49 protein-coding genes, 2 tRNA genes and 5 pseudogenes (1 of these 56 running past the window's edge) are annotated in these 57671 nt (G+C 50.1%); 23 read left to right on the forward strand and 33 right to left on the reverse strand.

Annotation, left to right across the window (positions count from 1 at the left end; genetic code table 11):
• Positions 1-247 precede the first annotated feature (247 nt).
• From TW89_RS08365 to mltG, 3 genes are all read right to left on the reverse strand, one after another.
• Positions 248-1528: a malic enzyme-like NAD(P)-binding protein gene (locus tag TW89_RS08365; protein ID WP_004520118.1), complete on the reverse strand. Its 1281-nt coding sequence runs from the start codon at positions 1526-1528 to the stop codon at positions 248-250.
• 263 nt (positions 1529-1791) lie between these two features.
• Positions 1792-2418, reverse strand: coding sequence for a dTMP kinase (gene tmk, locus TW89_RS08370; protein ID WP_128581134.1), 627 nt, complete (start codon positions 2416-2418; stop codon positions 1792-1794).
• 67 nt (positions 2419-2485) lie between these two features.
• The gene (gene mltG, locus TW89_RS08375; RefSeq protein ID WP_128581135.1) at positions 2486-3481 is read right to left on the reverse strand and encodes an endolytic transglycosylase MltG; all 996 of its coding nucleotides are present in this window, start codon (positions 3479-3481) and stop codon (positions 2486-2488) included.
• A gap of 156 nt (positions 3482-3637) precedes the next feature.
• Here mltG and ampD point away from each other — a divergent pair, with 156 nt between their 5' ends.
• The 4 genes and pseudogenes from ampD to galU all read left to right on the forward strand — a co-directional run bounded on the left by ampD (position 3638) and on the right by galU (position 9206).
• Complete coding sequence (ampD, locus tag TW89_RS08380) at positions 3638-4162, forward strand: 1,6-anhydro-N-acetylmuramyl-L-alanine amidase AmpD (protein WP_128581136.1); 525 nt, start codon at positions 3638-3640, stop codon at positions 4160-4162.
• 177 nt (positions 4163-4339) lie between these two features.
• Positions 4340-5607 (forward strand): annotated as a pseudogene (locus TW89_RS08385) (cell division protein ZipA C-terminal FtsZ-binding domain-containing protein).
• Between the two features lie 140 nt (positions 5608-5747).
• Positions 5748-8216, forward strand: coding sequence for an NAD-dependent DNA ligase LigA (gene ligA, locus TW89_RS08390; protein WP_128581137.1), 2469 nt, complete (start codon positions 5748-5750; stop codon positions 8214-8216).
• A 126-nt stretch (positions 8217-8342) separates the two neighbouring features.
• Positions 8343-9206: a UTP--glucose-1-phosphate uridylyltransferase GalU gene (galU, locus tag TW89_RS08395; protein WP_128581138.1), complete on the forward strand. Its 864-nt coding sequence runs from the start codon at positions 8343-8345 to the stop codon at positions 9204-9206.
• Between the two features lie 53 nt (positions 9207-9259).
• Here the strand turns inward: galU and TW89_RS08400 are convergent, their stop codons facing one another.
• Complete coding sequence (locus TW89_RS08400) at positions 9260-10756, reverse strand: TrkH family potassium uptake protein (protein ID WP_128581139.1); 1497 nt, start codon at positions 10754-10756, stop codon at positions 9260-9262.
• Positions 10757-10927: 171 nt separating this feature from the next.
• On the opposite strand from TW89_RS08400, the gene TW89_RS08405 reads away from it, so the two are divergent.
• The 3 genes from TW89_RS08405 (at position 10928) to TW89_RS08415 (ending at position 11977) form a co-directional block, all read left to right on the forward strand.
• The gene (locus TW89_RS08405) at positions 10928-11203 is read left to right on the forward strand and encodes a type B 50S ribosomal protein L31 (RefSeq protein ID WP_128581140.1); all 276 of its coding nucleotides are present in this window, start codon (positions 10928-10930) and stop codon (positions 11201-11203) included.
• Positions 11203-11328 carry a type B 50S ribosomal protein L36 gene (gene ykgO, locus TW89_RS08410; RefSeq protein ID WP_003685279.1) on the forward strand — a complete coding sequence of 42 codons (126 nt, stop codon included), beginning with the start codon at positions 11203-11205 and terminating at the stop codon, positions 11326-11328. Before TW89_RS08405 ends, ykgO begins: the two co-directional genes overlap by 1 nt.
• Before the next feature lie 241 nt (positions 11329-11569).
• Positions 11570-11977 carry an MliC family protein gene (locus TW89_RS08415; RefSeq protein WP_128581141.1) on the forward strand — a complete coding sequence of 136 codons (408 nt, stop codon included), beginning with the start codon at positions 11570-11572 and terminating at the stop codon, positions 11975-11977.
• Positions 11978-12062: 85 nt separating this feature from the next.
• Here TW89_RS08415 and ileS read toward each other — a convergent pair whose 3' ends face one another.
• The 3 genes from ileS to TW89_RS08430 form a co-directional block, all read right to left on the reverse strand.
• Positions 12063-14855, reverse strand: coding sequence for an isoleucine--tRNA ligase (ileS, locus tag TW89_RS08420; RefSeq protein WP_128581142.1), 2793 nt, complete (start codon positions 14853-14855; stop codon positions 12063-12065).
• Positions 14856-14993: 138 nt separating this feature from the next.
• Positions 14994-15920, reverse strand: coding sequence for a bifunctional riboflavin kinase/FAD synthetase (ribF, locus tag TW89_RS08425; protein ID WP_128581143.1), 927 nt, complete (start codon positions 15918-15920; stop codon positions 14994-14996).
• Between the two features lie 123 nt (positions 15921-16043).
• The gene (locus TW89_RS08430) at positions 16044-16433 is read right to left on the reverse strand and encodes a hypothetical protein (RefSeq protein ID WP_004520101.1); all 390 of its coding nucleotides are present in this window, start codon (positions 16431-16433) and stop codon (positions 16044-16046) included.
• A 160-nt stretch (positions 16434-16593) separates the two neighbouring features.
• On the opposite strand from TW89_RS08430, the gene TW89_RS08435 reads away from it, so the two are divergent.
• From TW89_RS08435 to dapC, 4 genes and pseudogenes are all read left to right on the forward strand, one after another.
• Complete coding sequence (locus tag TW89_RS08435) at positions 16594-17469, forward strand: YoaK family protein (protein WP_128581144.1); 876 nt, start codon at positions 16594-16596, stop codon at positions 17467-17469.
• Between the two features lie 218 nt (positions 17470-17687).
• A complete protein-coding gene (locus TW89_RS08440) occupies positions 17688-18368 on the forward strand; it encodes an OmpA family protein (RefSeq protein WP_004520099.1) in 681 nt (226 codons plus the stop codon).
• A 339-nt stretch (positions 18369-18707) separates the two neighbouring features.
• Positions 18708-19879 (forward strand): annotated as a pseudogene (locus tag TW89_RS08445) (NAD(P)H-dependent flavin oxidoreductase).
• Between the two features lie 120 nt (positions 19880-19999).
• Complete coding sequence (gene dapC, locus TW89_RS08450) at positions 20000-21190, forward strand: succinyldiaminopimelate transaminase (protein WP_128581145.1); 1191 nt, start codon at positions 20000-20002, stop codon at positions 21188-21190.
• 53 nt (positions 21191-21243) lie between these two features.
• On the opposite strand, the gene TW89_RS08455 is transcribed toward dapC, so the two are convergent.
• The 7 genes from TW89_RS08455 to TW89_RS08485 form a co-directional block, all read right to left on the reverse strand.
• Complete coding sequence (locus TW89_RS08455) at positions 21244-21414, reverse strand: rubredoxin (protein WP_003747315.1); 171 nt, start codon at positions 21412-21414, stop codon at positions 21244-21246.
• A gap of 84 nt (positions 21415-21498) precedes the next feature.
• Positions 21499-22590 carry an acyl-CoA dehydrogenase family protein gene (locus tag TW89_RS08460; protein ID WP_128581146.1) on the reverse strand — a complete coding sequence of 364 codons (1092 nt, stop codon included), beginning with the start codon at positions 22588-22590 and terminating at the stop codon, positions 21499-21501.
• A gap of 124 nt (positions 22591-22714) precedes the next feature.
• A complete protein-coding gene (locus TW89_RS08465; protein WP_039862234.1) occupies positions 22715-23263 on the reverse strand; it encodes a carboxymuconolactone decarboxylase family protein in 549 nt (182 codons plus the stop codon).
• 149 nt (positions 23264-23412) lie between these two features.
• The gene (locus tag TW89_RS08470; RefSeq protein ID WP_003684921.1) at positions 23413-23835 is read right to left on the reverse strand and encodes a YidB family protein; all 423 of its coding nucleotides are present in this window, start codon (positions 23833-23835) and stop codon (positions 23413-23415) included.
• Between the two features lie 163 nt (positions 23836-23998).
• The gene (gene ruvX, locus TW89_RS08475) at positions 23999-24454 is read right to left on the reverse strand and encodes a Holliday junction resolvase RuvX (RefSeq protein WP_070850680.1); all 456 of its coding nucleotides are present in this window, start codon (positions 24452-24454) and stop codon (positions 23999-24001) included.
• A complete protein-coding gene (locus tag TW89_RS08480) occupies positions 24447-24995 on the reverse strand; it encodes a YqgE/AlgH family protein (protein ID WP_036490388.1) in 549 nt (182 codons plus the stop codon). The genes ruvX and TW89_RS08480 overlap by 8 nt, the downstream gene beginning before the upstream one ends.
• Positions 24996-25024: 29 nt before the next feature.
• The gene (locus TW89_RS08485) at positions 25025-25570 is read right to left on the reverse strand and encodes a CreA family protein (protein ID WP_128581147.1); all 546 of its coding nucleotides are present in this window, start codon (positions 25568-25570) and stop codon (positions 25025-25027) included.
• A gap of 173 nt (positions 25571-25743) precedes the next feature.
• Here TW89_RS08485 and TW89_RS12240 point away from each other — a divergent pair.
• The 4 genes and pseudogenes from TW89_RS12240 (at position 25744) to TW89_RS08505 (ending at position 31778) form a co-directional block, all read left to right on the forward strand.
• A pseudogene (locus tag TW89_RS12240) lies at positions 25744-27662 on the forward strand (peptidoglycan DD-metalloendopeptidase family protein).
• 214 nt (positions 27663-27876) lie between these two features.
• Positions 27877-29348 (forward strand): annotated as a pseudogene (locus TW89_RS08495) (S41 family peptidase).
• A gap of 95 nt (positions 29349-29443) precedes the next feature.
• A complete protein-coding gene (radA, locus tag TW89_RS08500) occupies positions 29444-30820 on the forward strand; it encodes a DNA repair protein RadA (RefSeq protein ID WP_128581148.1) in 1377 nt (458 codons plus the stop codon).
• A 151-nt stretch (positions 30821-30971) separates the two neighbouring features.
• Positions 30972-31778, forward strand: a complete 807-nt coding sequence (locus TW89_RS08505; protein ID WP_128581149.1) for a DUF4198 domain-containing protein — start codon at positions 30972-30974, stop codon at positions 31776-31778.
• Between the two features lie 99 nt (positions 31779-31877).
• On the opposite strand, the gene TW89_RS08510 is transcribed toward TW89_RS08505, so the two are convergent.
• From TW89_RS08510 to TW89_RS08520, 3 genes are all read right to left on the reverse strand, one after another.
• A complete protein-coding gene (locus TW89_RS08510; RefSeq protein ID WP_128581150.1) occupies positions 31878-32372 on the reverse strand; it encodes a hypothetical protein in 495 nt (164 codons plus the stop codon).
• Between the two features lie 117 nt (positions 32373-32489).
• The gene (locus tag TW89_RS08515; RefSeq protein WP_128581151.1) at positions 32490-33050 is read right to left on the reverse strand and encodes a pseudouridine synthase; all 561 of its coding nucleotides are present in this window, start codon (positions 33048-33050) and stop codon (positions 32490-32492) included.
• Positions 33051-33132: 82 nt separating this feature from the next.
• Positions 33133-33225: transfer RNA gene (locus TW89_RS08520), tRNA-Ser, on the reverse strand.
• Between the two features lie 199 nt (positions 33226-33424).
• Between TW89_RS08520 and TW89_RS08525 the strand changes: the two genes are divergently transcribed.
• From TW89_RS08525 to TW89_RS08560, 8 genes and pseudogenes are all read left to right on the forward strand, one after another.
• Positions 33425-33937, forward strand: coding sequence for a hypothetical protein (locus tag TW89_RS08525; protein ID WP_283114700.1), 513 nt, complete (start codon positions 33425-33427; stop codon positions 33935-33937).
• 52 nt (positions 33938-33989) lie between these two features.
• Complete coding sequence (locus tag TW89_RS08530; RefSeq protein WP_128581152.1) at positions 33990-34607, forward strand: 4'-phosphopantetheinyl transferase family protein; 618 nt, start codon at positions 33990-33992, stop codon at positions 34605-34607.
• A 93-nt stretch (positions 34608-34700) separates the two neighbouring features.
• Positions 34701-37018: pseudogene (locus TW89_RS08535) on the forward strand (MMPL family transporter).
• A gap of 133 nt (positions 37019-37151) precedes the next feature.
• Complete coding sequence (locus TW89_RS08540) at positions 37152-38390, forward strand: NAD(P)/FAD-dependent oxidoreductase (protein ID WP_070461618.1); 1239 nt, start codon at positions 37152-37154, stop codon at positions 38388-38390.
• Between the two features lie 97 nt (positions 38391-38487).
• Positions 38488-39006, forward strand: a complete 519-nt coding sequence (locus TW89_RS08545) for a hypothetical protein (protein WP_128581153.1) — start codon at positions 38488-38490, stop codon at positions 39004-39006.
• Positions 39007-39009: 3 nt separating this feature from the next.
• Positions 39010-40212, forward strand: coding sequence for a beta-ketoacyl-ACP synthase (locus tag TW89_RS08550; RefSeq protein ID WP_128581154.1), 1203 nt, complete (start codon positions 39010-39012; stop codon positions 40210-40212).
• A 172-nt stretch (positions 40213-40384) separates the two neighbouring features.
• Positions 40385-42607, forward strand: coding sequence for an NADP-dependent isocitrate dehydrogenase (locus TW89_RS08555; RefSeq protein WP_128581155.1), 2223 nt, complete (start codon positions 40385-40387; stop codon positions 42605-42607).
• A gap of 58 nt (positions 42608-42665) precedes the next feature.
• Positions 42666-43259 carry a LolA family protein gene (locus TW89_RS08560; RefSeq protein ID WP_004520070.1) on the forward strand — a complete coding sequence of 198 codons (594 nt, stop codon included), beginning with the start codon at positions 42666-42668 and terminating at the stop codon, positions 43257-43259.
• Positions 43260-43314: 55 nt separating this feature from the next.
• On the opposite strand, the gene ylqF is transcribed toward TW89_RS08560, so the two are convergent.
• The 16 genes from ylqF to TW89_RS08640 form a co-directional block, all read right to left on the reverse strand.
• A complete protein-coding gene (gene ylqF / locus TW89_RS08565) occupies positions 43315-44256 on the reverse strand; it encodes a ribosome biogenesis GTPase YlqF (RefSeq protein WP_063068855.1) in 942 nt (313 codons plus the stop codon).
• Positions 44257-44349: 93 nt separating this feature from the next.
• Positions 44350-44586, reverse strand: a complete 237-nt coding sequence (locus TW89_RS08570; RefSeq protein WP_003684875.1) for a lipoprotein — start codon at positions 44584-44586, stop codon at positions 44350-44352.
• 34 nt (positions 44587-44620) lie between these two features.
• Complete coding sequence (gene rapZ / locus TW89_RS08575) at positions 44621-45475, reverse strand: RNase adapter RapZ (RefSeq protein ID WP_070646757.1); 855 nt, start codon at positions 45473-45475, stop codon at positions 44621-44623.
• Positions 45456-46418, reverse strand: a complete 963-nt coding sequence (gene hprK, locus TW89_RS08580) for an HPr(Ser) kinase/phosphatase (protein WP_063075370.1) — start codon at positions 46416-46418, stop codon at positions 45456-45458. Before hprK ends, rapZ begins: the two co-directional genes overlap by 20 nt.
• 3 nt (positions 46419-46421) lie before the next feature.
• Positions 46422-46871 carry a PTS IIA-like nitrogen regulatory protein PtsN gene (gene ptsN, locus TW89_RS08585; protein ID WP_128581156.1) on the reverse strand — a complete coding sequence of 150 codons (450 nt, stop codon included), beginning with the start codon at positions 46869-46871 and terminating at the stop codon, positions 46422-46424.
• A gap of 269 nt (positions 46872-47140) precedes the next feature.
• The gene (gene ubiA / locus TW89_RS08590; protein WP_128581157.1) at positions 47141-48061 is read right to left on the reverse strand and encodes a 4-hydroxybenzoate octaprenyltransferase; all 921 of its coding nucleotides are present in this window, start codon (positions 48059-48061) and stop codon (positions 47141-47143) included.
• A 173-nt stretch (positions 48062-48234) separates the two neighbouring features.
• Positions 48235-48729 carry a chorismate--pyruvate lyase family protein gene (locus TW89_RS08595; protein WP_128581158.1) on the reverse strand — a complete coding sequence of 165 codons (495 nt, stop codon included), beginning with the start codon at positions 48727-48729 and terminating at the stop codon, positions 48235-48237.
• A complete protein-coding gene (gene bioD, locus TW89_RS08600; RefSeq protein ID WP_128581159.1) occupies positions 48719-49375 on the reverse strand; it encodes a dethiobiotin synthase in 657 nt (218 codons plus the stop codon). The genes TW89_RS08595 and bioD overlap by 11 nt, the downstream gene beginning before the upstream one ends.
• Entirely contained in the window at positions 49372-50661 is a 1290-nt protein-coding gene (gene bioA, locus TW89_RS08605) for an adenosylmethionine--8-amino-7-oxononanoate transaminase (protein WP_128581160.1), read from the reverse strand. The genes bioD and bioA overlap by 4 nt, the downstream gene beginning before the upstream one ends.
• A 52-nt stretch (positions 50662-50713) precedes the next feature.
• Positions 50714-51619: a DMT family transporter gene (locus tag TW89_RS08610; protein WP_128581161.1), complete on the reverse strand. Its 906-nt coding sequence runs from the start codon at positions 51617-51619 to the stop codon at positions 50714-50716.
• Positions 51620-51812: 193 nt separating this feature from the next.
• Positions 51813-53015, reverse strand: coding sequence for a tryptophan synthase subunit beta (trpB, locus tag TW89_RS08615; protein ID WP_128581162.1), 1203 nt, complete (start codon positions 53013-53015; stop codon positions 51813-51815).
• A 112-nt stretch (positions 53016-53127) separates the two neighbouring features.
• On the reverse strand, positions 53128-53538 hold the full coding sequence (locus tag TW89_RS08620) for a hypothetical protein (protein ID WP_128581163.1): 411 nt from the start codon (positions 53536-53538) through the stop codon (positions 53128-53130).
• A gap of 4 nt (positions 53539-53542) precedes the next feature.
• Positions 53543-54145, reverse strand: coding sequence for a uracil-DNA glycosylase family protein (locus TW89_RS08625; RefSeq protein ID WP_128581164.1), 603 nt, complete (start codon positions 54143-54145; stop codon positions 53543-53545).
• A 36-nt stretch (positions 54146-54181) separates the two neighbouring features.
• On the reverse strand, positions 54182-54802 hold the full coding sequence (locus TW89_RS08630) for a phosphoribosylanthranilate isomerase (protein ID WP_128581165.1): 621 nt from the start codon (positions 54800-54802) through the stop codon (positions 54182-54184).
• A 403-nt stretch (positions 54803-55205) separates the two neighbouring features.
• Positions 55206-57431: a DNA internalization-related competence protein ComEC/Rec2 gene (locus tag TW89_RS08635; RefSeq protein ID WP_128581166.1), complete on the reverse strand. Its 2226-nt coding sequence runs from the start codon at positions 57429-57431 to the stop codon at positions 55206-55208.
• A gap of 169 nt (positions 57432-57600) precedes the next feature.
• Positions 57601-57671: transfer RNA gene (locus TW89_RS08640), tRNA-Glu, on the reverse strand (it continues 4 nt past the right edge of the window).

Consider the following 57671-nt stretch of genomic DNA (forward strand, 5'->3'; position numbering starts at 1 on the left):
AATCAGGTATCCAAGGGAGATTAAGGGGATATTTGAGTAGAATCGGTGGATATTTGAAACGAAAACAGCCGAAATCCTGTTTTGGGCTTCGGCTGTTGAGGAAAGGGCTATTTTGCAAAGGTCTCAGCTTACCATGTTCATCATTCCAGCCGTTTCATTAAACTCTCTATAAAATACGCGACAAACAAAAATGCCGTCTGAAATACAACTTTCAGACGGCATTTTCAATCAAATACTACTTACCGGATTACAATTTCAAACCGGCCAGTTTAGCAGCATACGCATCCAAATCAGCGATTGGACGGGTAGCCACGCCGCTTTCCATTGCTGCTTTAGCAGTAGCTGTAGCAACGCGAGGCAACAGGCGGGAGTCGAATGGGGTAGGAATCAGGTATTCCGCACCGAATTCAAATTTCTTACCGTAAGCGGCAACCACTTCTTCAGTTACCTCTTCCATCGCCAAATCAGCCAAAGCATACACGCAGGCGCGTTTCATTTCTTCATTGATGGTGGTCGCGCCGACATCCAATGCACCACGGAAGATGAATGGGAAGCACAATACGTTGTTTACTTGGTTCGGGAAGTCTGAACGGCCAGTACCGATGACCACATCCGGACGGGTTTCTTTTGCCAATGGAGGCAGAATTTCCGGATTTGGGTTTGCCATAGCGAACACGATTGGTTTTTCGTTCATGGTATTCAGCATTTCAGGAGTTAGCAGGTTTGCACCGGACAGACCCAAGAAGATGTCTTTACCTTTAACGGCATCAGCCAATACGCGTTGGCCGTTATCTTCAATAGCGTAGAACTGTTTGGACTCGTCCATACGGTCTTTGTCTTCACGGGTTTTGTAAATCACGCCTTTGGAGTCGCAGACAGTTACGTTTTCACGTTTCAGACCCAAATCCAGCAATTGGTTCAAGCAAGCAATCGCTGCGGCACCTGCGCCGGAGCACACCAAAGTCGCTTCTTCAATTTTGCGGCCGGTATAACGCAAGGCATTCAGTACAGCGGCAGCGGTAATGATGGCGGTACCGTGTTGGTCGTCGTGGAATACAGGGATTTTGCAACGTTTGCGCAATTCGCGTTCGATGTAGAAGCACTCAGGCGCTTTGATGTCTTCGAGGTTGATACCGCCGAAAGTCGGTTCCAAAGAAGCGATGATGTCTACCAGTTTTTGCGGGTCTTTTTCATCAATTTCAATATCGAACACGTCAACGCCGGCGAATTTTTTGAACAATACGCCTTTGCCTTCCATTACAGGTTTACCGGCCAATGCGCCGATGTTGCCCAAACCCAACACTGCGGTACCGTTGGAAATCACGGCAACCAAGTTGCCTTTGGCTGTGTATTTGTAGGCAGTTTGAGGATCAGCATGGATTTCCATACAAGGAGCGGCTACGCCCGGAGAGTACGCCAACGCCAAGTCTTTAGAAGTGGCCAAAGATTTGGTTGGGGTAACGGAGATTTTGCCCGGCACGGGGAATTCGTGGAACTGCAGGGCGGCTTCTTTTAATGAATTTTCCATTTATCGATCCTGTTTGCGAGAGAGATTTTACAGCGAACAAGTCTGAAACAGGCTGCTTCAGACGTTTAAAATTTCTAAAGTCGGGTTATTAACAGACCGGCTTTGTAAGGGACCGTAATTTTATCATGTTCTTTCAGTGGCGCATACCGATATTTATTACATTTGTTTTGATATTTCGTTTTATTTGGTTTTATGTCTAAAAACTTCTGTAATAATATTTCTTCGCCACATTACCCTTCTTTCAGACGGCATTTTATTTAAACTTAAACATTCAATCCAAAATGATTGTCTAGCGCGGTTTCAATCTGATTTTTTACTGCGTCCAGACTTTGGCTGCTATCGATGACGGCATAGCGTTCCGGCTGTTCGTTAGCACGTTGCAGATATACTTCGCGCACCCGATTGAAAAACTCGGCTTCTTCTTGTTCAAAGCGGTCTTTCTCACGCGTTTGATTGATTCGCGCCATTGACACTTCCAAAGGCACATCCAAGAGCAAGGTTAAATCTGGGCGGAAATCGCCCTGCACCCAATGCTCAAGCGTGGCAATATCTTGCAAGGGAACGCCTCGTCCGCCGCCTTGATAGGCAAACGTTGCATCGGTAAAGCGGTCGGAAACGACATGTGTGCCGTTTTTCAGGGCAGGCAGAATGACGGTTTCCAAGTGTTGCTGTCTGGCGGCAAACATCAGCAGGGTTTCAGTACGCAGGCTGACTTGGGTAGCAGGGTTGAGCAGGATTTCACGCAATGCTTCTCCGGCCTGAGTACCTCCCGGTTCTCGCGTAAACAATACGGGCAATTGGTGTTTCTCAAACCATGCTTTCATTACGGCGAGGTTGGTGGACTTGCCTGCGCCGTCTATACCATCAAGGGTAATAAATCTGGGTTTCATATGGATATCGTCAATTTAAAGGCCGTCTGAAACAGGGATTATAAATGTTTCAGACGGCCTATTCGGTTTATTTCTTCAAAATATATTTGCGTACGGCAGCGTTGTGTTCAGAAAGATTGTGGCTGAACTCGCTCAAACCCGTACCATCCATTTTTGAGACGAAATACAGATATTTTTCATTAGACGGATGACCCGCCGCCTCAAGCGCGGCCTTGCCGGGAAGCGCAATCGGCGTCGGCGTCAAACCGCTGCGCGTGTAGGTATTGTAAGGCGTATCGCGTTGCAGGTCGGCTTTGCGGATTCTGCCTTTATACGCATCGCCCATGCCATAGATAACAGTCGGGTCGGTTTGCAGGCGCATGCCGATATTCAGGCGGTTGACGAATACGGCGGCCACATGGGCGCGGTCGTCTTCGTGTGCGGTTTCTTTTTCAATCAGACTCGCCATAATCAGCATTTCGTACGGATTTTTATAAGGCAGGCCGCTTTGACGGTTGTCCCATGCTTCTTGCAGGTTTTCCCGCATTTTACGGTAGGCGATTTTGTAAATTTGAAGATCGCTGCCGCCGGCATCAATTTCGTAACTATCCGGGAAAAACTGTCCTTCAGGATTGCTGCTCAAGGCATCGGGTGCCACTTCGGCCATCAGTTTTTCATCACTCCAACCGCGCGTATCGTGGGCAATGTCGGCAGTGTTGTCGATAATACGGCGCATCTGGGCAAAACGCGCGCCTTCCAAAATTTGTACGCTGACCGAATCAGGGCGGCCTTTTTTAATGCGTTTTAAAATGTCCCAAGCCGATACTTTGGAAGACAGGCGGTAAGAACCGGCATTAAGTTGGTTGTGTACGCCCATCACATATGCGGCGGCTACTAAAACATAACGGTTATAAACAATGCCGTCTTGAGCCAGTTTGCGGCTGACGGAAGAGATACCTTGGTTTTTGGTAATGGTGATACGGTATGGTTTGCCGTTGTTTTTCGGAACAAACAACAATGCGGCAACCACGGCGGCAAATGCCGTCAAAAATACGGCCAGCCATTTCAACAATTTTTTCAGCATGGTAGGATTCTTGGTTTGTGAACGTGTCGGGCGACAGTATAACCGAAAACAAGCGCACCACGCCTGCCACCTTACCCAACGTATGTTTTCCTATCCCGAAAGGCCGTCTGAAACCATGAATTCTCCTTCAAAAACACTTGGCAAAACGGCCGTTGGCTGAATGCACGCCAAACTCATTCGCCTAATTTCAGCCCGCGCGAGCCGGATGAAAACGTCTCATTGGTTGTCCTCCACAATATTTCCCTCCCTCCTTTTGAGTACAACACAGGGGCAGTGGAAAAATTGTTTACCAACCAAATCAACCCTGACGAGCATCCTTTTTTCAGCATCATCCATACCTTGCGCGTTTCCAGCCATTTTTTCATCAGCCGTAAAGGTGAAACCGTCCAATTCGTTTCCTGCGACGACATGGCCTATCATGCCGGCGTATCGTCATTTCAAGGCAGAGAAAAATGCAATGCTTTCTCCATCGGTATCGAATTGGAAGGCTGCGATTTCGAGCCTTTTACCGAAGCACAATACACCAGCCTGCAAGCCTTGCTGACCGCTATTTCCGAACATTACCCGATTCAGGCCGTTACCGGTCATCAGGACATCGCGCCGGACAGGAAAACCGATCCCGGAAATTTCTTCGATTGGCCACGCCTTCAAAAAGCAGGTTTCCCCATCCGGCGCGGATAACTTTCAGACGGCCTGAACCACGATTGGCAGACATAATGCTGTCACAACCGTTTATTTTCGTTATAATTCAGCTATTCATTCGGACGCATAAAGTCCGGCTCCAACGAACTTCCCATGCAGCAAGATTCCGCACCCTAAAAAAGACGGAATGCTGCCTTTTTAAAAAGTGATTACTCCATGATTTTCATCGTCTTAGCCCTCGCCGCTCTTTTGGCGGTCATCGGTTACAACATGTACCAGGAAAACCAATACCGCAAACAAGTGCGCGAACAATTCGGCCATTCCGATAAAGATGCACTTTTGACCAGCAAAACCAAGCACGTCCGCGACAGCAAAGAAACCGGCGGCCAAGGTTTGTTTATCAAGAAAAACAAAAAAACGAAGAGGCATTGCGCAACCTGCAAGAGCAAGATGAAATCTACGCGGCAAAAGCCAAACTGGCTCACCCTGCCCAACTTAAAACCGATGTCGAACTGACTGTGGAAGACGACTTCTCCGCAGAAGAAAAAGTCCAACACACCGTTATCGGCTTGAACAACGAAATTACCGTAAGCCCAGCCGAAGCCGCTTCTGCTCCGGTTGAAACTGCAGCCGAGCCTGTGGCACAAGTACCGTTGATCAGCTTGGACGAATTGTCTCAAGTCGAGTTGCCTTGGTTTGACCCGCGCTTCGACTACATGGCCTACATCTCCCTGAAACAAGCCCAAGAATTGCACGCCCTGCCACGCCTTTCCGGCACTCACTGCTTCCAAATCATCGGTTGCACCATGGACGACCATTTCCGCGTTGCCGAGCCGATTCCGGGCGTTTACTACCAAGGCTTCGTTATGGGCCTTCAGGCTGTCAGCCGCAACGGTTTGGCCGCGCGTGAAGAGCTGCAACACTTCGACCAACAGGTTGATGCTTTTGCCCAGCTGATGGACGGCAAAGTTTTGCATACCGACTTGGACGCGTTCACCGAAGTCGCGCAAGCCCTCGACCAATTCTGTGCGCGTGTTGACCAAACCATCGCTATTCACTTGGTTTCCCATTCCAACATCAGCGGCGTAGAATTGCGTGCCGCCGTGGAGGATACAGGCTTCAAACTCGGTGAAGACGGCGCGTTCCACTTCGGCGATAACAACAATCCCCAATTGTTCTCCATCCATACTTTGGACAACAAACCGTTTACCAATACTTTGCTGGACAACCAAGCCTACCGCGGTTTCAGCATGCTGCTGGATATTCCGCATGTTCCTGCCGGCGAAAAAACTTTCGACAAATTTATGGACTTGGCAGTCAAACTCTCCGGCCAACTCAGCTTGGATTTGGTTAACGACCAAATGGAAGAAGTTTCCACCCAATGGCTCAAAGACGTACGCAACTACGTTTTGGCCCGTCAGGAAGAAATGCTTAAAGTCGGCCTCAAACCCGGCAGCAAACAAGCCCTGCGCCTGTTCTCTTAAACTTCCTCAAACAAAAAGCGGATATGCAATGACGGCATATCCGCTTTTTTCAGGTAAAATCCCTTCATCTTCAATATTCATCGATTTTCAGACGGCCTCTCTATCATCAGGCCGTCTGAAAACTCTATTCCGATTACACAATGAATCCGACCGCACAACGTATCAAATACCTGACCGACCTCCTCAACCGCTACGCCTACGAATACTACACCCTAGACGCGCCCAGCGTACCCGATGCCGAATACGACAAATTGTTCCGCGAGCTTGAAGCATTGGAGCGAAACTACCCCGAGCTTAAACTGCCCGACAGCCCGACCCAGCGCGTCGGTGGTGAGCCTTTGGCAGGCTTTGCCGAAGTGAGCCACGAAGTACCGATGCTGTCGCTGACCAACGCCTTCTCGCCACAAGATGAAAACGGCGTGTTCGACCATGCCGAAATGTATGCTTTCGATGAGCGCGTGCGTGGCGGTTTGAACGGAGAAAAACCAGAATACGTTATCGAACCTAAATTTGACGGTCTGGCCATCAGCCTGCTCTACCGCGACGGCGTATTGATTCAAGCGGCAACGCGCGGCGACGGCACCACAGGCGAAGACGTTACCCAAAACGTCAAAACCGTATCCAACATTCCCCTGCGCCTGCATGGAGAAAATATTCCCGAGCTTATCGAAATACGCGGCGAAGTACTGATGCTCAAAGCCGATTTTGCCGCTTTAAACGCACGACAGGCTGAAAACGGACAAAAACCTTTCGCCAATCCGCGTAATGCCGCCGCCGGCAGTCTGCGCCAACTCGATTCGCGCATTACCGCACAGCGCAAACTGCATTTCTTCCCCTATTCCATTGCCCGACAACAAGGCGGTTTTATCGCAGAAGAACACCTGCAAGAGTTGAGCTACTGTAAAGAGCTTGGCTTCAGCCTGCCTGATGGTAATTTCGGCTGTTTCCAAAATATCGAAGAAGTATTGGCGTTTTACGAGCAAATGCAGCAAAAACGCCCTACTCTGCCCTACGAAATCGATGGTATGGTGGTCAAAGTTAACAGTCTGGCGCAACAAGAAAAACTGGGTTTCATCTCACGCGCACCGCGCTGGGCCATTGCCCACAAATTCCCTGCCGAAGAAGCATTGACCATTGTCGAAGCCATTGATGTACAAATCGGACGCACCGGCGCAGTAACCCCGGTTGCCCGCCTGCAACCCGTATTCGTCGGCGGCGTTACCGTTACCAACGCCACCCTGCACAATCAGGACGAAGTATCTCGAAAAGACGTGCGCGTTGGCGACACAGTTGTCGTACGCCGCGCCGGAGACGTGATTCCCGAGGTGGTGCGCGTAATTTTTGAACGCCGCCCAATGCAGGAGATCAACATTGCTGTTTCAGACGGCCTGCAAGACGATTTGTTTGCCAAAACACCTTCTGAAACCCAATCAGAACCGCTTCACAAACCTTACCGCCTGCCTACCCATTGCCCTATCTGTCACAGCGAAATCGAACGTGAAGAAGGCGAAGCGGTTGCCCGATGCAGCGGCGGTATGCTTTGCCAAGCACAACGCGCGCAAGGTTTAATCCACTTTGCCTCACGCAAAGCCATGGACATCGACGGACTCGGTCAAAAACAAATCGAGCAGCTTGTAGCACAAGACCTCGTTCGCCATTTTGCCGACCTCTACCGCCTCGATATTCCAACCCTGCAAAAAATGAAGGAAACAGCGGATAAAGCGTCAGCTAATGAGGAAGAACCATCAAACAATGAGATTGAAGACTTTGAAGGCGAGAGCGGCAATACCCTGCTTAGCAAAACCAGTAAAAAACAGCCGACCAAATGGGCAGAAAACATCCTTGCAGGCATAGAAGCCAGCAAAACGCCTGAACTTGCCCGCTTCCTTTTTGCCCTCGGCATCCGTCACGTCGGTGAACGCACCGCCAAAACGCTGGCACAGGCATTCGGCACACTAGAAAACGTCCGCCATGCACCTGAACCCATCCTCGCCTGCCTGCCCGATATCGGCACGGTGGTTGCCCACTCCATCGCCCACTTTTTTGCCCAAGAAGCGCAACAGGCGATGATCGACGAGCTACTGGCTGTAGGTGTTGCCCCGCAAAGCCAGGCTGTCACTATCCCGCCGTTGCGCCATGCCGAGCCGCAACGCTGGATTGCCCGCCTGCCCGATTTTAAAATCAGCGAAACCAAAGCACTGGCCTTGTGGGAGCTTGCCGGACAAAGCATAGAAGGTTTGCAAACCGACAAGGCGTTGCCTGCCGATTGGCAGACATGGCGCAGTAAACCGCAAAACGCAGCCCTGCTTGAAAATATGAAAACTTTTTTTGCACAAACGCTGTCTAATCTTCAAGATGAAACTATTTCAGACGGCATTAACGAGGCCGTAGCAGGTAAAACCTTTGTATTGACAGGGACTTTACCCACGCTCAAACGCGACCAAGCCCAAGCTATAATCGAAGCCGCAGGCGGTAAAGTTTCCGGCAGCGTATCCAAAAAAACCGACTACGTTGTCGCCGGAGAAGCAGCAGGCAGTAAATTGGAAAAAGCCCAAACGCTGGGCGTGGCCATATTAACCGAAGAAGAATTACTGACGTTGCTGAGATAAGACAGTATCTACAAGCAATCCGCCTTTTCAAGCCAACTGCTCCCTTATCATGTGGTATCATCGCTACATGAGACTACATCTTTACACTTTTTGGGTATAAACCCACAGTTAAAATAGGATAATAATATGAAACCCATTAAAAAATGCGTCTTTCCCGTTGCCGGTATGGGCACCCGTTTCTTGCCTGCGACCAAAGCCAGCCCCAAAGAAATGCTGCCTATCGTGGACAAACCTCTGATTCAATATGCAGTTGAAGAAGCGGTTGAAGCCGGCTGTACTGAAATGGTGTTCATCACCGGCCGTAACAAACGCAGTATCGAAGACCACTTCGACAAAGCATACGAGTTGGAAACTGAATTGGAATTGCGTCAAAAAGACAAACTGTTGGCGCACGTTCGCGATATCCTGCCTTCCAACATTACCTGCATGTACATCCGTCAAACTGAAGCATTGGGTTTGGGTCATGCCGTATTGTGCGCGCAGGCTGCCGTTGGTAATGAGCCTTTTGCCGTTATTTTGGCAGATGATTTGATTGATGCGCCTAAAGGCGTGCTAAAACAAATGGTTGACGTGTATAACCAAAGCGGCAACAGCGTTTTAGGCGTTGAAACCATCGATCCTTCCCAAACAGGCTCTTACGGTATCGTTGAAGTTGAAAAACTGAAAAGCTATCAACGTGTAGTCAATATTGTTGAAAAACCAAAACCGGAAGAAGCACCTTCAAACCTCGCAGTTGTCGGCCGCTACATCCTGACTCCGCGTATTTTTGACTTGTTGACCAACCTGCCCCGCGGCGCCGGTAACGAAATCCAACTGACAGACGGTATTGCGCGCCTGCTCGACCATGAGTTTGTGTTGGCTCATGCGTTTGATGGCAAACGCTACGACTGCGGCAGCAAATTGGGTTACCTTGAAGCAACCGTGGCTTATGGTTTGAAACACCCTGAAACTGGCGAACAATTCAAAGAATTGATCAAACAATACGCTTAAGCCCAGCCATTATAAAAAGGCCGTCTGAAATTTCAGACGGCCTTTTTCTACACTTATTTCTTCCAATATGCCGGAGTAAACAAAATTAAAACGGTAAAAATCTCCAAACGTCCCAACAACATCACAGCCGTACACAGCCACTTCTGTACATCGCTCAGCGCGGCATAATTATGCGACGGACCAACTGCACCTAAACCCGGCCCTGCATTGGTAATACAGGCAATGACTGCCGTAAATGCGGATAAAAAGTCCAAGCCTGCCGCCATCAGCAAAAAGCTGAATACGATAACCGTCATAAAGTAAATAAAGATAAACGACATAACGGTCAGCGCCATGCGATCCGGAATAGAACGGTTGTTGACCTTTACCGTACGAACCGCACGCGGGTGCAGTAAAATCAACATTTCGCGCAAGCTGAATTTGAACAACACCAACGCACGTACATTTTTAATACCGCCACCCATAGAGCCTGAGCTTGCCAACACGTTAGAAAGGAAAAACATCCACAACGACACAATCAGCGGCCATTGGGCAAAGTCTGCATTGGAGAAACCGCTTGCCAATCCGATGGACACAAAGTTGAAGCTGACAAAGCGCAAAGCTTCGCCAAGGCTTTGGTACACGTCCTGCTGCCACAGATACAATGCCGAAATCAAAATACTGCCCGACAAAACCAGCAGCATGGTGCGGCATTCTTCATCCTTCCAATACACCCGCCAAGAGCGGTTGCCCAGCGCAGTAAAATGGCTGGCAAAATTGATACCGCCCCAGACAGTAAAAAACATCAACGTCCATTCGACTGCCACAGAATCAAAATAGGCAACGCTGTCATCATGTGTCGAAAAACCGCCCAAGGCCACTGCCGACATCGCATGGCACAAGGCATCAAACCAACCCATACCGGCAATATGCAAGGATACAAAAGCCGCAGCAGTTGTCAGCGCATAGGCAAACCATAGCCGTTTGGCCACTTGCGAAATGCGGGGCGCCATCTTACTTTCTTTATCCATACCCGGAATTTCCGCTTTGAAGAGCTGCGTCCCCCCCACGCCCAACATTGGCAAAATTGCCACAGCCAGCACGATAATACCCATACCGCCAAGCCAGTTGAGCATGTGTCGCCAAAAATTCACCGATGGTGCCAACGTATCCAAACCGGAAATCACTGTTGCCCCCGTTGTCGTCAACCCCGACATCGCCTCAAAAAACGCATCGGTAAAACTCATGGACGGCATATAGAAATAAATCGGCATCGCCGCCACGACAGCAAAGGCCAGCCACAGCATCAATACCAAGGTAAATCCGTCACGCGGCCGCAACTCACGGTTGAAACGCAGCGTCAGCACCCAAGTTACACACGACACCAGCAATACGGTCAAAGCCGTATAGGCAAACACGAGAAACGCGCTGTCGTGATAAAAATACGACATCAGTGTCGGCACGGCCAACAGCAATGAAAACAACAGCCCCAGCTTGGACAATACATGGACAATCGGCATCACCTTGCTTACCGCACCGCCCAATCTGAAACCCTTATGCAGATACATCATATTCCTATCATCAGAAAACAAAATGTTTCAGACGGCCTCATAAAAAAGGCCGCCTGAAACCGCATATTTTATCAAAATGCCACAATCCCGTGATAAAGAAAAACAAAAAACACTTGCCTGCTCTTTTTCTAGGAGTATAATGTTATACCATAACATTTACTGGAGAAAGAAATGAAACCTAATATCCACCCGGACAACTATCGTACCGTCCTGTTTTACGACAGCGGCGCAGACCAAGGATGGCTCATCCGTTCATGCGCCAATACCCATGGCAAAACCATGGTTTGGAAAGACGGCATAGAGTATCCCCTCTTCTCACTTGATACCTCTTCCGCGTCCCACCCGGTGTACACAGGCAAACAACGCAATGTCAATATCGAAGGCCGAGCCAGCAAGTTCAACCAACGTTACCAATCCATGATGTCTTCCTTCAGAAAGGATAAATGATGCAAGTCCTCTCATCCCTAAAAACTGCAAAAAAACGACACCGCGACTGCCAAATTGTCCGCCGAAAAGGCAAAGTGTACGTTATTTGCAAGAGCAACCCCCGCTTTAAAGCACGCCAGCGTTAAGCGGCCCAACCCATATTTCAATGTAACTCTCTGAATTTTCCGCACTTTCGTTTACCTCTAGCGCAAGTGCGGCTTTTTTTCAAACGGCATTAATCATTCATATCAAAACTACAAAAAATCCTGCCATACTCCCAAAAACAGGAAGAAAAAGTAAATAATGGTTATCCCTATTGTGAAGCCATAAAGATATTTATAACATGCCGCTACATTCTTCCTTCAACACTGACCATAGGAGTCAAAAATGAAAGTAAAAGCCCTGCTTGCAATTGCCGCAGCCATGAGCCTCGCTGCCTGTGCCGCACCTGAAGCCCATCGCCATGACCATGGTCAACGTCATGAGCACAATCATGCACACGAACATGGCCACCAACATCATGACATGCACAACCACGGCCGTGTTCAATCATTCAGCTGCGAAAACGGCCTGTCTGTACAAATCCGCAACCTGAGCACCGATCAAGTTGAATTACGCCTTGACGACAAAGTTGCCACCCTGTCTTCTGCCGTTGCAGGTTCAGGTGAACGCTATGTTGCCAACCAAGGCCTGTTCGGCAAAGGCGCTGAATGGCATCAAAAAGGCAGCGAAGCATTCTTCGGCTTCACTGACCCATACGGCAACAAAGTAGAAACTTCTTGCTCTGCCCGCTAATTTTTACTTAGCAATAGAATAGCTGAAGGCCGTCTGAAAACCTATTACCAAAGTTTTCAGACGGCCTTTATCTTAGACCAAACAATTAAGCGTAATGTCTTTCTTCGCCTTTGCCATCAACGTTGTCGGCACAACGTTTACAGATGGTTTCATGGCCTGCAACTGCGCCTACATCGTGGGTGTAGTGCCAGCAGCGTTCGCATTTTTCACCATCGCTGGCTTTAGCGGTTACAGCAAGTTCATTACCTACTTTCACTTCAGCTTTAGACACCAGCAAAGCAAAACGCAACTCTTCGCCCAAAGTGTTCAGATAGTCGGCAATTTCTTCCGGAGCCGTAATTTCAGCTTCTGCTTGCAATGAAGAACCAACGGTTTTGTCTGTACGCAAAGGCTCGATGGCGGCGGTTACGGCTTCGCGGGCTTCGCGGATTGCCGTCCATTTTTTCACCAGTTCGGCTTCGGCTTTTTCGTTGATGGGCGGGAACTCATGCCATGTGTGGAAGAGGACGCTGTCTTCTTCGCCGCCGCCAATGATGTCCCATGCTTCCTCGCCGGTGAAGCACAAAATCGGAGCAATCAGCAGAACCAAACTGCGTGTGATGTGATACAGGGCAGTTTGCGCGCTGCGGCGTGCATGGCTGTCTGCTTTGGTGGTGTAGAGGCGGTCTTTCAGGATATCGAGGTAGAACGCGCCCAAGTCTTCCGAGCAGAAAGAAACAATGTCTTTTACGGCAAAGTGGAAGGCGTAGCGAGGATAGAAGTCGCCTGCCAGACGCTCTTGCAACTGACGTGCCAATACCACGGCGTAGCGGTCGATTTCCACCATGTCTGCCTGCTGCACGGCATCTTCAATAGGATTGAAGTCGCTGAGGTTGGCAAACAAGAAGCTCAAGGTATTGCGGATACGGCGGTAGCTTTCAGTTACGCGTTTGAGGATTTCTTTGGAAATCGCCAATTCGCCGCTGTAATCGGTGGATGCCGCCCACAGGCGCAGGATATCCGCGCCGAATTCGTTATAGACTTCTTGCGGTGCAACGACGTTGCCGATGGATTTCGACATTTTGCGGCCGTTTTGGTCAACCACGAAACCGTGGGTCAGAAGCTGTTTGTACGGGGCGCGGCCCATGGATGAAGCGCAACCGGTCAGCATAGAAGATTGGAACCAGCCGCGGTGTTGGTCGCTGCCTTCGAGGTAGAGGTCGGCAGGCCAGTCTAATTCTTCGCGCTGTTTCAAGACAGAATAATGGGTCGAGCCTGAGTCGAACCATACGTCCATGGTATCGGAAAGTTTGTCGTAATTTTCGCAATCTTCCGCGCTCAAGAGTTCGCTCTTATCAAGAGAGAACCATGCTTCGATGCCTTTTTCTTCGATGCGTTGTGCTACTTTCTCCAAAAGCTCAGCAGAGTTCGGATGCAGTTCGCCCGTTTCTTTGTGAACAAAGAAGGTCATCGGCGTGCCCCAGTAGCGTTGGCGCGAAACCACCCAGTCAGGACGGCCTTCAATCATGGCTTCCAAACGCGCACGACCCCATGACGGGAAGAATTCGGTGTCATCAACGGCTTTGATGGCTTTGTCGCGCAGGGTTTTACCGTCAGCACCTGCTTTGTCCATACCGACAAACCATTGGCCGGTCGCACGGTAAATCAACGGCGTTTTGTGGCGCCAGCAGTGGGCGTAGCTGTGTTCGATTTTGCTGCTTGCCAAGAGGTTACCGGTTTCTTCCAACCATTGCAGGATAACGGGATTGGCTTCCCAAACGCGCATACCAGCGACACGAGGTGTTTCGCTGATGTATTTGCCTTCGGCGTTGACAGGGTTGTAAAGCTCGATGCCGTATTTATTGCAGACAGTGTAGTCTTCCAGACCATGCGCAGGCGCAGTATGCACCAAACCGGTACCGGCATCGGTGGTCACATGTTCGCCGTTGAGCATGGGAATATCGCGTTCGAGGAACGGATGATTCATGTGCAGGTTTTCCAGCTTGTCGCCTGTGGTTTCTGCCAATACTTTCAGGTCGTCTGAAGCGAAGCCGTAACGTTTGAGCGCGTCTTCTGCCAAATCTTTGGCCAATACCAATTTACCTTTAGGCGTATCAATCAGTTGATACACCACGTCTGCGCCAGCTGAAACAGCTTGGCTCGCAGGCAAAGTCCAAGGCGTGGTTGTCCAGATAACGGCAAACGCTTTGCCTTTGATGCCGGACAAACCGAATGCGGCGGCAAGCACGGCAGTGTCTTTAAACGGATAGGCAACATCAATCGCAGGCGATACTTTGTCTTTGTATTCCACTTCGGCTTCAGCCAAGGAAGAGCCGCAGTCCAAGCAGAATTGAACCGGTTTCGCGCCGCGGTAGAGATAGCCGGATTTGTAGATTTCGCCGAGCATACGCACGGTATCGGCTTCGGTTTTGAAATCCATGGTCAGGTAAGGATTGTCCCAGTCGCCCAGCACGCCCAAGCGAATAAAGTCTTTTTTCTGACGGGCAATCTGTTCGGCGGCGTATTCGCGGCACAATTCGCGGAAACGGGCTTTAGGCATGTCTTTGCCGTGCAGTTTTTCTACCATCACTTCGATAGGCAAACCGTGGCAGTCCCAACCCGGTACATAAGGCGCATCAAAACCGGCTTGGGTTTTGCTGCGGATAATGATGTCTTTGAGAATTTTATTGACGGCATGACCGATGTGGATGTCGCCGTTGGCATACGGAGGGCCGTCATGCAGAATGAATTTCGGACGGCCTTTGGCGATTTTGCGCAGTTTTTGGTAGCGTTTTTGCTCGTACCAGCTTTTCAGCCATGCAGGCTCGCGCTTGGCAAGATTGCCGCGCATTGGAAACGGGCTCTCGAGCAGGTTTACGGTTTTACTGTAATCGGTCATTTTTTGATCTCTATTGTTGCGGTATTTCGGTTTCAGACGGCCTGATTGCTCATTTTGAAAAGAACAGGCCGTCTGAAAAAATTCAAAGGACTTATTGTAGCCCAATTGTCTTGATTTTATAAGCTTCTAGACGCGTTTCTATGCTTCCCAAACCCTCGCATCTTCCATATCTTGCAAAATTTGGGTTTTCAATGCTTCGATGCTCTCAAATTTTTTCTCGTCACGCAGTTTGTGCAGGAAGTGGACGAAGATACGTTGTCCGTACAAATCGCCGTTGAAATCGAACAGATGGACTTCCAGCTTCTGCGAGCGGTTGTTGCTGACAGTGGGGTTAAAACCAAAGCTGGCAACGCCTCGGCGCGAGCCGAATGTGCCGTCTGCTTCAACGACAAATACGCCGCTTAAAGCATAATGATACGGAGGAAGCTGGACATTGGCGGTAGGCGCGTTGATGGTGCGGCCGAGTTTTTGCCCGTGTTTGACCTTTCCGCTTAACACGTAATCATGGCCCAACAGTCTTTTGGCGTATTCCAACTTGCCGTCTGAAAGGGCTTGGCGGACGGCGGTGCTGCTGGTACGGATGTCTTCAACGATAACGGACGGCGTGCGCTCGGTTTGCATATCGGGCTGTTGTGCCAAGAGTTCAAAACAGCCTTCACGGCCGGCACCGAAACGGAAATCGTCACCAATCAACAAATAACGCGTGTTGAGCGTTTGGCGCAAAAGTTGGTCGATAAACGCTTGTGCGCTCATATCGGAGAAAGCTTGGTTAAAACGCAAGACCCAAACGGCATCCACGCAGCCGGTTTCACGCAAAAGGCGCAATTTGGTACGCAGCGGGCTGATGCGGTAAGGCAGCTTTTTCCCGGCTTTGCGCGCAAAAAATTCTTTGGGCTGGGGCTCAAAAACAACAACGACAACAGGCAGACCGCGCTGGTCTGCCTCTCGTTTGAGCTTCTGTAGAATGTGTTTGTGCCCGAGGTGTACGCCGTCAAAGTTGCCGATGGTTACGGCGGCTCCTTGCGGAAATTTGGGCGCGTGTCGCTGTCCAAGCCAGATGTTCATGGGTGGTGGGTATTGTGTTTGAATAGGCGACTATTGTAAACGTTATTGCCGTTTCAATAAACCTTAGGCCGTCTGAAACCAATAAATATATGCTTTCAGACGGCCCTAAAGTTTGTTAATACCTTACCACCACCAAGGATAACGGCCAAACGGATAGCCCCAATCGTCGTAATAGCGATAGTAGCGGGCTTCGCGCAGCTGTTCTTGGGAAATATAGTTTTGCCATGCCATTTTGTAGCAGGCTTGGAACATCGGGTCGGAAACTTTGTCGATATATTTGAGGCGGAAGGCTTTTTGTTCCGCGGTTGCTACACCGGGTTTGCCTTCTTCGTCAAATTTGCGGCGGATCAGTGCGGCAGTTTCCTGATCGCATTGGGCGGCAAGATTGACTTGAAGATCCTGTTCATAGCGTTTCTGCGCTTGGGCGCGTGCAGCTTTTTGCTCAGGCGTGGTGGCACAGGCGGCAAGCAATGCAACGGCGCCAAACAATAAGGTCAGACGGATAGGATTCATCGGATGTTTCCTTATGTTTATATCTTTCTATTAATGTACGCCCTCATCTTGCAATGAGCAAGTGTAGCAACTTAGGAACACTTTATATTATTTGTTCTTGGTAGCAGACAGTTGCATATAAAATACACCCTGTATGAATGTTTAACTCCAAACCCACTCAATGAACACTGACAAACCGCCCCACTCCTACCGATTGCGCCACCACAGGCAACACACGCCGCCGTTTTGGCAGGCGGATCGCCCGTATCTGCACGAACACAATATTTCCGATGCCCGTTTCAGACGGCTGGGCTACATCATGGCCTTTCTTGCCGGAGCGATTAATGCCGGCGGTTACTTCGCATTCTCACGTTATACCTCCCATGTTACCGGCTCAATGTCGCTGTTGGCAGATGTTTTGTATCTTCAAGAGTGGAGTGTGGCCATTATTGCCACAATCAGCGTGTTGTGTTTTGTTGCCGGTGCCGCGCATTCGGGCTGGGTGATTTTATGGACGCAGCAGATGCGTTTCCGTGGCAGCTTTGGGTTTTCCATGTGGCTGGAAGCAGTTTATCTGTTGATATTCGGTTGGTTCGGTATTGCCGCGATGGAATGGGATTTTGGCGGCTCTGATTTTATTATGCCGTCTTTGGCATTGTTTTTATTGTGTTTTATCATGGGTATGCACAATACGGTTATCACGCTTCTTTCCGGCGGCGCCATCCGTTCCACCCACATGACCGGCACGGCGACCGACTTGGGCATTGAAATTTCACGCGCGCTTTATTACTCCAAACAGCATCATCCGCGCCTGCCGCACGTCCGCGTCAACAAACCGAAAATGTGGCTTTTAAGCGGCTTGATGCTGTCGTTTTTGCTGGGCGGCGTGGTTGGCGTATGGGGTTATCATTTGGTCGGCCATCATTTCGCCCTGCCCGTTTCCGCCGTTTTGCTCATACTGGGTGCGGGCTCGGTGGGATACGATGTCAAGGTCAGATTGAAATGGGCATTCGTCAACTGGTATCGCCGCAAACATAAAAAACGGAAGAAACTGTAAAAAACTTTGCTTGTTATTTCGCGGCAAAATGACCAAACTGTCGGAGAAATGCAGAAATGCTTCAGGATTATGTTAACTGGCAAATATTTTCGTAATATCGGGTTAAACCCATTCTTTTGCGTTTCGGATATTGGGTATCATAAATCCGTAATGACCCACGCGGTTTTTATTCATTTTTTTCAGACGGCCCGGGCCGTCATCTAAAAAGAGGATACGACATGAAATTCTTGAAACCCCTGACCGTTATTGCCACTGCAATTCCTTTGGCGCTCACCGGCTGTGTAACTGATCCTGTTACCGGCCAACAATCCGCCAGCAAAACCGCTATGTACGGTTTGGGCGGTGCGGCTGTTTGCGGCATCGTTGGTGCGCTGACCCACGGCGGCAAAGGCGCGCGTAACTCCGCATTGGCTTGCGGTGCAGTAGGTGCCGGTATCGGCGGTTACATGGACTACCAAGAGAAAAAACTGCGTCAAAGCCTGGCCAACACCAACATTGAAGTTGAACGTCAAGGCAACCAAATCAAACTGGTTATGCCTGAAAACGTAACCTTCGCTACCGGCAGCGCTGCCCTGAGCGGCCATGCTCAAAGCGCCCTGTCTGCCGCTGCGCAAACTTTGGTTCAATATCCTGACACCACTTTGACCATCAACGGCCACACCGACAACACCGGTAACGACGCCATCAACGAGCCATTATCTCGCAACCGTGCCGAATCTGTTGCCACCTTCCTGCAATCCCGTGGCGTAAGCAGCACCCGTTTGAGCACTTTCGGTTACGGCTCCCGTCAACCAATCGCTTCCAACGCTACTGTTGAAGGCCGCGCACAAAACCGCCGCGTTGAAATCTTGATCAACCCTGACCAACGCGCCATTGATGCCGCTAAAAAACAAATGTAATCCGACACCTGTCTGATTCCCATACTTAAGGCCGTCTGAAATTTCAGACGGCCTTTTTCTTTGTAGATTTTGTTTGCAATTTCTTCTCCGCAACCAAATCTGTCATAAAATTTATTCCTTTATTAACAAGACTTTTCAATTTTTCCTTCAAAAAAACTGTATTAATACTCTAATTTTTACACTAACTTAGAGTATAATTCCTAAAATTTTAAAAACACGCCCCATGCCGTCTGAAAAACGGCGGCGAAAACACACTTATTTATATACACATCAGCCCGTTATCCAATCCATTTCATAGGATTTCAGACGGCACCATCCAGAATCTATGAAGGAGCATCCATGCAAAACAACTTTGACCCATTGATTATCCGTGGCAAATCACTGATTCCCGTCGTACAAGGCGGTATGGGTGTAGGCGTTTCCGCATCAAAACTCTCCAGCGCGGTTGCGCGCGAAAACGGCGTAGGTACCATCGCCAGCGTCGATTTGCGCCACTTGCACGAAGATTTGCTGGCCGAATCAAAAATCGATTCCAGCGAAGAAAATACACCCGCCTCAACTGCATCGCGCTTGACCGTGAAATCAAAAAAGCCAAAGCCGATTCAGAAGGCAAAGGCATGATTGCCGTCAACGTCATGAAAGCCGTAAAAGACCATGCCGCCTACGTCCGTCAGGCCTGTGAATCCGGCGCAGACGCGATTGTGATGGGTGCAGGTTTGCCTTTGGATCTGCCTGAAATGGCCGAGGGCTACCACAAAGATGTCGCCCTTTTCCCTATTTTGTCAGAGTCACGCGGTATCAATATCGTTTTGAAACGTTGGATGAAAAAAGGCATCTTGCCCGATGCCATCGTTATCGAACACCCAGCCCACGCAGCCGGCCACTTGGGTGCGGCAACCGTTGACGGCGTGAACGATGCCAAATTCGAGTTCAAACGCGTTATTGAAGAAACGTTTGAAGTATTCAAAAACTTGGGCTTGGAAAGCGAAAAAATCCCGTTGGTACTCGCCGGCGGCATGGCAAACTTTGAAAAAGTCAAAACAGCCTTGAAAAACTGGGGAGCGTCCGCCGTTCAAATCGGTACCGCGTTTGCCGTGACCGAAGAAGGCGATGCCCACATCAACTTCAAGAAAACGCTGGCCGGTGCGGAAACCGAAAAAGTGGTTGAATTCATGTCTGTTGCCGGTTTGCCTGCACGCGGCGTGCGCACCAAATTCCTCGACAACTACATCAAACGCGAGGCCAAATTGCAAGCCAATGCCAAAAACGATCCGCGCCGTTGCACACAAGGCCTGAACTGCCTGACCAGCTGCGGTTTGCGCGACGGTTTGGCCAAAGCCGGTCAATTCTGTATCGACATCCAACTTTCCGCGGCATTCCGCGGCGAAGTCGATAAAGGCCTGTTTTTCCGCGGTAAAGACCCATTGCCGTTTGGCAACGCCATCCGTACGGTTCAAGAAACCATTCATTATCTCTTGAACGGTTCCCTGCCCGTCGTCCCTGCCAAATAAACGCATCAATATTCAAAAGGCCGTCTGAAAACATTTAAACCCTGTTTTCAGACGGCCTTTTTGTCCCAATCCATCTAAAAAATGCTAAGATTATTGCCTTAATTTATCGGCAGAAACATCATGAACCCATTATTAAACCATCTCAAACCCTATCCTTTCGCCCGCCTGCGTGAAGCCATGCAAGGCATTGATGCACCCGAAGGCGTGACGCCCATTCATCTGCAAATTGGCGAGCCGAAACACCCTACGCCCAAAGTCATCACCGACGCGCTGACCGCCTCCCTGCACGAACTGGAAAAATATCCGCTGACCGCAGGCCTGCCCGAACTGCGCCAAGCCTGCGCCGAATGGGTTGCCCACCGTTATGATGGTTTGAGCCTCAATCCCGACAATGAAATTCTGCCCGTATTGGGCAGCCGGGAAGCTTTGTTCTCTTTTATCCAAACCGTTTTAAATCCGGCTTCAGACGGCCCCAAACCAGTCGTTATCAGCCCTAATCCTTTCTATCAAATTTACGAAGGCGCGACTATTTTGGGCGGCGGCGAAATCCATTTTGCCAACTGTCCAGCACCCAGCTTCAACCCCGATTGGAGCAGCCTGCACGAAGACGTATGGCAACGCACCAAAGTCCTGATTGTCTGCTCGCCCAACAACCCGAGCGGCAGCGTCCTGCAATTAGAAGACTGGAAAGAAATTTTTGATTTGCAAGACAAATACGGCTTCGTTATTGCCTCTGACGAATGCTATTCAGAAATCTATTTTGACGGCAACAAGCCGATCGGCGGCCTGCAGGCTGCTGCGCAATTAGGACGCGGCATGCGCAACATTATTATGTTTACCAGCCTGTCCAAACGCTCCAACGTCCCCGGTTTGCGTTCCGGCTTTGTCGCAGGCGATGCCGAGTTGCTCAAAAACTTCCTGCTCTACCGCACCTACCACGGCAGCGCGATGAGCATTCCCGTCCAACGCGCCAGCATTGCCGCTTGGAACGATGAAGAACACGTCATCGACAACCGCCGCCTCTACCAAGAAAAATTCGACCGCGTCATCCCTATTTTGCAACAGGCATTCGATGTCAAACTGCCTGACGCGTCGTTCTACATTTGGCTGAAAGTTCCTGATGGCGACGACTTGGCATTTACGCGCAACCTGTGGCAGAAAGCCGCTATCCAAGTGTTGCCCGGCCGCTTCCTCGCCCGCGATACCGAACAAGGCAATCCGGGCGAAGGCTACGTCCGCATCGCTCTGGTTGCCGATGTGGAAAGCTGCGTCAAAGCGGCTGAAACCATGGTTGCTTTATACCGCCGATAAAACAAAGGCCGTCTGAAATTTCAGACGGCCTTTTTATTAAATAATCGGGTAATTTATATGGTGAAGTCCAGAAGGTAGAAATCTTCTTTGCCTACGCCGCACTCAGGGCATTTCCAGTCGTCGGGAATATCTTCGAACTTGGTACCTGCCGGCAGGCCATGTTCGGGGTCGCCGACATCTTCATCGTAAATCCAGCCGCAAGGGCCGCACATATATTGAGCCATTTTGTGTTCCTTCTATTTTAAAAGGCCGTCTGAAACCGTATTTTCAGACGGCCTTTCGTGTGTTTTATTGTTGATATTTTGAATTTATTGAGCTGCTTCCAAAGCGGCGATTTCTTTACGCAGATGTTTGATGGCCGGTGTTACGATAGCAACAAACATGGCCTCACGGACGCGGCGTTGCGCCGGACTGCGCATCAGATAACCTTTCGCGCCTGCATGCAATGCAGCAGATTGAGTGGCGTTCAATGCCAATACGGCAGCCGCTTCACGTAGTTTTAAGGTTGCCAGCGTGTCAGGTTTGTTGTTCCACGCATCATCGGCAAGGCGTTCGGTTTCCGCCCATGCGCCATCCAATGCGGCTTTCAAATCATCGTAGCTGTGGTCGAGGTAAGCGTTCACTTCCGCGTTCACTACATTGGCCATGCGGATAATGCCGAGCGCACCGTCAATCACACCGGCGCCGATACCCATTTGCAGCAATATGAAACCGGCTTTAATGGTCGGGATATAAGACTGGAACTGCTCAGGCGAAGCAATCACATCTTCATCGGGAATAAACACATCTTTAAAATTCAGGCTGTAAGTGCGCGTGCCTTCCAAACCGCAGAACTCAGGGCAATCTTGCAAGGTAACGCCTTCCCATTGACCACCGGTGATAAACATCACATAGCTGTCGCCAATTTGGGCGGTATTCGCCCAAATATGGTCTTCGCCGATATTGGATACCCAAGGCAAAGCGCCGTTGATTTTGTAGCCGCCTTCGACACGTTCAGCTTGCAGATTGTGTTTTTCGATACCGGCAAGGTGTTTGACAGTATTGGACATACCCGTACCGGCCAAAACTTTGCCCTGCAGAATATCGGCCAAATATTTGTCTTTAACCGCTTGGTTGGGGGATTGATGCAGATACCACGCGCAAGCTGCCTGACACCATGCGCTGAACGAAGTCGCGCCGCATTCTTTACCGATTTCGCGCAATACGGCGATTTGCGTTGCCAAACCCAAACCGTTACCGCCCTCTTCAACCGTACCGGTCGCGGCAAAGCCGCCGATTTTGCCCAATTCCAGCATAAATTCTTTCGGGTACAGGCCTTTGCGGTCGATGTCGTCCACCAATGGTTTTAATTTGCTTTTAACGAGTTCGGCAACATTGTTCAGTAAAGCTTCGCGTGTCATGATTTTTTCCTCTGAATAAGGTTTGAAGCGTAGATGGTTCTATTCATGAATTATTCTTGGCAACAAGGATATCCTTGCTTTTTACTAAAAGGCCGTCTGAATTTTCAGACGGCCTTTGATGAGATTAGGCAAATGCCTGCAATTCAGGGTTGATTTCAGTTTTGGCAAGGTTGTTGACGTAGTTGCACAAGGTTGCCAAAGCAACGCCCATAACTACTTCAACGGCTTGCTGTTGGTTGTAACCGGCATCGAAGAATGCTTTCAGCTCGTCGTCGGATACCGCGCCTTTTTTCGCCATAACGGCTTGGGTGAATGTCGCCAAAGCACTCAGTTTGGCATCGTCAAACTCACCCGCAGCCAACGCGCGTGCGGCTTTGATGGATTGTTCGGACAACAGTTTTTTCAGGGTAGCCAGTTTGGTGTGGCCGGCAACGCAGAAACCGCATTCGTTGGTACGGGCGGCGATAATTTGGACAACTTCGACTTCGCCGTCAGTCAGGCTGTTGGCCGCATTCAGCTTGCCAACTTCTTGATAAAACGCCAAAGCTTCAGGCGCATTGGCCAAAACGCCGATCAGGTTAGGAATAAAGCCGTTGTTTTTCAATACGGCTTCAATGCGTGGTTTGGCGGCTTCAGGAGCGGTTTCGACTGTGTGTATGGTCAAGCGGGACATGTGTATAACCTTCTTATCTGGTGAAATGAAGTGCACATCATAAGCCATCCGTCTCCATCAGAAAAAGACTTATTGGTTATTTACCGCGAACCAAAAGTTATAAGGCCGTCTGAACGGATTCAGACGGCCTTATCAAATGATTCAACTCATTATTTCATAAAGTTTTTCAGTAGCATAGAAGCGATGTCGTCCAAGCCGAAGCCATCCGCATCTTGAGCCGTGCCGTTAGGCGTCGCTTTATCGACCAAGTCTGGCAACACTTTTGCCAACAAATCGCCTGCTTGGCCGGCATCCACGCCGAATTTTTGCGCGATTTGGTTCACGGTATCGCTGCCCAAAGCATTTTGCAGATCGCTGCCGGACACAGGCAGGTTGCTGGATTGGTTGGAAACCCAGCTGCTCAGGGCATCGCCCAAACCGCCTTGTTGCAGTTGGTTGATCAGGTTGCCCACGCCGCCTTGCTGTTTCACTAAATCCATCGCCATATCGGTCAGAGAACCTTGTGCGCCGTTTTCGCTGTTGCCACCCAACATTTGGGTAGCCGCATTCAAAAGATTGTCCATGAGTGCCATGACTTTTTCCTTGTATTTGTGTCTAAAAAAGAGAACGGAGTGTAGCAAAATTTGCACTGAAAAAAATCAGGCTTAACCAAACTAAACTTCTTTTATCCCAAAGCCGTAACAAAACAAAGGCCGTCTGAAACCTGGTTTCAGACGGCCTTTATAATGAATAATGCTATTCTTCGCGGCCATTGAAATACTCGGCCGCTCCACCTTCAAAAAAGCCTTGCAAAATCGCCTGCGCCGCTACTTGGTCAAGTACGGATTTTTGTTTTCGGCCAAATACTTGGGCTTCAGCAAGCAGGCTTTCCGCGTATAGGGAAGACATCCTTTCGTCCACCCAATAAACCGGCAAGTTAAAACGTCCGTGCAAACGGCGGCCAAACTTACGGCTCAAACGGGTCAGCTCATGCTCCGTGCCATCGGTATGCGTCGGCAGGCCGACCACAAAATACTTGGGTTGCCATTCTTTGACCAGCTTGGCAATGGCCTCGAATTTTTCATCGTTGCTGTTGCCGGTTACCGTCGCCAGCGGATGGCTCATACCCAGCTCTGCCTCGCCCTGCGCCACGCCGATGCGTGCTTCGCCGAAATCAAAGGCCAAAACCGTGCCTTTTGGTGCTTCAGGCATGGCCGACTCCTGAAAACAAAGCGTTCGGATTGACGCCCAATTTTTCAAAAGCGGCGGCATAACGGAGTTCGTAAGGCACATCAAACAGAATATGCTCGTCCGCAGGAACGGTCAGCCAAACATTTTCTGCCAGCTCGCGCTCCAACTGCCCTTTGCCCCATTTCGAATAACCAATGCTGATCAAAGCCTTATCCACCGCGCCTTCTTTAGACAGGTTTTCAATCACATCACGCGAAGAAGTCAGTGCCACGTTATCGGTTACCACCATGCTGTTTTGCCAGCGGCCGATCGGCGTATGCACGACATAGCCGCGCTCAATCTGAACCGGCCCGCCCATCATCACGTTTTCATGTTGCAGGCGCAACGGGATATTGCGGTCGGCGGCGGCGAAAATCATGTCCATGGTAATCGGCGAAGGCTTGTTGATGATGATGCCCAGCGCACCTTCTTCATCGTGTTCGCACACATAAATGACCGTATCCGTAAAAAACGGATCGTCCATATGAGGCATGGCAATCAGGAAATGGTTGGCTAAATTCATATTCTTCTTAATCTATTAAGCTGATTTTATTATTTTTGGCCGTCGGAAATCGGCGCGTCCACCACGCAGGCGCCATAAACTGCGCCGCCTGCCGGTACCGGCGTATCGGTTTTCGCATGGGCAAAACACGATACCGCACTCAAAGAGTTTTTCGGCGAGCCTTGAACGATTTTATCGCTGTACACCAAATAAGCAAAAGACTTACGTTTCGGGTCGTAATAGCGGATAATCTGCTGGCTCTTAAATGCTATGCTGGCGCTGCGTTTGAACACTTGTCGCGGTTTCAAAACCGCAGCCTCGTTATAACGGATGACTTCCGCACTTTGTACACAGGAAACGGATGCGTCGCTGGCATCTTCTTCCAGATTGACCGTTTCTTTCAAACCGCCTTTTTTTGCGTACGAAATATAACAGGCAACCCCCTGCACATCAGGATCGTCAAAACCTTCCACTTCAATACGGTCGTTTTTACCCAACATATGAAACACCGTACTGGCGCGTCCGATTTTATCGGTATCGTTACCGCAAGCCGCCAAAACCATGGCGCCCAACACTACTAATAAATATTTTTTCATAATATCCTGTCAATGCAGACTGTCAGTTTCCAGACAGGCGGAATCATATCCGCCTACTCCATCATTACTATATAAGACCGTTCGTCCATATTGCAACCCAATATTATTTTCAGACGGCCTGACAGACAGTATAATCCGTCCTATTGTTCCTACTTTAATAGCAAGATCGAACCATGCGTTACAAACCCCTCATCCTCGCCCTGCTGCTCAGCTTCTCCCTGCCAACCCATGCTGCCAAAGACGCGCCGAAAGAAAAAGCGGCCGCCGTCAAAAAAGCTGCGCCCGTGAAAAAAGAGAAAGAAGCCGCCAAGGCGGATGTCAAAAAAGAAACCTCAAAAAAACAAGCCGTAAAAGAAAAAGAGGAAGACAAAAAAGCGGTTAAAGCCAAAGCCTCCAAAGAGAAGGAAACCGCCGACAAGAACGAACGCGCTTCAGCCAAAAACAAACCGGCTAAAGCCGCCGAAGCCGCGGCCGACAATAAAAAGGCCAACCGCAAAACCGAAGAGCCTAAAGAAACAGCCAAAGACAAAAAAGCCGCAGCCGCAAAACCCGGCAAAGCCAAAGAACAAGACAAAAAACCTGTTGAAGATAAAAAAGACAGCAAAACCAAAGAACCCGTAAAAAAAGCAGAACCTAAAGAAACCAAAACCAAAGAGCCTGCTAAAAAAGCGGCTGAGGATAAAAAAGACCGTCAATCCAAAGAACCAGTAAAAAAAGCAGTCGAAGACAAAAAGGCTGACGCCAAAGAAACCAAAGCTAAAGAGCCTGCGAAAAAAGCTGTTGAAGACAAAAAAGACGCTAAAAAAGACATAAAAGCCAAAGAGCAAAACAAAAAGACGAGCCTAAAGCTGAGCCTAAAGCCGTCTCTTCAGCCGACAACGATTTCAAAGCAGCCGTGACTGCCGCCGCCAACGATATTGAAACCAAGAAATCCTTTGCCAAACGCAACGAGGGTTTCATTATCCATGTTAATGCCACGCTCAAACAGCTGCAACAAACGCGCAACAACCTCTCCGGCATCAACCGCAAACAACGCGACGCTTGGGAAAAATTCCAAAAACTTAATGCCGATGCCAACCAGTTGAAAGCCGAAGTTTCCAACACGCGCGCCCAAATTTCACGTTTTGTGTCCGGCAACTATAAAAACAGCCAGCCCAACGCGGTTGCCCTCTTCCTGAAAAACGCCGATGCCGGTCAAAAAACCCGCTTCCTGCGTTACACGCGTTATATCAACAACGCCAACGACCAAGTCATGAGAGACTTGGAAAAACAACAAAAAGAGCTGGCGGCGCAAGAGCAAAAAATCAACAATGAATTAGCTTACCTGAAAAAACTGCAAGCCAATATCCAAGCCTCGTTGCGTCAACAAGGCGTGACCAATACCGCCGAACAAGCCGAAAGCCGCCGTCAAAACGCGGCAATGGCCAAAGAAGCGCAAAAGAAAATCAACCACAGAGAAAACGAGCAGCGCCTCAACAATCTCTTGAAAGATTTGGAAAAACGCAAAGCCGAGCAACGCAAAGCCGAAGCCGAAGCGCGTAAAAAAGCCGCCGAAGCCCGTTTGGCCGCCGCCGAAAAAGCACGCAAAGAGCAGGCTGCCGCCCAACAAAAAGCCGAAGCCGAACGCGCCGCCATGTCCACGCTGACTGACGAAGACATGAAACTGCAAGCCCCAAATACCCAAGGCTTGACCGTCAGCAACGCCAACAGCTTCAGCCGTATGCAAGGCCGTCTGAAAAAACCGGTCAACGGCACATTGGCAGGCCTGTTCGGTCAAGACCGCGGCGATGGCGAAGTTTGGAAAGGCGTGTTCTACAATACCGTTCCGGCTCCGGTCAGCAGCATTGCCTCAGGCACAGTTACTTTTGCCGGCGAGCTTGAAGGCTACGGCAAAGTAGTCGTCCTTGATCACGGCGACGGCTATGTCAGCATTTACTCTGGTTTGAGTGAAATCGACATCGCCCAAAACTACGCCGTCAATGCCGGCAGTAAAATTGGCACCAGCGGCACTTTGCCGTCGGGCGAAACCGGCCTTTATCTTGAAGTCCGCTACAACGGACAAGTCATGAATCCGCTTTCATGGATTAACTGATGCTTCAGACGGCCTGAGTGAATTTTCCCTCCAGGCCGTCTGAATTTTCATCATAAACTACAATAAAACACGATTTTCACGCCTGTTCAGCACATTAAACAACAAACTTTTACCTTAAACTTATTGTTCCGAGCGTTTAAATCACATAAAGTCAACAGGTTCAGAGAAAACAAAAACCACTTTGCTTACCGTACACAAAAAGAAAGTCAAACGAATGTCAACAAAATCCACTTTGAAAAAAGTTGCAATCTACACTCTCGGCGCATTTAGCGGCATCGCCCTCAGTCTGAGTGTACAAAGTTTTGCCGCCGAAAAAGACAAAAAAGACAACGAGGCCCTGCCCGTGCAGACCATCCGCACCATGGCAGAAGTGTACGGCCAAATCAAAGCCAACTATTACCAAGACAAACCCGACGCCGAGCTTTTTGAAGGCGCAATGAAAGGCATGGTGTCCGATCTCGATCCGCATTCCGAGTACATGGACAAAAAAGGCTATGCCGAAATGAAAGAATCCACCAGCGGCGAATTCGGCGGCCTGGGCATGGAAATCGGACAAGAAGACGGCTTCGTCAAAGTCGTTGCCCCGATTGAAGATACGCCTGCAGAACGCGCCGGCGTGAAAAGCGGCGACTTCATCGTCAAAATCGACAATACCTCTACACGCGGCCTGACCGTCAGCGAAGCCGTCAAAAAAATGCGCGGCAAACCGGGTACCAAAATCACCCTGACCCTTTCACGCAAAAATGCCGACAAACCCATCGTCGTCAACCTGACCCGCGCCATCATCAAAGTCAAAAGCGTGCGCCATCATCTACTTGAAAAAGACTACGGCTACATCCGCGTCTCCCAATTCCAAGAGCGCACCGTTGCCGCCCTTAATGAAGCCGCACAAGCCCTTGTCAAAGAAACAAAGGCCCGCTCAAAGGCATCATCCTCGACTTGCGCGACGACCCAGGTGGCCTGCTCAACGGCGCAGTCGGCGTATCCGCAGCCTTCCTGCAACCTGACGTAACCGTTGTCAGCACCAAAGGCCGCAACAAAAAAGAAGGCATGGTTCTCAAAGCAACAGCCGAAGACTACATCACCACCAGCGGCAAAGACCCGTTGGCCGGATTGCCTGCCGAGCTGAAAACCATTCCTATGACCGTCCTGATTAACGCAGGCTCGGCCTCCGCTTCCGAAATCGTTGCCGGCGCATTGCAAGACCACAAACGCGCCGTCGTCGTCGGCACACAAAGTTTCGGCAAAGGCTCAGTGCAAACCCTGATTCCGCTTTCCGGCGGTAGCGCAGTCAAACTGACCACCGCGCTGTACTACACGCCGAACGACCGCTCGATTCAGGCGCAAGGCATTGTCCCTGACGTTGAAGTTAAAGACAAAGACCGCGCCTTTGAAAGCCGCGAAGCCGATTTGGTCGGCCATATCGGTAATCCGCTGGGCGGCCAAGACGTCAACAGCAGCAACGAAACGCCTGCCAACACAGAAACCAAAGCCGATAAAGATAAGTCTAAAAAAGACAAAGACGAAGATATCTCCAGCCGCCGCATTCCCAATCCGGCCAAAGACGATCAGCTCCGCAAAGCCTTGGACTTGGTGAAAAATCCAGCCGAATGGCAAAAATCTTTGGGCTTGGCAGCGAAAAAACCTGCACCGAAAAAAGATGCGGATAAAGACAGCAAAAAATAAACCTGTTATTTCTCAATAAAAAAGGTCGTCTGAAAACGATATGATTGTTTTCAGACGACCTTTTCACACATCAAATATTCCACAGGGAAAACACCATGGCAAAAGCCCCCAAAACCATCTACCAATGTTCCGAATGCGGCGGCACTTCCCCAAAATGGCAGGGTAAATGCCCGCATTGCGGCGAGTGGAACACGCTTCAGGAAAGCCTGGCCGCGCCCAAACCGAAAAACGCCCGCTTCCAATCTTGGGCGGCGGACACTTCTACCGTCCAATCCCTCTCCGCCGTCACCGCTACCGAAGTGCCGCGCAATCCGACCGGCATGGGCGAACTCGACCGTGTATTGGGCGGCGGTTTGGTCGATGGCGCGGTCATCCTGCTCGGCGGCGACCCCGGTATCGGTAAATCCACACTGCTGTTGCAAACCATCGCCAAAATGGCGCAAAACCGCAAAGTGCTGTACGTTTCCGGCGAGGAATCCGCCCAACAAGTTGCCCTGCGCGCGCAACGTTTGGATCTGCCCACCGAAGGCGTGAACCTGCTTGCCGAAATCCGCATGGAAGCAATTCAGACGGCCTTGAAACAGCATCAGCCCGAAGTCGTCGTCATTGACTCCATCCAAACCATGTATTCCGACCAAATCACTTCCGCCCCCGGTTCCGTGTCGCAGGTGCGCGAGTGTGCCGCCCAACTGACGCGTATGGCGAAACAGATGGGCATCGCCATAATACTGGTCGGACACGTTACCAAAGACGGCGCGATTGCCGGCCCGCGCGTGCTGGAGCATATGGTCGATACCGTACTGTATTTCGAGGGCGACCAACATTCCAACTACCGCATGATACGCGCCATCAAAAACCGTTTTGGTGCGGCAAACGAATTGGGCGTATTCGCCATGACCGAAAACGGTTTGAAAGGCGTATCCAACCCGTCCGCCATCTTCCTCGCCAGCTACCGTGACGACACGCCCGGCTCGTGTGTTTTGGTCACTCAAGAAGGCAGCCGCCCGCTTTTGGTCGAAATTCAGGCATTGGTCGATGACGCTCACGGCTTCACCCCCAAACGCCTCACAGTCGGCCTCGAACAAAACCGTCTCGCCATGCTGCTCGCCGTCCTCAACCGCCACGGCGGCATTGCCTGCTTCGACCAAGACGTGTTCCTCAATGCCGTCGGCGGCGTCAAAATCGGTGAACCTGCCGCCGACCTTGCTGTCATCCTCGCCATGCTCTCCAGCTTCCGCAACCGCCCCATGCCCGAAAAAACCGTGGTATTCGGCGAAATCGGCTTAAGCGGCGAAGTCCGCCCTGTCGCACGCGGACAAGAGCGGCTCAAAGAAGCGGAAAAACTCGGCTTCAAACGCGCCATCGTCCCCAAAGCCAATATGCCGCGCAATGCCAAAGAGTTTCCGAACCTGAAAATCTACGGCGTCAGCAGTTTGCAGGAAGCGATTGATGTTTGTCGTGACGGGGACTAAACCGTTTCGATAATCCGATTCAAAAAACAATCAGCTAAAAGGCCGTCTGAAAGTTTTCAGACGGCCTCTCTTTAAATTTAAATAATTTTGTTATATTATAACGAACGACTTTATTCTATCTTTTCTACACATCGAAAATCGGAGAGGAATCATGAAAAAAACCGCTTTGCTTATCGCATCCGCCTTCCTGTTCAGCACTGCCGCACACGCCCACCGCGTTTGGGTTGAAACCGCCCACACACATGGCGGCGAATACCTTGAAGCCGAATTGGGCTATGGCGAATTCCCGGAACTTGAGCCCATCGCCAAAGACCGCCTGCACATTTTCAGCAAACCCATGCAACTGGTGACTGAAAAAGGCAAAGAAAACATGATTCAAAAAGGCACATACAATTACCAATACCGCAGCAAACTGCCGGTCAAAGACGGCAGCTATTTGGTAACCGCCGAATATCAACCGACTTTCTGGTCAAAAAACAGCGCGGGTTGGAAACAGGCAAGCATCAAAGAAATGCCTGATGCCAGCTATTGCGAACAAACCCGAATGTTCGGTAAAAACATCGTCAATGTCGGCCACGAAAGCGCAGATAGCTCCATCATCACCAAACAAGTCGGCCAACATTTGGAAATCGTACCTTTGGACAACCCTGCCAACGTCCACGTCGGCGAACGCTTCAAAGTCCGCGTCCTCTTCAATGGCGAGCCGCTGCCGAACGCCACCGTTACCGCCACATTTGACGGCTTCGACACCAGCGACCGCAGCAAAACCCATAAAACCGAAGCCCAAGCCTTCTCCGATACCACCGATGACAAAGGCGAAGTCAGCATCATTCCATTGCGCCAAGGTTTCTGGAAAGCCAGCGTAGAACACAAAGCCGATTTCCCCGATCAAAGCGTGTGCCAAAAACAGGCGAACTACACTACTTTGACCTTCCAAATCGGTCATTCACATCATTAATACCCAATAACAAAGGTCGTCTGAAAACCGTATTGCAGGGGTTTCAGACGACCTTTTTATCTATATTTTAAAATTAAGATATTTTTGAGAAATAAAATTTTAGTAATCTGTGTAAACAGTTAGGTTACCTGTTCTCCAATGTTCTGTATCCCATGATAGAACATCTGGTAAATCTCTATAAATAGCTCGCTGGTTGAATCTAGGCTGTCCGTCTTTTGTGAACCAATAATTTATTACTGTTGTTGATTTAGGCGGAGAAATTTTTTTCTTTTCGTTTAAAGAGGGTTGCCAGAAATAAATAATCAGTGCTTCAGCCATTTCAAGATAATAACGGCTCGCATTTGCTGGCACAACCACTGTTCCCAACCAAAATTCCTGTTCTCTTGTAATAAGTGGGAGTTTGTGATGATTCCTAAATCTTGAGGAGAAATTTCCTTCTGTAATGCCACAATATTGGATGGAATTATCACCTCTTTCATATTTTTGTTTGCCTGCCGCAAGATACAATCCATTTCTCAACTCTAGATTGTTAGTAATATCATCGTATGAATATGGACCTTTCCAATTAATAATCAGCGTAGTATGTTCTGACATTTCATAACCTCAGGCAGTGATTTTAAATTTCACAAAAATAAATAAATATTAAATATAAATAACAATATTTAATATTTTATCAGACAATTTAATGGATTAGTATTTTATTAATTTTAATCAAGGTTTATACGGCGCAAACTCCCATTGTCCAAGCCCCAAGCCCAAATCGAACACGTTCAGACGGCCTATTGCCACACGGACCAAGCGCAAACATGGAAAGCCTGCTTTCGCCGTCATCCTTCGCACTTGACGGTTTTTCCCTTCCGAAATTTTGATTTCCACCCAAAAATCAGGCACGGACTTGCGCACGCGAATCGGCGGCACGCGCAGCCATAAAACATCCGCTTCGCCCTCTTCCAATACCCTGACCTCGGCCGGACGGGTGACAAAATCGCCCAAATCTACGCCACGGCGCAACAAATCCAATTTGGCTTCATCAGGAGAACCCTCCACCTGCGCCCAATAAGTTTTGACTTGCTTGAATTTCGGGTCGGCAATCTGCGCCTGCAAACGGCCATTATTGGTCAGCAGCAGCAAACCCTCGCTGTCCGTATCCAAACGTCCGGCCGGATAAAATCCTGGTTTCTCGACAAAATCCTTAAGGCACTGATGTTTTTCATGTTCAGAAAACTGGCAAATCACGCCATAAGGCTTGTTTAGGATAATCAAATCGTTCATTTCACACTTTCAGACGGCCTTAGATTCCAAGCAATCTCGGATAATAAAAAAAGACACCGTATAAAACGGTGTCTTTCATATTTGGCGGAGTAAGAGGGATTCGAACCCTCGATGCAGGTTGACCCCACATGCTTCCTTAGCAGGGAAGTGCCTTCAGCCTCTCAGCCATTACTCCTAAGGAAGACCGCAATATACGCTTTCTGCCCTCCTTCGTCAAGCATTACCGCCTCAAACTTTCTTAACACCATGAAATCATTTAAATAAAAATATAATATTTTTTACATCATCCTATTTTTATACTTCTTTCATATATGTTAAAATGATTCTGTTTTCTGTAAACCTTTTTTCACACCCCTTATTACAAAGGAGTTCGTATGTTACGTTTTTCTGCTTTGGTTGCTGTATCCGCCCTAATGCTTGCCGCTTGCTCACAATCCGGCAATTCCCAACCATCTGCTTCCTCCTCTCAAACTTCTACTCAAAAAACAACTGCCGCCGGTTCTGCCTGCCGCAGCATGGGTGAAGGCCATAAAGTCAATGGCAAAGGTCAAAACGATATTTATATGTGTAAAGTCGATGTCGCTTTGAACTCTACCGAAGCCAAATCCGCTTTGGACCCCAGCATCCGCGTTCACTACGGCAGCACATCCGGCGCGACTTTGACTTCCCGTCAAATCTCCAACTCAGTCGGCAAAACCCCTGACGAAACCTGCCAACGCGCATTCTTGAGCGCAGTTAAACGCTTCCAAAGCACTGCGCATCGCAAAAAAGCCAAATCCGTTCATCTGGTTAGCTACTTTGATAAAGTAACCAAAGGCGGTAACGAGTACGAATGCCACATCGCTACATTCAACAGCCGTGTGGTTTTGAAAGGCAGCTTCCACTAAGCAATGTCAAAAATGCCGGACTTCAAGATGAAGTTTGGCATTTTTCTATTTTATGGATACGACAACCCTTCACTGCCTGCTAGCCGATCCGTCTTTTGCCGCCTGCTACGACCATGCCTCTCTAAATGCAGCCGATTGCCAACGTTTGGCTGCCACGCCGCAACTGGCGCAGCGTCAAGACTGGCAAGTCAGCCGCGCATTAAAACAGCAAACCGATTTACCGACCGTATCGCTGAGCCACAGCAAAGGCTTTGCCGCTTTATTGTGTGCGCCTCAACCCTTAACAGCCGGTGTCGATATCGAATTTATCCGCCCGCGTGATTTTAAAGCGCTGTCGGCTTTGGTCTGCACGCAGGAAGAACAAGACTTTTTGGAAACGGCAAACTGGCCGTCTGAAACGTTTTACCGATTGTGGTGTTTCAAAGAAGCCCTGATTAAAGCAGCGAATTTGGATTTCCCGTCAGACATGAAATCGGTCGGCTATATTTTCGATTTGGGACAACCTGTCGGTTTACGCGCCGGAAAGCAAACCGATTGGCGCGGTACAAGCGCGACTTTGGCGGATACGATGGCAATTGCCTGCGTTTGGCAGGGAAAAGCCGTCGCCCTGCAATGGCAGTTTTTCGGTTCGCTTCAACCCAATGATTTAACAGACCGGCAAACTATCTAACAACTGACAAACTAATAATAATCTGATTTAATTTACTGGACTTTTACTTATTCCACACACCAACAGCAGCATTTGCAAAAGGCCGTCTGAACGATGAATCTTCGCCTCCTAAACCGCCTCTATACTGCCCTTATCCTGTTTCTTACCCTGTTTTTGGTTTATGCCTTTGCTTCACAAACGCGTATCCAAACCGATTTGACCGCGTTGTTGCCAAGCGAGCAGCAACCCGATGCCTTACTGACGGCCGCGGATAAAGCCGCAGAAGCGCAGCTCAATTCGCAAGTTATTTTGCTTGCCGGTAGTAATGATGCTGAAACCGCTTTTCAGACGGCCTCACAAATTGCCGACGCATGGCGCAAAAGCGGCGTATTTGAACAAGTCGACAGCAGCATGACGCCGAATTTGGACAAAGTACGGGCTGATATGCAGAAACTGAGTTTGGCGGTTTTGCCGCAAGACGAAATACGCCTGCTGTTTGAGCAGCCGCAAGCCTATTTTCAAGCACGTGCAGAAGCCGCGGCCAATCCGTTTGCCGCCCCTCCCCTTTGTCTTTAGAACAAGACTGGCTGGGCTTCGGACGCTTTGTTGCAGACAAAGCCAATCCGCAAAGCCGTTTGCAGTGGGATATGGACAACGGTATGCTGTTTGCCGAAGACAAAGGCAAAACTTGGGTATTTTTGCGCGGACGGCTCGCCGGCGGCGATCAATTTTCCGGCAACGATGCCCTCTTGCCACTGATGGCGCAAAGCCGTCAAATCGCTTCGGAAAACGGCGCAGAAACCTTAAGTGCAGGTGGCGCATTGTTCGCCGCCGTATCCAAAGCAGCCGCAGAAAAAGAAAGTCGGCTGATGAGCATGGTCGGACTTGGGCTGACCTTTGCGCTGCTTTTGTGGGTCTTCCGCAGCGGCCGCGTGTTTTTGCTATCCTTGCCGCTAGCAGCCGGTATGTTGACCGGATTGGCAGTTGCTTTATTAACCTTCGGCGAAGTGCATATCCTGACCATCGTCATCGGCACCAGCTTGGTGGGTATGTTGGTGGATTTCCCGTTGCACTGGCTTGCGCCGTCGGTATTTGGGCCGTCTGAAAAGACCGTTTGGCAGGCTGAATCGGCAATGAAACATGTCTTGCCAAGTTTTGCCGTCAGCCTGACAATTACCGTCTTGGGCTATGCGCTGCTGTGGTTTACCCCTTTGCCTGTATTGCGCCAAACCGCCGTATTTTCAGGCTTCGCTTTATTTGGCGCGTTTGGTGCCACCGTTTTATGGCTGCCGCCACTGTTTCGCCGCTACCGGGCCAAAACTGTGCCTTTTGCCGCATTAACTGAAAAGCTCTATTCCTTGTCAGGCCGTCTGAAAAACCGCCTGCACAAACGCGGCTGGTTAATCGTGGGCGGAATTTTGCTGGCAGTCGGACTGTGGCGCAGCGACTGGCGTGACGACATCCGTCAATGGGTCAATATGCCGACCGCGATGTTGACCGAAGTACAACAAATCGGCCAGTTGAGCGGCACGGATTTTGGCGGCAAATATTTGGTGGCCGAAGCACAAAGCGAAGATGCCTTGTTGAAAAAAACCGCCGAACTCGGCCGCGCCCTGCAGCCCTTAATCGCGCAAGGCAAACTGTCCGGCATCCAATCGCCCGACCAATTCATCCTGCCGACAACGGAGCAGCAAAAACTGCAAAACCGCCTACGCGAATTGACCAAATTACCTGATAGCTGGAAACCGCTCACAGAAATCGGTATTCCGCGCAAAACCGTGCGCGATGCCCTGCTTCAAGCTGCCGATACGCAACCATTGTCACTTTCAAACGGCCTGAATACCGATTTAGCAGAGGCTTGGCGTTCCTTGTATTTGGGCGAAGTGGAACCAGGCCGTTTTGCTGCCGTCGTGCGTTTGAACGGCATGACCGATGAAGCCGCCGTACGCGCCGTGGCGCAACACGTCTCCGGCGTACATTGGGCAGACAAACGCGCCCACTTAAACGAGCTTTTCCACCACACGCGCAATCAGGCCGCATGGTTAAAACTGGCTTCCTATGCGTTGGCATGGCTGCTTTTATGGAAAATGTTTGGTTTCAAACGCGGCAGCAAAGTCCTTGCCGTACCGCTGGCCGCCGCCATCTGCACCGTTGCCGTACTTGGTTTGGCAGGCATTCCCGTCAGCCTGTTTGCCATGTTCGGCCTGCTTTTAGTATCCGCCATCGGCGTGGACTATGCCGTCTATGCCGCTACTGCACATCACAGCGCGCCGGCAAAATTAGGCGGTATGCTGCTTGCCGCCGCGACAACAGCCATTTCCTTTGCCCTGCTCGCCATCAGCAGCACGCCCGCCGTTGCCGCGTTCGGTATGACGGTTACCATCGGTGTGGCATTCAATATTTGGCTGGCAGGCACATTATTGAAAAATTAGACAAAAGATGAAGGCGATTGAAGTTGAAGCGATATTTTTTTCAACTTCTATCGCCAAGTTGCAAAAGGCCGTCTGAAAAATTTCAGGCGATGGATTAAACATTATTTATCATTAAAATCAAAGGTATTTTCAAATGTCCGTAGAATTTGACGTTGCCGTTATCGGCGCAGGCCCTTCAGGTTCGGTTGCTTCCGCTTTGCTGAACAAACAAGGCTTTAAAGTTTGCGTATTGGAAAAACAACATTTCCCGCGCTTTGTCATCGGCGAAAGCCTGTTGCCGCATTGCATGGAAATGTTGGAAGAAGCCGGTTTTGCCGACGCAGTGCATGCCGAGCCCAGCTTTCAATTTAAAGACGGTGCTGCGTTTTCATGGGGCAGCCGTTACACAGATTTCAACTTTACTGAAAAATTTTCAGACGGCCCCGGCACTATTTATCAAGTGCGCCGCGGCATCTTCGACAAAATCCTGATTGATGAAGCGGCAAAACAAGGTGTCGATGTCCGCTTCGGACATGGCGTAACCGCGTTTGACAACAGTGGCGATATGGCACGTTTGAGCGTTGCAACCGATACAGGCGAAAACTATGAACTGACTGCCAAATTCGTTTTGGATGCCAGCGGTTACGGCCGTGTCCTGCCCCGCCTTTTAGATTTGGAAAGCCCGTCCGAGCTGCCTCCGCGCCAAGCCCACTTCACGCATATTGACGACAACATCACCAGCCCGAAATTCGACCGCAACAAAATCCTGATCAACACGCATCCTGAACATCGCGATGTCTGGATTTGGCTGATTCCTTTCGGCGACAACCGCTGCTCCATCGGCGTTGTCGGCACGCCCGACAAACTGGTCGGCGAATCAGAAGCCGTGTTGAAAAAATTTGTGTACGAATGCCCGATGCTGGCGGAAATTTTGGATAAAGCCGTTTGGGAAAACGACTTTCCGTTCCGCTCTATCCAAGGCTACTCTGCCAACGTAAAAACCTTATACGGCAAACATTTCGCACTTTTGGGCAACGCCGCCGAATTCCTCGACCCAGTCTTCTCCTCCGGCGTGACCATTGCCCTGCACTCTGCCAAACTGGCTGCCGATTTGTTGGGCAAACAGCTCAAAGGCGAAGCCGTCGATTGGCAAACCGAATTTGCCGACCAACTGATGATCGGCGTGAACGCGTTCCGTACTTATGTAAACGGTTGGTACGATTTCCGCTTCCAAAATGCCATCTACGCGCCTAACCGCAGTCCTGAAATCAGCCGTATGATTTCGTCTATTCTGGCAGGCTACGCTTGGGACACGAACAATCCATTCGTGGAAAAATCCGAGCAACGCTTGTCCACACTTGCCGCATTGGTGGGCGATTTGAAGGTAGAATAAGGACGAATGTCTTTCAGACGACCTAGACTGAAAACAGAACAGGCCGTCTGAAACTTCATCCACACCATTAAATATTTTGACCGATAGATAAAACCTTATGCGATTTATCCCTTTGCTTGCCGCACTGCTGCTTTCCGCATGCGCGACCTCGCTCCCCCATCCGCAAACGCTGCCGCCGCTTTCCAAAGAAGGCCAATGGTTCAAACTTGAGCAGACCAATGCGGCGGGGCAAACCGTTCAAACCAATCTCTTGGCAGTCGAACCTCATTCAGATGGCATTCGCTTTGTCCAAACCGATGCACTGGGGGCACCGGTATCTCGTCAATCGGTCAACACCAAAGGCTGGAAAAATGACGGCTTTGTGATGCCCAATGCCAATTCGCGTCGACTGTTTGCCGCCCTGTTGCCGCTTTTGGCCGCCGAACAAGCCGCCACGCTTTACCCTGAAGCACGCCAACAAAACGCCTCCCATCAAGGCTTCTGCCCTGACGGCAAAGGTGCGGTGTTCAGCTACCGCGAGCGTGATTTGTGGTGTGTCGCCCACCATTCCGAACAATTCCTCATCGGCTTCCCCGACCAAACTTTCTGGACGGTCAGCCCGATTGCAGAAGACTAATTCATGAATACTCCTGTTTATCTCAGCCGTCCGGCACTGACCAGCGCATTAGGCAGCGGCTTGCAAGTTCATGCCGATGCCTTACTCACTCCGTCTGAAAACACACCCCTGACTTTTTCAGACCAATGGGTAAAAGGCAAAACGCATGCTTTCGGTGCGATCAAAGAAACCCTGATGCCTCTGCCCGACAGCATTCCCGAAGCGCATCGCAGCCGCAACAACCAGCTTATCCTGCACGCGCTTTCGCAAATAGACGGACTGATTCAGACGGCTATTACCCGTTACGGCAAAGAAAGGGTCGCTGTCGTGACTGGTACTTCCACCAGTGGCGCAGACGAAAATATCCCCTTGTTCCAACACGTTGTCGAAGGCGGTGAATGGACGGATGTTCCGTTCAAGCAGCTGCAACACACCATGGCTTCGCCCTCCGAATTTATCGCCCAAGTGTACGGTTTGGACGGCTTGCGCTATACCGTCTCCACCGCCTGCACTTCCGGCGCACGCGCCCTCATCAGCGCAGCTCGACTGCTTCGTGCCGGATTGTGTGATGCCGTGATTTGCGGCGGCGCGGATACGCTTTCTCCGCTGACGATTAATGGTTTTGCCTCTTTGGAAGTACTTTCAGACGGCATCGCCAAGCCTTTTTCTGCTAATCGCAACGGCATCAATATCGGTGAAGCGGCCGCATTTTTCGTGATGACGCGCGATGCCGATTTTGACGGCGAAATGCAGTTGCTGGGCTATGGTGCAAGCAGCGATGCCTACCATATGTCTTCGCCCCGCCCCGACGGTTTGGGTGCAGCCCAATCCTTTCAGGCCGCTTTGAATAAAGCCGGTTTGAAAGCAGAAGACATCGGCTGGATCAATCTGCACGGCACCGGCACGCAACACAACGACAGCATGGAAAGCCGAGCTGTTGCCGAAGTATTTGGCAGCCATACCCTTTGCACGTCAACCAAACCGTCTACCGGTCATACCTTGGGTGCAGCCGGTGCGATTGAAGCCGCATTTGCCTGGTTGATGGCCAACCGCCAATACAATCCGGAAGGCAAACTGCCGCCCCAACAATGGGACAACGTACCCGATTCCGAGCTGCCCAACATCGCTTTAACCGACGAAAACAGCCGCTGGCCGTCTGAAAAACGCATTGCCGCCAGCTCGTCATTTGCCTTCGGCGGCAGCAATGCCGTTTTGATTATCGGATAAGTCCTTATATTTAGGCTGTCTTTTCAGACGGCCTTTTTCTTTTCCGCAACTTGAAAAACAATAACATTAAAACAACAACCAAATCCGCCGAAATATGCCATAATAGGCTTAGCACGTTTCTTCTCGCGATGTGCCCGAAAAGAAAAACTTAACCTACATAGAGAATAATCCCATGACTAAATCCACCATTATCTATACCTACACCGACGAAGCTCCTGCATTGGCCACTCAATCCCTGTTGCCAATCGTACAGGCGTTTACCCGCCACGCCGATATTGATGTCAAAACCAGTGACATCTCTCTCTCCGGCCGTATTTTGGCGGCTTTTCCAGAATACCTGACCGAAGCGCAGCGCGTACCTGATGCGCTTGCCGAATTGGGCGAACTGGTGAAACAACCCGATGCAAACGTAATCAAACTGCCGAACATCAGCGCATCCGTACCTCAACTGACGGCCGCGATTAAAGAATTGCAGTCTAAAGGCTTTGCCGTTCCTGACTATCCTGCCGACCCTCAAACCGATGAAGAAAAAGCCGTACGCGAACGCTACGACCGCATCAAAGGCAGCGCGGTGAACCCTGTCCTGCGTGAAGGCAACTCCGACCGTCGCGCGCCTAAGGCAGTGAAAAACTTTGCGAAAAAACATCCGCACAGCATGGGCGCATGGACCAAAGATTCCAAAACCCACGTTGCCACCATGCAAAGCGGCGACTTTTTCCATAACGAACAATCCGTTACCGTACCTGAAGCGACTTCCGTATCCATCGTGTTCACCGACAAACAAGGCAACAAAAAAGAGCTGCGTGAGCCTGTTGCCCTGAAAGCCGGCGAAATCATCGACGCGACCGTGATGAGCAAAAAAGCCCTGCTCGCCTTCCTTACCGAACAAGTGAAAGACGCAAAAGCAAAAGGCGTATTGTTCTCGCTACACATGAAAGCCACCATGATGAAAGTGTCCGACCCGATTATCTTCGGACACGCCGTCAAAGTATTCTTCGCGCCTGTATTTGAAAAATTCGGCGACAAACTGGCTGCCGCAGGTGTCAACGTCAACAACGGCTTCGGCAACCTGCTTGCCAATCTGGATAAACTGGATGCGGACACCCGCGCCGCCGTTGAAGCTGAAATCGCTGCCGTTTACGCTGCCAACCCTGATTTGGCCATGGTTGATTCCGACAAAGGCATTACCAACCTGCACGTTCCTAGCGATGTCATCGTCGATGCTTCTATGCCTGCGATGATTCGTAACTCCGGCCGTATGTGGGATAAAGACGGCAAAGCGCAAGACACCAAAGCCGTGATTCCTGACAGCAGCTACGCCGGCGTTTACCAAGCAACCATCGACTTCTGCCGCGAACACGGCGCATTTGACCCGACAACCATGGGTACCGTTCCTAACGTCGGTCTGATGGCGCAAGCAGCCGAAGAATACGGTTCACACAACAAAACTTTTGAAATCGAAGCCGACGGCCAAGTTCAAGTCATTGATGCAGCAGGTAATGTCCTGATGCAACACGACGTTGAAGCCGGCGACATTTGGCGTATGTGCCAAACCAAAGACGCTCCGGTTAAAGACTGGGTACAACTCGCCGTCAACCGCGCCCGTCTGAGCAACACACCAGCCGTGTTCTGGCTCGACGAAAACCGTCCGCACGACAAGAGCCTGCTTGCCAAGGTTAAAGCCTACCTTGCCGAACTGGATACCGACGGTCTCGACATCCGCGTCCTCGCTCCTGAAGAAGCCGCTAAATTCAGCTTGGGCCGTCTGAAAAACGGCGAAGACACCATCTCCGTAACCGGCAACGTCCTGCGCGACTACCTGACCGACTTGTTCCCAATTTTGGAACTGGGTACCAGCGCAAAAATGCTGTCTATCGTTCCATTGATGAATGGCGGCGGTATGTTTGAAACCGGCGCGGGTGGTTCTGCACCGAAACACGTTCAACAATTCCTCGAAGAAAACCACTTGCGTTGGGACTCTTTGGGCGAATTCCTCGCACTTGCCGTATCGTTTGAACATCTGGCGCAAAAAACCGGCAACGCCAAAGCCCAAGTCCTCGCCGACACTTTGGATGCAGCCACCGAAAAACTGCTGTTGAACGACAAATCGCCTAAACGCAAAGCTGGCGAACTCGACAACCGCGGCAGCCATTTCTACCTCACCCTCTACTGGGCGAAAGAATTGGCAGCGCAAGACAAAGATGCTGAACTGAAAGCCGCATTTGCGCCATTGGCAGCCGCTTTGACTGCCGACGAAGCCAAAATTGTTGAAGAACTCTCTGCCGTACAAGGCAAAGCAGTCGACATCGGCGGCTACTACGCAGCCAATCCTGAAAAAGCCGCGCAAGCGATGCGTCCGAGCGCAACCTTTAATCAGGCCTTGTCAGCCTTATAATTAAAGCAATAAAAGGCCGTCTGAACTTTCAGACGGCCTCAAACCTTATGGAAACACAATGAAAAAAACCATTCTTTCTCTTACTCTCCTCATCAGCGCTCCGGCTTTGTGGGCATTTTCCCCTGCCGAATTGGCACAAACCCTGCAAAAACCGCAAAACGTGCAAGGCAATTTTGTCCAACAACGCCAGCTCAAATCCCTCAGCAAACCCATGACCACCAGCGGCAGCTTTACCCTTGTCCCACAAAAAGGCCTGCTCTGGAAAATGCAAAAACCATTTGAAACCACCCTGCGCGTGCGTTCAGACGGCATCATGCAGTGGAACGGCAGCCAATGGGTCAACCCAAACGCCAGCAAGCTCAACGGCCAAAGCCGCCAAATCAAACTCTTCCTCGACCTTTTAGGCGGCAATACCCAAGGCTTGGAAAAACAATTTGATTTGAAATTAAACGGCAACGAGAAAAAATGGACGTTGACCTTAACTCCGAAAACCGCCATTACCCGCCAAATCTTCAACCGTATCGAAATCAACGGCGATACGCTGGTGCGTAAAATCGAATTGGACGAAAAGCAAGGCGACAAAACCATCATGCAGTTCAACCAAATCCAAACCGATAAAGCCCTGGACAGCTTCAGCCGTACCGCCCTCTAAATTGTCTATTCCAACAAAAGGCCGTCTGAAAATAGATTTCAGACGGCCTTTTAGATTAATCGGCTGAAGGCTGCTGCCCTTTTCTTTCCGCCTTTCTGGCTTCGCGAATGGCTTTAAGTTCAGCCTCTTTCTGTCTAGCTTTTTTCAGCCAAGTTTCCCATTGGTTTGGCGTTTCCAGCGTGATTCTACCAATTTTGCCTTCGCGGAAATCAGTCAAGATATTTTCAGCGGCCTTTTGGTAGTTGACCCGGCCGCCGCTCAAAACCGCACCGCGTTTCTTGGCAATCCACTCCAGCCAAGAAGTATCGTCCCAATGGCTGCTTGGATCTTTGTCGGCTTGATAGCGCTCTTGCAACAGAGCCAGATAATGGCGGCGGAGGTAATCCAAAAGCTCAAGCACCACTTCTTCTTCGTCCAGAGCGTTACGTCCGACTGCACCGCCGGCCGCAAGGTTGTAGCCGCCTTCTTCGACGATAATTTTTGGCCACAGCATTCCGGGGGTGTCGTAAAGCCAGAAGTCATCGGCGAGGAAAAGGCGTTGTTCAGCTTTGGTAATACCGGGTTCATTACCGGTTTTAGCAGATTTTTTGCCGATCATGCCGTTAATCAAGGTGGATTTGCCGACGTTAGGGATACCGCAAATCAGGACACGCAACGGCTTCTCGATACCTTGGCGATGCGGAATCATGGCGCGGCAGGCTTGGGTAATTTTGCCATGCGCGCCGGTTTCGGAAGAATCAAGCGCAATGGCGCGGGTATCTTGGCGGCTGTTGTAGTGTTCGAGCCAAACTTTGGTGCGCTCGGGATCGGCAAGGTCTTGCTTGTTTAAGATTTTGAGTTTGGGCTTGCCTTTGGACAACTGGGCAAGCAAAGGGTTTTCGCTGGAAGCAGGCATACGCGCGTCCAGCATCTCAATCACCATATCAACGCTTTTAATGCGTTCGGCAATGGCTTTTTTTGCCTTGTTCATGTGGCCGGGAAACCATTGGATAGCCATGTCTTTTTATTCTTTCTATTCGTATCTGAGGCCGTCTGAAAAATCATTGTATTTCAGACGGCCTCGGTATTTGGATAATCGGTCAATCAGGATTTAGAGGTTGCCATGTTCATAGCTGTAATAACCTGCTTCATCCATACATTGCTCAAACGTTTTGGATGTATTGCCACGTTTGGTTCCATTTTGAACTTGTGATTTGCAGGTATTGATTTGACGAGAAACTTCAGCTTCGCTCGCTCCGGTACGGTGCCAACGGTAAGCAGTAACAGGCTCTGTCGCGCAGGCGGTCAAGATAAGCAGGGATAATGCAGTCAGACTGATTTTTTTCATGGTTTCTTCCTTTGAGGCCGTCTGAAACGGCAAGTTAGCGTCCTGCCAAGCTTTGTGCCTGACGGTGGCGGACAAGGAGTTCGTAACGGCCTTTGAGGCGCTCGGCCAGTTTTTCCACAACATAAACGGAGCGGTGTTGCCCGCCGGTACAACCGATGGCAATCGTCACATAACTGCGGCTCTCTTGTTGCAGGCGCGGCAACCAGCGGCTAATAAAATGGTCGATGTCATCAACCATTTCTTGAACCAACGGCTGCTGGCCCAAATAATCTTGAATAGGTTTGTCCATGCCGGTAAAGGGGCGCAATTCCGGATCGTAATACGGATTGGGCAGGCTGCGCATATCAAACATAAAGTCGGCATTATTGGGAGCGCCGTATTTGAAACCAAAGGATTCAAGAATGACTAGCAAGCCGACACGTTCAATATTGAGCCATTGTTGAACGGCGTAACGCAGCTGCTGAGCGTTCATTTTGGACGTATCGATGCAATATGCGATGTCTCTAAGCGGGAAGAGCCACTCGCGTTCTTTTTGCAGGCTTTCCAACAAAGTCAGGTTTTGACCGGACAAAGGGTGTCCGCGTCGGGTTTCTGAGAAGCGGCGAACCAAAACGCCCTCTTCCGCTTCAACAAACAGGACTTCGACCTGATGCCCTTCGTCACGCAAATATTGGATTTGCTCTTGCGCTTCTTGGATATTGATACCGGAACGGATATCAACGCTGACACCAAGCTGGGTTTCTTCGCCGCGTTCAATATGGTACAACACCAGCGAAGGCAACATTTCCAAAGGCAGATTATCGACGCAATAATAGCCTAAATCTTCGAGTTGTTTGAGGGCTACGGATTTTCCTGAGCCGGATAAGCCGCTAATCAGGACGATTTTCATGATTTTGTTCGTTTTCTTTGAGTTGTGTTTGATGGCGTTCGAGGAATTCTTTGGTGCTGTCTTTGCCGCGCAATTGAAGGATGTAATTGCGCACTGCAGCTTCAACCAATACTGCTAAGTTTCGACCGATTGCAACAGGCAGGGTAACGGAACGGATGCTGACGTTGAGGATAGATTCAGTTTCGGTACGGATGCTCAATCGATCGAGTTGTTTCATGTATCCGTCGTCGGCCGGAACCAAATTGATAATCAGCTGAAGGATTTTTTTCGGACGGATGGAGGTTTCGCCAAAAATATGGCGGATATTGAGTATGCCCAAACCGCGTACTTCGAGGAAATCACGCAGCATAGGTGGGCAACGGCCTTCCAGCATTTCTGGACCGGTACGGAAGAGCTCGACCGCATCATCGGCAATCAGGCTGTGGCCGCGCGAGATCAGCTCCAATGCCAATTCGCTCTTACCCAAGCCGGACTGCCCGGTAATGAGTACGCCCACTTCAAATACATCCAAAAATACGCCGTGCTTGATGGTGGAAGTAGCCAATGTACGTTGCAGATAAATCCGCAAAACGTCCATCAGGTGCGGACTTTCCTGTTTGGAAGTCAGCAAGGGGATACTGTTGGTATGGCAATAATCGCGCAATTTGGGTGAAACCGGCAAACCGTTGGCGACGATAACCAAAGACATGGGGATGTCGAAAAGCTCGCCGAAATCGTAGTTAAGCTCGCCCGTTTCCAAGCGGCGCAAATATTCGGCTTCAGCTACGCCGACAACTTGAATTTGGTTGGGATGGATAAAGTTTAAGTGGCCGACCAAGGCCAAGACGGGTTTATCGGCTTCGACACCGATACGGTTGTCCGCGCCGGAATTGCCGGCAGCCCAAGCGAGTTCGAGTTTGTGCTGATTGTCGGAAAACAGGCGGCGGACGGATATGCTGGGCATGAATTACTCTTCGGTCAGGAGTGTGCGTACTTCTTCGGCAGAAGTTGCGGCTATCAACGCTTCACGGATGGCTTTTTGAGAGAATCTGCCGGCCAGTTTGGACAAGACTTCCAAATGTTCGCCGGTAGCGTTTTCAGGCACAAGCAGGATGAAAATCAGGGAGACAGGTTTGCCGTCGGGCGCATCAAAGGCAACCGGCTCTTTGGTGCGGATAAACGCACCGGTAGCTTTTTTCACGCATGCGTGACGGCCGTGAGGAATCGCCACCCCCTGCCCCAAACCGGTCGAACCGAGTTTTTCACGGGCAAACAGGCAGTCGAACACGTTGGTATTCGGTAATTCTGCTTCATTCTCCAGCAGCTGTGCAGCCTCTTCAAACAGACGCTTTTTGCTGCTGACTTCCAAATCCAAAACGATATGGGACAAAGGTAAAATTTCGCCAATCAGGCTCATGTGTATCTCTTTTAAATGTCGCAAAACAATGGGATTGTACCGATTGTCGGTGCAAATCTCAATCCTGAAGGCGTAATTTACACTCGCCCTGCTAACATTTTCCATGTTGTTTTTGATATTTTTTAACGAGTCGAAAATATTCCAACTATTTGATTATAATTGATTTAAAGTAAAAATTCTATTATTGGCTAAATCATGGTTTAAATAAAAAGGAGTATGTCCGGCATACTCCTTTTCCCTTCCTTTTCAGACGGCCTCAACCTAGTTTTTTAAAATAATTTGGAAACCAAAAACAACCAGAAATAATGGCAGACTAATCCGCAAAACCACGCCAAGCCGATGCGGTTGTTGGCCAAAAACGTTTGGAAGCACAACTGGCGGTCGCGCGTACGGATGGCTGCATATTGCTGGCACTGCCAATACGCGGTTATCGGCAATACCAGCCAATAAGGCCAAGTTGCGCCGATTTTAATACCCAGCACCACCATCAATACGGTAAACCAAAAATGGCAAAGCATAGAGGCGGTAATATCGTGATGACCAAATGTGATTGCCGAAGTTTTAATACCGATTTTCAAATCATCTTCTTTGTCCGCCATGGCATAAATCGTGTCGTAAGCCAGCGTCCATAAGGCATTAGCAGTAAACATCAACCATGCTTCGGGAGGCACTCGGCCTTGCACAGCGGCAAAGGCCATGGGAATGCCGAACGAAAATGCCAGTCCTAAATAAAACTGTGGCAACGGGAAAAAGCGTTTGGTGAAAGGATATGTGATGGCCAAAAATAAGGCCGGAAGGCTCATCAGCCAAGTAAAACGGTTGAGCGGCACCAAGCATAAAGCGGCCATCAGACACAGCATGACGGTCAAAAGCAGCGCTTCGGTTTTGGAAACCAAACCTTTGGCAAACGGGCGGTTTTTGGTGCGCTCTACTGCGCCGTCAAAATTGCGGTCGGCAAAATCATTCACGACGCAACCTGCGCTGCGCATCAGAAATGTACCTGCGGTAAAGGCAATAAAAATATCCGCGTCGGGAACGCCTTTAGATGCAATCCACAATGCCCAATAAGTCGGCCACAGCAAAAGCAGTGTGCCAATGGGTTTGTCGACGCGCATCAGCTTGGCGTATATCACCATCCGTCCGACAGCGCAACGCGGTAGAAATTGTAGAAAAAAGCGCCTTATGTTCATTGATGTAATGTGTCGTTGTTTATGTGTCGATTCGGAAGGAAAGGCTTTTTAGAGCCTTAGCTCTTATTATAATTTATTGCCGTCTGAAATCAAACAGATCTTAACAATTTAATTTATTGTATTATAACAGAATTATGACAAACATCGGTAATCGGTTTTATTTTCAGACGGCCTTAGCGGTATAAATCTATTAATTTCAATAAGAAATATTCTGTTAATTCCAATGTTTCGCCGTTCCAATCGAAATAGGAACGGCGCGCGGTAACAGGCCGTCTGAAAGATGGACGGTCGGAATCTTCAAAACGAAGAAACTCAAAATCCGAACGCTTCAACGGCAATGTACCGTCAAACAGGCGCTCGCCCAAAGGCTGCGTTCCGCAATCCAATAATTCTGTCCATAGACGGCTATCCGGCCGGCACGCGCTTCTGGCTTGTATCACTGTTTCGCCGTCCAGTTTGAGCCAAACATCGCGCACAAAGATTTCGTCTCCGTTTTCCGCTCCCTTCGTCAAACCCAAATACACCGGCTCGACTGAAAAATCCTTACCAGAAGCGCGCAAAGCGGCAGTTAGCGAAGAAACGGTCAGCAGATGTTCGGCCTTAGACGGCAAGAGGCTTAAGGCTTCGGCATGTGAACAAAGCGTGCCACGCGGTATATCAAGCTCCATCTGACACCTCTGTTTTAGCCAACTCTTGCCATTTGGCTTCGGGAAACTCATCTTTCAGACGGCCTTTAAGATATTCCAAGGTATCGCCGGCAACAGTTTCATCTTTGCTGTCGTGAATATGGTTGAAAATCAGGCTGTGCAACTGGATGCCGTATTGTTTGAGCACGGAGAAGCTGAGCAGGGTGTGGTTGATGCTGCCGAGCCGTCCGCTGGTAACGAGGATGACGGGATAAGCCTGTTGCTTAATATAATCAATGGTCAACAAATCTTCCGTCAGCGGCACCATCAATCCGCCCGCACCTTCGACCAAGACGATTTCGTATTGCGTCGCCAATTCTTGAGTGGTGGTACAGATTTTGCCCAAGTCCAAAGTCCTGCCGTCCAGACGGGCGGCGAGGTGGGGCGAGGCCGGATAGCTGAAAATTTCGGGCATGGTCAGCCCTTGCTTGTCGGCTTCCTGCATGGGTATACCCATGATTTTGCGGTGGACGGCGATGTCTTCAGCGATATTTTTGCAACCAGTTTGCACAGGCTTTTGCGTAATCACACTTTTACCCTGCTGCAACAATTGTTTTGCCAACACGCCGGTAGCGACGGTCTTGCCGATGTCCGTATCAATGCCGCTGACGAAGTAAACGCCTTTCATTTGCTGTATTCCTTCAAGATTTGTACGGTTTTATAGGCAAGTTCGGTCAAGAGGTCGTCTGAAATGATGTAAGGCGGCATGAGGTACACCAGCCTGCCGAATGGGCGCACCCAAATCCCTTGCGCCACGCAGTCCGCTTGAAAACGCGCCATATCCACGCCTTTTTCTAGTTCGATCACCCCGATAGCACCCAAAACGCGCACGTCTTTCACGCCGCTAATGTCCCATGCTGCTTGCAGACGGCCTTTTAAGATGCTTTCGATGCGGCGGATATTTGCCTGCCAGTCTTGGGACAAAAGCAGTTTGACCGAAGCGTAGGCTACGGCACACGCCAGCGGGTTCGCCATAAACGTCGGGCCGTGCATAAAAACACCCGCTTCGCCGCGCGAAATCGTTTCGGTGACTTTTTGCGAAGTAATCGCCGCCGCCAACGTCATATAGCCGCCGCTCAAGCCCTTGCCGATACACATAATATCCGGCACGACATCCGCGTGTTCGCAGGCAAACATCTTACCCGTGCGCCCAAATCCGGTGGCGATTTCATCAAAAATCAACACGATATCAAATTCATCGCACAAATCGCGCAAACCGCGAAGATACTGCGGATGATAAAAATACATGCCGCCCGCGCCCTGCACGACCGGTTCCAAAATAAAGGCGGCAATATCCGCATGATGTGCTTCAAACAAGGCACGGACAGGCTGCAAATCCACCTCGTCCCATTCATTATCGAAGCGGCTTTTCGGGTTATCGACAAAATAACGCTGCGGCAGAGCGCTGCCGAAAATATGGTGCATCCCCGTTTCCGGATCGCAGACGGACATCGCGTTCCAAGTATCGCCATGATATCCGCGCCGCACCGTCGCGATATTCTGCTTTGCCGTCAAACCCCGCGCCTGCTGGTATTGCACCGCCATCTTCAGTGCGACTTCTACCGAAACCGAACCTGAATCCGCATAAAAAATACGGTCCGACCCCTGCGGCAAAATCCTGACCAATAATTTGCCAAGTTCCACCGCCGGCTCATGCGTCAAACCGCCAAACATCACATGCGACATTTGCTTAATCTGCGCCTCAACCGCCTGATTCAAAACAGGATGATTGTAGCCGTGTATCGCACACCACCAAGACGACATCCCATCAATCAGCCGCGTACCATCCGCCAATTCGATGTGCACGCCCTCCGCTCGTCGCACCGGATAAACAGGCAACGGGGCTGTCATGGATGTATAGGGATGGAGCAAGTGGGCGCGGTCGAAATCGAGCAGGGAGGAATGTTCAGACATGTTTAAAACAATGGTTTGATCAGTTTCATTATTATATAACATATTTCCTATTTCAGACGGCACGTCTTCCATACTGCATCAACGCCAATCCGCCCACTGCCGCCAAACAGCCGGCAACTAAGGAAACATGCAATGCCTCGCCCAAAAACCAAGCGGAACACAAAATGCCGAATACCGGCACCAAAGTGATGTACGCCGCCGCGCTGCCTGCACCCAAAGTCTTCACGCCTTCAAAATACCACGCATAGCTCAAAACCGTTGCGCCGACAGACAGGCCAATCAGAGCAAACCAGCCCCTGCCGTCCAGTTCGGCAAGCATACCAAACGGCAGGCCGTCTGAAATCAGCGCAGGCGGCAGCAACATCATTACACCCAACCAAGCGGTGGCCACAGTGACCGTCAGCGCATCAATCCCCTGCAACACCGCCCTGCCTATCATCGTATAAGTGACCAAGCAGCAAAGGCTGCAAAACACCAGCACTTCGCCCCACCCTATGCCGCCGCCCGATAAAAATGCCGCAATCTCGCCATGCGTAACCGCCCATATCGAGCCTGCCACTGCCAACAACATACCCGACACAATCTTGCCGTTGAGCTTCTCGCCAAACAGCAAAGCCGCAAAAAACATCGTCAACACAGGATTGAACGTGACCAACACCGTCGCCCTTGAAGCAGGAATCCGCTGCAAACCCAGCATAGACAATACGGTAAAACCAAATACGCCGAATGCCGCCGCCAGTGCCAATCCAAGCCATTGTTTACGCGACAAAACCGCCAAAGTACGCAATCGATACCGTGCAAACAGCCAGCCCAAAAGCAAGATTGCCGCCGTCAAAAAGCGCAACATACCGCCCGTTAAAGGCGGCAGCGCCTGTCCCAGCATCCGCCCCATCGGCCAAGATGCGCCCCAAAACGCCGCCATGCCCAATAGTTTTAGATGGATTGCTAAATGTTTCATGGTGATGGATAAATTGAATAATTGGTTTAGAAAGCGTACAAGATCGGTTTGGAAGGATAAATTCCCTTAGCCGACGATACTTGATAGAGTTTGCGCGGATAAAATACTACGCTGATCATTATGGAAACAAAGGCCGTCTGAAAGACTGAAATCCAGCTTTTTCAGACGGCCTTTACTGCTCAATCAATAAGGCTTACAACTCAATGCCTTTGAGTTTCGCCACAGTATTAATGTCTTTGTCGCCGCGACCGGAGAGGTTGACCAAAATCACTTGGTCTTTGCTCATTTTCGGCGCATTGGCGACTGCCCAAGCAACGGCATGGCTGGATTCCAGCGCAGGAATAATGCCCTCAAAACGGCAGAGCAAATCAAAGGCTTCGAGTGCTTCGTCATCTTTGGCTACGGTGTATTCTACGCGGTTGATGTCGTTCAAATGGCTGTGTTCCGGGCCGATGCCTGGGTAGTCCAATCCTGCGGAAACAGAGTGCGTACCCAAAACTTGGCCGTTTTCGTCCTGCATCAAATAGCTGCGGAAACCGTGCAATACGCCGATAGGGGCTTTGCTGGTAATCGGTGCGGCGTGATCAGGCGTATCCACACCCAAACCGCCGGCTTCTACACCGACCAGACGTACGTTTTCTTCTTCGATATAGGGATGGAACAAACCGATGGCGTTCGAGCCGCCACCCACGCAGGCAACGGCAACATCAGGTTGGCGGCCGATGGCTTCCAACATTTGTTCTTTGGCTTCATTGCCGATCACGCATTGGAAATCGCGTACCATTTCGGGATACGGCGCAGGGCCTGCGGCAGTGCCGATGATGTAGAACGTGTCGTCCACGCGGGCGACCCATTCGCGCATGGCTTCGTTCATCGCATCTTTCAATGTACGGCTGCCGCTGTCAACGCTGACCACGTTCGCACCCAATAATTTCATACGGAACACGTTCGGCATTTGACGTTGGATATCGTCTGCACCCATATACACGTCGCAAGTCATGCCGAAGCGTGCGGCAACGGTGGCAGAAGCTACGCCGTGCTGACCTGCGCCGGTCTCGGCAATGACGCGTTTTTTGCCCATGCGGCGGGCGAGCAATGCCTGACCGATGGTGTTGTTGACTTTGTGCGCGCCGGTGTGGTTCAAATCTTCACGCTTCAGCCATATTTGCGCGCCGCCCAAATGCTCGGACAATCGCGCGGCATGGTAAACAGGGCTGGGACGGCCGACATAGTGTTTCAAATCATGGCGGAACTCTTCCCAAAATAAAGGATCTTCTTTCGCTGCTTTATAGGCTTCTGCCAATTCTTGCAAAGCAGGAATCAGGGTTTCGGAAACGTACAGGCCACCGTGTTCGCCGAAAAAGCCGTTCTCGTCGGGAGCGTGATAATTTTTCATGGGATTTTTCCTTGTTCGTTTTATGGTTTCAGACGGCCTGATTCAGTAAAAGGCCGTCTGAAAGTAAAAATTGTCAGCAATTATAGCCGTTTTCTATTCATCTTGTCGGCAACTAATTGAATAATAATATCAGCAGACAAAATAGAAATAACAGCGTACAGCTCGATGTTGCAACTAATGCCGTACCCAACGGCGGCGCGATATGTTTTTCTTCGTTTTTGCTTCTCAGGCATAGTTTTAATGCCAACATCCCCAGCCACAGTGCCAGCAACCACCAACCTAGAAAGTTAAGCACAAGCAAAGCAATAATCAACTCATTGGTATTTATAGTGCTTATGTTCAAAAATATCCAATTAAGGCCGTTAACAGACATAATGACTGCAGATATTTGTATCACATACAAAAGCGTTCCGCCCAGCAATACCTTTATATGCCATTGTTTGGCCTTCAGCCACACTGAGACGACATTAAAAAGCCACCACAAAGCCATAAACGTCATTAAAGAAATTTCATAACGGTCCATCACCCTACTCCTGAAAAACAGTCAATCCAGCCGTTTCAAAAAAAGCCCGATATGCCGCCGCTTTTTTCGCCAAACTCAACGGATAGGCACGCGAAGTCGAAGGTAGGCGCGTCAGGGTCAACTCACGTCCAGCATAGGGGAACAGTACTGTTTCACCGGTCTTCGGCATTTTCATGCCGCTGCCTTGAATCTCCAACAAAACTTCGGTTGCCTTGCCGCCGGTGGTGCAAAGATGGCGGCACTCGGGCATTTGCGCCAATACTGCCGCCAAATCGACGGTTTCTATCACTTTTAAAAACTTATCCGAAGCATTGCCATGTTCGCGTATTGCCTTCAATACGGTCGGACAGGATGCAATCCCTTTCTCACTTAAAAACGCTTTGATTTTATCGGCATCAAACGCTTTCTCGCCCTGCTTTTGAAAATGCGCCGCATCGCCGAAAAACACCAGCCCATACACGCGCCACATATCGTTTTGGAAATTCGGATAATGAAACTTCATCGCGTGTTTTTCTTCTTTAGGCGGAAACGTCCCCATCATCATGACCGTTGCCTGCGGTGGCAACAAGGCTGCAAAGGGGTGGGACTCAACGATTGGCTCTTGCATATCTGTATTCCGGTTGTTTTTAATTCAAACAAAATTTCAGACGGCCTTTACTGCCTGAATAAACGCCGCCATTTTCTCCCTGCTCTTAATCCCGCCGGAGATTTCCACGCCGCCGGACACATCTACCGCCGCCGCGCCACTGATTTTTACCGCTTCGGCAACGTTTTCCGCAGTCAATCCGCCGGCAAGTATCCATGGTTTGCCGATAGTGCCGTGCAACATGGTCCAATCGAAACTTTGTCCCGTACCGCCGTATTCAGTCGGATGATAGGCATCAAACAGCAAGGTGCGTGCATTCGGAAATTTGGCACAGGCCGTCTGAATATCGGCAGCGGACTGTACGCGTACGGCCTTCAAATACGGGCGGTCAAACCGACGGCAAAAATCATCGTCTTCATCGCCGTGAAACTGAATCACATCTATCGGCACCTGACGCAAAATCTCGCGGATGGTTTGCTCGTTTTCATTCACAAACAAGGCCACCACCGATACAAACGGCGGCAGATTTTTCACAACCGCCTGCGCCTGCTCAATACTCACTGCCCGTTTACTCTTGGCGTAAAACACCAGCCCGATGGCATCTGCGCCCAATTCGGCCGCGGCCAGCGCGTCTTCAGTTCGGGTAATACCGCAAATTTTGGTGCGTATGGTGTTCATAGGGATTGCCTTTTTAAACAGATGGGTCGGATATTATATAAGTTTAAGGCCGTCTGAACATGAAATATCAGGTTCAGACGGCCTTAAACTTTAAAACAACCATCAGCCGATAATATTGGCGGCTGTCAGCTGCGCAGCATCTTCATTGTAGAAACGTGCAAACTCTGTGCTGCTTTCAGCTCCCACTTGATATACAGAACATCATGCTGATAATTACTAATAACTTTGTGATTATTACCCTATTTTAAACTGCCTATTTTTTCATCACGATTAATTTATTCTTTATTATCAAATATCAAACCAAACTATCCACAATTGGATTCACACAAAATTTGGATAATGCCCGTCAATAAAAAATATTAAGACCGTCTGAAAAAGTCTTTCAGACGGCCTTTTAGCCTTTTTACTCAAACGGTTTCTTCTGCCAATAAAACTTATCCTTTTTCAGACGGCCTTGAAATATATCGCCCTGTCCCAAAGCAAACACCAACGCGCCTGAAAAATCCGTTCTCAACAAAGTAATGCCGTGCGCGCGGACACGATTTTGTACGGCAACGGTCGGATGTTTGTAGGCATTGGCATAGCCGCTGGATGCCACGGCATATTGCGGCGAAACCGTATGCAGAAAGCTGCCTGACGAAGCCGTGCTGCTGCCGTGATGTCCCAATACCAACACTTGGCTATATAGCGCATTGCCGTATTTTTCAATCAAACCGGCCTCGCCCTTTACACCCAAATCGCCAGTTATCAACAAGGCTTTGCCGTTTGTCACGACACGCAATACGCAGCTTTGATCATTATCTTCCTTGCCCGTATTTTCAGACGGCCTGAGCAACTCAAAATCTACGCCGTCCCATTGCCATTTGTCTTCTTGGCAAAACTCTGCATTCGGATAAAACTCAGGTTGTCCGGCAAGCAATTTATCGGTACCGACAGCCGCCACACTTTGAAAACCGCCATCATGGTCAATATCATGGTGCGACAAAATCAGGCTGTCCAAACGGCGCACGCCCATCGCGTTCAAACTCGGCACAATACCTGTTTGCGCCACTTGCTCCGTTCCCGTATCAAACAAAAGATTGCGGTTACGCGTTTGTATCAACACCGACAAACCTTGTCCTGCATCCATCACCGTAACTCTTGCCACCCCTTCCTCCAACTTGGCAGGACGGTAAAACACAAAACCCAATAAAACCAGACATGCCCAAGGTTTCAAGCCCATTCCTTTAGGCAGCAATAACAGCAAAGCCGCCATCATCGCCAACACCAGCAAAGGCACAGGCGCCGTTGCGACGGCAAATTCAGGCGATACCGTAGCCAGCCATACCAAACCGCGTAAAGTATATTCCGCCAAAAATGCCGCTACCAACTGGACAAGCTCAAACGGAAAAACCGAACCCAGCAAAGCCAACGGTGTCAACACCCAAGAAAACCAAGGAATAGCCAGCGCATTAACCAACGGACTGAGCAAAGGTAACGAAGCAAACAAATAGCCCAGCAATACCACCGACAATATAGTTGCCGCCCATTGCCCCCGTACAGCCAAATGCCAGCCCGACTCTTTCAGACGGCCTGATGAAGCCCAAATCAAAGCAGCAACCAAGCCGAAAGACAACCAAGTTCCCACGCCCAATACAGCCAACGGGTCCAACAACAAAACAACAGCCAAAGCCTGCCACCACGCCGTCCAGCCCGAGCCGCCACTGCCGCGCCACCATGCCCACGCAAACGCAGCCAACATCAACACACTGCGTTGCGTCGGTACGGAAAAACCGGCCAAAAGCGCATAAAACAAAGCACCGGCAACACCACCAGCCAATATCCACACACGCGGTTGCGCCGGAATCCACGGCAAATAACGAAAAATTCGCTTAATCAGCCAGGCAAACAATACCGCCACCATCGTCACATGCAAGCCCGAAATACTGACCAAGTGCGTCAGTCCCAAAGGCCGGAATGCCTGCCACAAAGGTGGCCGCAACGCCGATTGCTCGCCAATACTCAAAGCACGCATCAGCCCTATGCCGTCTGAAAACTCAGGATATTTGTCCGCCGTTCTCTGCCAACTCCGGCTTACCGCATCACGCATATTAGCCAAACCGAAACCGCCGCCTTGCCGCACGAGTTTCCTGTCGCGCCCCAAAGTACCCATGCCATCGATACCATTGGCTAAAGCCCATGTTTCACGGTTCAAACCGCGCACATTCACCTCACCGATTACCGGCCTTACCCGCGCCGATACAGACCACCTGCTGCCCACCGCCCAATCACGCCGCTGATAATCCGACAACATCAAATCAAAAGCCTGCCCACGCTCATCCCAAGCCCTTGCCGCAAACTGCACGCGCCGACCATCATCACGCGGCATATCCGCCACTTCAACCGTCAAAACTTTAGCCGTCACCTCCCCTACAGGCCATTGACCGGCCAACACCAGCCCGGTCCGCCACACACCAAACGCCATGCCCATACAGACGGCCAGCACCAACCAAGCCACAGCAAATCTTCGATACAACGCAAGCGCGCCAATGATTACAGACAACCAAGCCCACCATGGCGGCACAAACGGCAACGCAAACGAAAGCACTACACCCACCACCCAAGCAGGCAACACAAACCGCCACGCCATGAACGTTTTCCCTTAAATTATGATTATTAGATATGTAATAATAAATGCTTTTAGTAGATTATGACAAATGCCAACCTGCATTAGCAGATAAAAAGAGAGGTTCAAATCATTTCAAAACCGATAAATGCAAAAAAGCGCAATCTGAAACAGATTGCGCTTTTTTATAAACTGGCACGCCCACGGGGAATCGAACCCCGGTTACCGCCGTGAAAGGGCGATGTCCTAACCGCTAGACGATGG

This window comes from Neisseria flavescens, from assembly GCF_001618065.1.
Classification (GTDB): domain Bacteria; phylum Pseudomonadota; class Gammaproteobacteria; order Burkholderiales; family Neisseriaceae; genus Neisseria; species Neisseria flavescens_A.

Bases quoted from the DNA above. Each gene is read 5' to 3' on its own strand.
- TW89_RS08365 (WP_004520118.1), bottom strand. From the start codon at position 1,528: ATGGAAAATTCATTAAAAGAAGCCGCCCTGCAGTTCCACGAATTCCCC.
- tmk (WP_128581134.1), bottom strand. From the start codon at position 2,418: ATGAAACCCAGATTTATTACCCTTGATGGTATAGACGGCGCAGGCAAG.
- mltG (WP_128581135.1), bottom strand. From the start codon at position 3,481: ATGCTGAAAAAATTGTTGAAATGGCTGGCCGTATTTTTGACGGCATTT.
- ligA (WP_128581137.1), top strand. From the start codon at position 5,748: ATGAATCCGACCGCACAACGTATCAAATACCTGACCGACCTCCTCAAC.
- galU (WP_128581138.1), top strand. From the start codon at position 8,343: ATGAAACCCATTAAAAAATGCGTCTTTCCCGTTGCCGGTATGGGCACC.
- TW89_RS08400 (WP_128581139.1), bottom strand. From the start codon at position 10,756: ATGATGTATCTGCATAAGGGTTTCAGATTGGGCGGTGCGGTAAGCAAG.
- TW89_RS08405 (WP_128581140.1), top strand. From the start codon at position 10,928: ATGAAACCTAATATCCACCCGGACAACTATCGTACCGTCCTGTTTTAC.
- ykgO (WP_003685279.1), top strand. From the start codon at position 11,203: ATGCAAGTCCTCTCATCCCTAAAAACTGCAAAAAAACGACACCGCGAC.
- TW89_RS08415 (WP_128581141.1), top strand. From the start codon at position 11,570: ATGAAAGTAAAAGCCCTGCTTGCAATTGCCGCAGCCATGAGCCTCGCT.
- ileS (WP_128581142.1), bottom strand. From the start codon at position 14,855: ATGACCGATTACAGTAAAACCGTAAACCTGCTCGAGAGCCCGTTTCCA.
- ribF (WP_128581143.1), bottom strand. From the start codon at position 15,920: ATGAACATCTGGCTTGGACAGCGACACGCGCCCAAATTTCCGCAAGGA.
- TW89_RS08430 (WP_004520101.1), bottom strand. From the start codon at position 16,433: ATGAATCCTATCCGTCTGACCTTATTGTTTGGCGCCGTTGCATTGCTT.
- TW89_RS08435 (WP_128581144.1), top strand. From the start codon at position 16,594: ATGAACACTGACAAACCGCCCCACTCCTACCGATTGCGCCACCACAGG.
- TW89_RS08440 (WP_004520099.1), top strand. From the start codon at position 17,688: ATGAAATTCTTGAAACCCCTGACCGTTATTGCCACTGCAATTCCTTTG.
- dapC (WP_128581145.1), top strand. From the start codon at position 20,000: ATGAACCCATTATTAAACCATCTCAAACCCTATCCTTTCGCCCGCCTG.
- TW89_RS08455 (WP_003747315.1), bottom strand. From the start codon at position 21,414: ATGGCTCAATATATGTGCGGCCCTTGCGGCTGGATTTACGATGAAGAT.
- TW89_RS08460 (WP_128581146.1), bottom strand. From the start codon at position 22,590: ATGACACGCGAAGCTTTACTGAACAATGTTGCCGAACTCGTTAAAAGC.
- TW89_RS08465 (WP_039862234.1), bottom strand. From the start codon at position 23,263: ATGTCCCGCTTGACCATACACACAGTCGAAACCGCTCCTGAAGCCGCC.
- TW89_RS08470 (WP_003684921.1), bottom strand. From the start codon at position 23,835: ATGGCACTCATGGACAATCTTTTGAATGCGGCTACCCAAATGTTGGGT.
- ruvX (WP_070850680.1), bottom strand. From the start codon at position 24,454: ATGCCTGAAGCACCAAAAGGCACGGTTTTGGCCTTTGATTTCGGCGAA.
- TW89_RS08480 (WP_036490388.1), bottom strand. From the start codon at position 24,995: ATGAATTTAGCCAACCATTTCCTGATTGCCATGCCTCATATGGACGAT.
- TW89_RS08485 (WP_128581147.1), bottom strand. From the start codon at position 25,570: ATGAAAAAATATTTATTAGTAGTGTTGGGCGCCATGGTTTTGGCGGCT.
- radA (WP_128581148.1), top strand. From the start codon at position 29,444: ATGGCAAAAGCCCCCAAAACCATCTACCAATGTTCCGAATGCGGCGGC.
- TW89_RS08505 (WP_128581149.1), top strand. From the start codon at position 30,972: ATGAAAAAAACCGCTTTGCTTATCGCATCCGCCTTCCTGTTCAGCACT.
- TW89_RS08510 (WP_128581150.1), bottom strand. From the start codon at position 32,372: ATGTCAGAACATACTACGCTGATTATTAATTGGAAAGGTCCATATTCA.
- TW89_RS08515 (WP_128581151.1), bottom strand. From the start codon at position 33,050: ATGAACGATTTGATTATCCTAAACAAGCCTTATGGCGTGATTTGCCAG.
- TW89_RS08525 (WP_283114700.1), top strand. From the start codon at position 33,425: ATGTTACGTTTTTCTGCTTTGGTTGCTGTATCCGCCCTAATGCTTGCC.
- TW89_RS08530 (WP_128581152.1), top strand. From the start codon at position 33,990: ATGGATACGACAACCCTTCACTGCCTGCTAGCCGATCCGTCTTTTGCC.
- TW89_RS08540 (WP_070461618.1), top strand. From the start codon at position 37,152: ATGTCCGTAGAATTTGACGTTGCCGTTATCGGCGCAGGCCCTTCAGGT.
- TW89_RS08545 (WP_128581153.1), top strand. From the start codon at position 38,488: ATGCGATTTATCCCTTTGCTTGCCGCACTGCTGCTTTCCGCATGCGCG.
- TW89_RS08550 (WP_128581154.1), top strand. From the start codon at position 39,010: ATGAATACTCCTGTTTATCTCAGCCGTCCGGCACTGACCAGCGCATTA.
- TW89_RS08555 (WP_128581155.1), top strand. From the start codon at position 40,385: ATGACTAAATCCACCATTATCTATACCTACACCGACGAAGCTCCTGCA.
- TW89_RS08560 (WP_004520070.1), top strand. From the start codon at position 42,666: ATGAAAAAAACCATTCTTTCTCTTACTCTCCTCATCAGCGCTCCGGCT.
- ylqF (WP_063068855.1), bottom strand. From the start codon at position 44,256: ATGGCTATCCAATGGTTTCCCGGCCACATGAACAAGGCAAAAAAAGCC.
- TW89_RS08570 (WP_003684875.1), bottom strand. From the start codon at position 44,586: ATGAAAAAAATCAGTCTGACTGCATTATCCCTGCTTATCTTGACCGCC.
- rapZ (WP_070646757.1), bottom strand. From the start codon at position 45,475: ATGAAAATCGTCCTGATTAGCGGCTTATCCGGCTCAGGAAAATCCGTA.
- hprK (WP_063075370.1), bottom strand. From the start codon at position 46,418: ATGCCCAGCATATCCGTCCGCCGCCTGTTTTCCGACAATCAGCACAAA.
- ptsN (WP_128581156.1), bottom strand. From the start codon at position 46,871: ATGAGCCTGATTGGCGAAATTTTACCTTTGTCCCATATCGTTTTGGAT.
- ubiA (WP_128581157.1), bottom strand. From the start codon at position 48,061: ATGAACATAAGGCGCTTTTTTCTACAATTTCTACCGCGTTGCGCTGTC.
- TW89_RS08595 (WP_128581158.1), bottom strand. From the start codon at position 48,729: ATGGAGCTTGATATACCGCGTGGCACGCTTTGTTCACATGCCGAAGCC.
- bioD (WP_128581159.1), bottom strand. From the start codon at position 49,375: ATGAAAGGCGTTTACTTCGTCAGCGGCATTGATACGGACATCGGCAAG.
- bioA (WP_128581160.1), bottom strand. From the start codon at position 50,661: ATGTCTGAACATTCCTCCCTGCTCGATTTCGACCGCGCCCACTTGCTC.
- TW89_RS08610 (WP_128581161.1), bottom strand. From the start codon at position 51,619: ATGAAACATTTAGCAATCCATCTAAAACTATTGGGCATGGCGGCGTTT.
- trpB (WP_128581162.1), bottom strand. From the start codon at position 53,015: ATGAAAAATTATCACGCTCCCGACGAGAACGGCTTTTTCGGCGAACAC.
- TW89_RS08620 (WP_128581163.1), bottom strand. From the start codon at position 53,538: ATGGACCGTTATGAAATTTCTTTAATGACGTTTATGGCTTTGTGGTGG.
- TW89_RS08625 (WP_128581164.1), bottom strand. From the start codon at position 54,145: ATGCAAGAGCCAATCGTTGAGTCCCACCCCTTTGCAGCCTTGTTGCCA.
- TW89_RS08630 (WP_128581165.1), bottom strand. From the start codon at position 54,802: ATGAACACCATACGCACCAAAATTTGCGGTATTACCCGAACTGAAGAC.
- TW89_RS08635 (WP_128581166.1), bottom strand. From the start codon at position 57,431: ATGGCGTGGCGGTTTGTGTTGCCTGCTTGGGTGGTGGGTGTAGTGCTT.